Annotated in this window: 48 protein-coding genes, 1 tRNA gene and 2 pseudogenes; 19 read left to right on the forward strand and 32 right to left on the reverse strand. The window is 59.0% G+C overall.

Annotated features, from left to right (window positions below; genetic code table 11):
• Positions 1-538 precede the first annotated feature (538 nt).
• The 10 genes and pseudogenes from ACVWZJ_RS09065 to ACVWZJ_RS09110 form a co-directional block, all read right to left on the reverse strand.
• A complete protein-coding gene (locus tag ACVWZJ_RS09065) occupies positions 539-1,342 on the reverse strand; it encodes an RNA-guided endonuclease InsQ/TnpB family protein (RefSeq protein WP_457395896.1) in 804 nt (267 codons plus the stop codon).
• 6 nt (positions 1,343-1,348) lie between these two features.
• Positions 1,349-1,762 (reverse strand): hypothetical protein, encoded by a 414-nt coding sequence (locus ACVWZJ_RS09070; RefSeq protein WP_457395867.1) that lies wholly within the window; start codon positions 1,760-1,762, stop codon positions 1,349-1,351.
• A gap of 548 nt (positions 1,763-2,310) precedes the next feature.
• A complete protein-coding gene (locus tag ACVWZJ_RS09075; RefSeq protein ID WP_457395869.1) occupies positions 2,311-2,826 on the reverse strand; it encodes a gamma-glutamyl-gamma-aminobutyrate hydrolase family protein in 516 nt (171 codons plus the stop codon).
• 167 nt (positions 2,827-2,993) lie between these two features.
• Complete coding sequence (locus ACVWZJ_RS09080; RefSeq protein ID WP_011431976.1) at positions 2,994-4,058, reverse strand: ABC transporter permease; 1,065 nt, start codon at positions 4,056-4,058, stop codon at positions 2,994-2,996.
• 43 nt (positions 4,059-4,101) lie between these two features.
• Complete coding sequence (locus tag ACVWZJ_RS09085; protein ID WP_011431977.1) at positions 4,102-5,880, reverse strand: ArnT family glycosyltransferase; 1,779 nt, start codon at positions 5,878-5,880, stop codon at positions 4,102-4,104.
• Positions 5,881-6,050: 170 nt separating this feature from the next.
• Positions 6,051-6,234, reverse strand: a pseudogene (locus ACVWZJ_RS09090) (hypothetical protein); the annotation flags it as partial.
• Between the two features lie 4 nt (positions 6,235-6,238).
• A complete protein-coding gene (locus tag ACVWZJ_RS09095) occupies positions 6,239-8,083 on the reverse strand; it encodes a DUF2254 family protein (protein ID WP_049749549.1) in 1,845 nt (614 codons plus the stop codon).
• 27 nt (positions 8,084-8,110) lie between these two features.
• A complete protein-coding gene (gene ftsY / locus ACVWZJ_RS09100; protein WP_011431979.1) occupies positions 8,111-9,607 on the reverse strand; it encodes a signal recognition particle-docking protein FtsY in 1,497 nt (498 codons plus the stop codon).
• 103 nt (positions 9,608-9,710) lie between these two features.
• Entirely contained in the window at positions 9,711-10,538 is an 828-nt protein-coding gene (locus ACVWZJ_RS09105; RefSeq protein WP_011431980.1) for an LmeA family phospholipid-binding protein, read from the reverse strand.
• Between the two features lie 68 nt (positions 10,539-10,606).
• Positions 10,607-11,020, reverse strand: coding sequence for a hypothetical protein (locus ACVWZJ_RS09110; protein WP_457388252.1), 414 nt, complete (start codon positions 11,018-11,020; stop codon positions 10,607-10,609).
• Between the two features lie 381 nt (positions 11,021-11,401).
• Between ACVWZJ_RS09110 and ACVWZJ_RS09115 the strand changes: the two genes are divergently transcribed.
• Positions 11,402-11,767 carry a hypothetical protein gene (locus ACVWZJ_RS09115; protein WP_041436106.1) on the forward strand — a complete coding sequence of 122 codons (366 nt, stop codon included), beginning with the start codon at positions 11,402-11,404 and terminating at the stop codon, positions 11,765-11,767.
• A gap of 119 nt (positions 11,768-11,886) precedes the next feature.
• On the opposite strand, the gene ACVWZJ_RS09120 is transcribed toward ACVWZJ_RS09115, so the two are convergent.
• Positions 11,887-12,840 carry a M48 family metallopeptidase gene (locus tag ACVWZJ_RS09120; protein ID WP_011431982.1) on the reverse strand — a complete coding sequence of 318 codons (954 nt, stop codon included), beginning with the start codon at positions 12,838-12,840 and terminating at the stop codon, positions 11,887-11,889.
• Positions 12,841-13,012: 172 nt separating this feature from the next.
• On the opposite strand from ACVWZJ_RS09120, the gene minC reads away from it, so the two are divergent.
• The 4 genes from minC to ACVWZJ_RS09140 all read left to right on the forward strand — a co-directional run bounded on the left by minC (position 13,013) and on the right by ACVWZJ_RS09140 (position 17,690).
• Positions 13,013-13,747, forward strand: a complete 735-nt coding sequence (gene minC / locus ACVWZJ_RS09125) for a septum site-determining protein MinC (protein ID WP_011431983.1) — start codon at positions 13,013-13,015, stop codon at positions 13,745-13,747.
• On the forward strand, positions 13,744-14,550 hold the full coding sequence (minD, locus tag ACVWZJ_RS09130) for a septum site-determining protein MinD (protein WP_457395873.1): 807 nt from the start codon (positions 13,744-13,746) through the stop codon (positions 14,548-14,550). Before minC ends, minD begins: the two co-directional genes overlap by 4 nt.
• A gap of 91 nt (positions 14,551-14,641) precedes the next feature.
• Positions 14,642-14,944, forward strand: a complete 303-nt coding sequence (gene minE, locus ACVWZJ_RS09135) for a cell division topological specificity factor MinE (protein WP_011431985.1) — start codon at positions 14,642-14,644, stop codon at positions 14,942-14,944.
• Positions 14,945-15,341: 397 nt separating this feature from the next.
• The gene (locus tag ACVWZJ_RS09140) at positions 15,342-17,690 is read left to right on the forward strand and encodes a cation:proton antiporter domain-containing protein (protein ID WP_457395875.1); all 2,349 of its coding nucleotides are present in this window, start codon (positions 15,342-15,344) and stop codon (positions 17,688-17,690) included.
• Here ACVWZJ_RS09140 and ACVWZJ_RS09145 read toward each other — a convergent pair.
• The 5 genes from ACVWZJ_RS09145 to ACVWZJ_RS09165 all read right to left on the reverse strand — a co-directional run bounded on the left by ACVWZJ_RS09145 (position 17,668) and on the right by ACVWZJ_RS09165 (position 22,560).
• On the reverse strand, positions 17,668-18,036 hold the full coding sequence (locus ACVWZJ_RS09145) for a gamma-glutamylcyclotransferase family protein (protein WP_414329655.1): 369 nt from the start codon (positions 18,034-18,036) through the stop codon (positions 17,668-17,670). The two genes, ACVWZJ_RS09140 and ACVWZJ_RS09145, sit on opposite strands and share 23 nt — an antisense overlap.
• Before the next feature lie 42 nt (positions 18,037-18,078).
• Positions 18,079-18,690, reverse strand: coding sequence for a glycerol-3-phosphate 1-O-acyltransferase PlsY (gene plsY / locus ACVWZJ_RS09150; protein ID WP_041436109.1), 612 nt, complete (start codon positions 18,688-18,690; stop codon positions 18,079-18,081).
• Positions 18,691-18,912: 222 nt separating this feature from the next.
• The gene (gene gyrB / locus ACVWZJ_RS09155) at positions 18,913-20,841 is read right to left on the reverse strand and encodes a DNA topoisomerase (ATP-hydrolyzing) subunit B (protein WP_457395878.1); all 1,929 of its coding nucleotides are present in this window, start codon (positions 20,839-20,841) and stop codon (positions 18,913-18,915) included.
• A gap of 201 nt (positions 20,842-21,042) precedes the next feature.
• Positions 21,043-21,582, reverse strand: coding sequence for a ribosome maturation factor RimM (gene rimM, locus ACVWZJ_RS09160; RefSeq protein ID WP_011431990.1), 540 nt, complete (start codon positions 21,580-21,582; stop codon positions 21,043-21,045).
• Between the two features lie 12 nt (positions 21,583-21,594).
• Positions 21,595-22,560 (reverse strand): SPFH domain-containing protein, encoded by a 966-nt coding sequence (locus ACVWZJ_RS09165; RefSeq protein WP_011431991.1) that lies wholly within the window; start codon positions 22,558-22,560, stop codon positions 21,595-21,597.
• Positions 22,561-22,766: 206 nt separating this feature from the next.
• Between ACVWZJ_RS09165 and ACVWZJ_RS09170 the strand changes: the two genes are divergently transcribed.
• From ACVWZJ_RS09170 to leuC, 3 genes are all read left to right on the forward strand, one after another.
• Positions 22,767-23,789 (forward strand): NAD(P)/FAD-dependent oxidoreductase, encoded by a 1,023-nt coding sequence (locus ACVWZJ_RS09170; protein WP_011431992.1) that lies wholly within the window; start codon positions 22,767-22,769, stop codon positions 23,787-23,789.
• Between the two features lie 71 nt (positions 23,790-23,860).
• Positions 23,861-24,961: a polysaccharide deacetylase family protein gene (locus ACVWZJ_RS09175; protein WP_011431993.1), complete on the forward strand. Its 1,101-nt coding sequence runs from the start codon at positions 23,861-23,863 to the stop codon at positions 24,959-24,961.
• Positions 24,962-25,150: 189 nt separating this feature from the next.
• The gene (leuC, locus tag ACVWZJ_RS09180; protein WP_011431994.1) at positions 25,151-26,554 is read left to right on the forward strand and encodes a 3-isopropylmalate dehydratase large subunit; all 1,404 of its coding nucleotides are present in this window, start codon (positions 25,151-25,153) and stop codon (positions 26,552-26,554) included.
• A gap of 18 nt (positions 26,555-26,572) precedes the next feature.
• On the opposite strand, the gene ACVWZJ_RS09185 is transcribed toward leuC, so the two are convergent.
• From ACVWZJ_RS09185 to ACVWZJ_RS09205, 5 genes and pseudogenes are all read right to left on the reverse strand, one after another.
• Positions 26,573-26,646, reverse strand: a tRNA-Met gene (locus ACVWZJ_RS09185).
• A 13-nt stretch (positions 26,647-26,659) separates the two neighbouring features.
• Positions 26,660-26,821, reverse strand: a pseudogene (locus ACVWZJ_RS09190) (XdhC family protein); the annotation flags it as partial.
• 6 nt (positions 26,822-26,827) lie between these two features.
• Complete coding sequence (locus ACVWZJ_RS09195; protein ID WP_011431995.1) at positions 26,828-28,021, reverse strand: RNA-guided endonuclease InsQ/TnpB family protein; 1,194 nt, start codon at positions 28,019-28,021, stop codon at positions 26,828-26,830.
• Between the two features lie 70 nt (positions 28,022-28,091).
• A complete protein-coding gene (locus ACVWZJ_RS09200) occupies positions 28,092-28,988 on the reverse strand; it encodes an XdhC family protein (protein ID WP_049749550.1) in 897 nt (298 codons plus the stop codon).
• A 55-nt stretch (positions 28,989-29,043) separates the two neighbouring features.
• A complete protein-coding gene (locus ACVWZJ_RS09205) occupies positions 29,044-30,195 on the reverse strand; it encodes a serine hydrolase domain-containing protein (RefSeq protein ID WP_457395882.1) in 1,152 nt (383 codons plus the stop codon).
• Positions 30,196-30,319: 124 nt separating this feature from the next.
• Between ACVWZJ_RS09205 and ACVWZJ_RS09210 the strand changes: the two genes are divergently transcribed.
• Both ACVWZJ_RS09210 and ACVWZJ_RS09215 read left to right on the forward strand, forming a co-directional pair.
• Positions 30,320-31,285: a LysR family transcriptional regulator gene (locus ACVWZJ_RS09210; protein ID WP_011431998.1), complete on the forward strand. Its 966-nt coding sequence runs from the start codon at positions 30,320-30,322 to the stop codon at positions 31,283-31,285.
• A 113-nt stretch (positions 31,286-31,398) separates the two neighbouring features.
• Entirely contained in the window at positions 31,399-32,439 is a 1,041-nt protein-coding gene (locus ACVWZJ_RS09215) for an anthranilate phosphoribosyltransferase family protein (RefSeq protein ID WP_011431999.1), read from the forward strand.
• A gap of 372 nt (positions 32,440-32,811) precedes the next feature.
• Here the strand turns inward: ACVWZJ_RS09215 and ACVWZJ_RS09220 are convergent, their stop codons facing one another.
• On the reverse strand, positions 32,812-34,092 hold the full coding sequence (locus ACVWZJ_RS09220) for a DUF4912 domain-containing protein (protein WP_011432000.1): 1,281 nt from the start codon (positions 34,090-34,092) through the stop codon (positions 32,812-32,814).
• Positions 34,093-34,545: 453 nt separating this feature from the next.
• Between ACVWZJ_RS09220 and ACVWZJ_RS09225 the strand changes: the two genes are divergently transcribed.
• From ACVWZJ_RS09225 to ACVWZJ_RS09235, 3 genes are all read left to right on the forward strand, one after another.
• Positions 34,546-35,352 carry a hypothetical protein gene (locus ACVWZJ_RS09225; protein WP_148202674.1) on the forward strand — a complete coding sequence of 269 codons (807 nt, stop codon included), beginning with the start codon at positions 34,546-34,548 and terminating at the stop codon, positions 35,350-35,352.
• A 127-nt stretch (positions 35,353-35,479) separates the two neighbouring features.
• Positions 35,480-36,601 carry a glycosyltransferase family 9 protein gene (locus tag ACVWZJ_RS09230; RefSeq protein WP_011432002.1) on the forward strand — a complete coding sequence of 374 codons (1,122 nt, stop codon included), beginning with the start codon at positions 35,480-35,482 and terminating at the stop codon, positions 36,599-36,601.
• A 248-nt stretch (positions 36,602-36,849) separates the two neighbouring features.
• Complete coding sequence (locus ACVWZJ_RS09235) at positions 36,850-37,791, forward strand: DMT family transporter (protein WP_238376852.1); 942 nt, start codon at positions 36,850-36,852, stop codon at positions 37,789-37,791.
• A gap of 24 nt (positions 37,792-37,815) precedes the next feature.
• On the opposite strand, the gene ACVWZJ_RS09240 is transcribed toward ACVWZJ_RS09235, so the two are convergent.
• On the reverse strand, positions 37,816-38,943 hold the full coding sequence (locus ACVWZJ_RS09240; RefSeq protein WP_011432004.1) for an iron-containing alcohol dehydrogenase family protein: 1,128 nt from the start codon (positions 38,941-38,943) through the stop codon (positions 37,816-37,818).
• 249 nt (positions 38,944-39,192) lie between these two features.
• Here ACVWZJ_RS09240 and ACVWZJ_RS09245 point away from each other — a divergent pair, with 249 nt between their 5' ends.
• Complete coding sequence (locus ACVWZJ_RS09245; protein WP_457395886.1) at positions 39,193-39,465, forward strand: tellurite resistance TerB family protein; 273 nt, start codon at positions 39,193-39,195, stop codon at positions 39,463-39,465.
• A 123-nt stretch (positions 39,466-39,588) separates the two neighbouring features.
• Entirely contained in the window at positions 39,589-39,840 is a 252-nt protein-coding gene (locus ACVWZJ_RS09250; RefSeq protein ID WP_457395888.1) for a hypothetical protein, read from the forward strand.
• On the opposite strand, the gene ACVWZJ_RS09255 is transcribed toward ACVWZJ_RS09250, so the two are convergent.
• The 7 genes from ACVWZJ_RS09255 to ACVWZJ_RS09285 form a co-directional block, all read right to left on the reverse strand.
• Positions 39,818-41,077: an aminotransferase-like domain-containing protein gene (locus ACVWZJ_RS09255; RefSeq protein ID WP_457395890.1), complete on the reverse strand. Its 1,260-nt coding sequence runs from the start codon at positions 41,075-41,077 to the stop codon at positions 39,818-39,820. The genes ACVWZJ_RS09250 and ACVWZJ_RS09255 overlap by 23 nt on opposite strands.
• Positions 41,078-41,099: 22 nt before the next feature.
• Positions 41,100-42,221, reverse strand: a complete 1,122-nt coding sequence (locus ACVWZJ_RS09260; protein WP_457388910.1) for a hypothetical protein — start codon at positions 42,219-42,221, stop codon at positions 41,100-41,102.
• Positions 42,222-42,421: 200 nt separating this feature from the next.
• Complete coding sequence (locus ACVWZJ_RS09265) at positions 42,422-43,003, reverse strand: hypothetical protein (protein ID WP_457395898.1); 582 nt, start codon at positions 43,001-43,003, stop codon at positions 42,422-42,424.
• 137 nt (positions 43,004-43,140) lie between these two features.
• Positions 43,141-43,848: an orotidine-5'-phosphate decarboxylase gene (pyrF, locus tag ACVWZJ_RS09270; protein WP_011432008.1), complete on the reverse strand. Its 708-nt coding sequence runs from the start codon at positions 43,846-43,848 to the stop codon at positions 43,141-43,143.
• A complete protein-coding gene (locus ACVWZJ_RS09275; protein WP_369791761.1) occupies positions 43,845-44,273 on the reverse strand; it encodes a DUF6464 family protein in 429 nt (142 codons plus the stop codon). Before ACVWZJ_RS09275 ends, pyrF begins: the two co-directional genes overlap by 4 nt.
• Positions 44,274-45,037: 764 nt before the next feature.
• Positions 45,038-45,838 (reverse strand): peptidoglycan editing factor PgeF, encoded by an 801-nt coding sequence (pgeF, locus tag ACVWZJ_RS09280; protein WP_011432010.1) that lies wholly within the window; start codon positions 45,836-45,838, stop codon positions 45,038-45,040.
• Positions 45,835-46,266 (reverse strand): DUF3119 family protein, encoded by a 432-nt coding sequence (locus tag ACVWZJ_RS09285; RefSeq protein ID WP_011432011.1) that lies wholly within the window; start codon positions 46,264-46,266, stop codon positions 45,835-45,837. Before ACVWZJ_RS09285 ends, pgeF begins: the two co-directional genes overlap by 4 nt.
• A gap of 431 nt (positions 46,267-46,697) precedes the next feature.
• Here ACVWZJ_RS09285 and ACVWZJ_RS09290 point away from each other — a divergent pair, with 431 nt between their 5' ends.
• Complete coding sequence (locus tag ACVWZJ_RS09290; protein WP_148202676.1) at positions 46,698-47,609, forward strand: diguanylate cyclase; 912 nt, start codon at positions 46,698-46,700, stop codon at positions 47,607-47,609.
• Between the two features lie 21 nt (positions 47,610-47,630).
• Here ACVWZJ_RS09290 and gcvH read toward each other — a convergent pair whose 3' ends face one another.
• Both gcvH and ACVWZJ_RS09300 read right to left on the reverse strand, forming a co-directional pair.
• Positions 47,631-48,020 carry a glycine cleavage system protein GcvH gene (gene gcvH / locus ACVWZJ_RS09295; RefSeq protein ID WP_011432013.1) on the reverse strand — a complete coding sequence of 130 codons (390 nt, stop codon included), beginning with the start codon at positions 48,018-48,020 and terminating at the stop codon, positions 47,631-47,633.
• Between the two features lie 81 nt (positions 48,021-48,101).
• Positions 48,102-49,007, reverse strand: coding sequence for an alpha/beta fold hydrolase (locus ACVWZJ_RS09300; protein ID WP_011432014.1), 906 nt, complete (start codon positions 49,005-49,007; stop codon positions 48,102-48,104).
• 142 nt (positions 49,008-49,149) lie between these two features.
• Here ACVWZJ_RS09300 and ACVWZJ_RS09305 point away from each other — a divergent pair, with 142 nt between their 5' ends.
• From ACVWZJ_RS09305 to ACVWZJ_RS09315, 3 genes are all read left to right on the forward strand, one after another.
• On the forward strand, positions 49,150-50,097 hold the full coding sequence (locus tag ACVWZJ_RS09305) for an NAD(P)H-dependent glycerol-3-phosphate dehydrogenase (RefSeq protein WP_011432015.1): 948 nt from the start codon (positions 49,150-49,152) through the stop codon (positions 50,095-50,097).
• 276 nt (positions 50,098-50,373) lie between these two features.
• Entirely contained in the window at positions 50,374-50,739 is a 366-nt protein-coding gene (locus ACVWZJ_RS09310) for a response regulator (protein ID WP_414355726.1), read from the forward strand.
• A gap of 140 nt (positions 50,740-50,879) precedes the next feature.
• Positions 50,880-51,178 (forward strand): helix-turn-helix domain-containing protein (locus ACVWZJ_RS09315; protein WP_457395894.1); only part of this gene is annotated, 299 nt, incomplete at its 3' end.

Here is a 51,178-nt window from a genome sequence, read left to right on the forward strand (position 1 = left end):
AGTGCTCCGCACCGCTGGCGCGAAAGTGCTCCGCACCGCTGGCGCGAAAGTGCTCCGCACCGCTGGCGCGAAAGTGCTCCGCACCGCTGGCGCGATCGACAGCAATAGAGTCAGCCACCTCATTCGCAGGAGTTCCGAACTGGCGAGCCCACTCGATTGAATGCGAACCGTAGGCTCTCAGAAGAATTGAACTGGCAAAAAAAGTTAAAGCACTTGCGAAAACTACCCTGCCCACCCTTTTTTTCATATCCTTCAAGTCCCCCCTTGCCGACTAGGGCAGCACCGCCTAGAGCCTAGCATGGGGCAGCTTTCTGCTGGCTACTGGGGTGTTGAGCTGCCGCAGAGGGATCCCGCCCTGGCAAAGCCTCAGCCTAACGAGCGTATTTGAGTACCAAGACATCTTTCATGCCCGCAAGGACTCCGTCCCGCTGACGCGATCGGGGTTGGTCAGGAAAGGCTCCCCAAGTTACCCCCGCCACCCAAAGATTTCCCCTTCTATCCGAAGCAAGAGAACCGATCCATTGACATTCTCTCCCGCCTAAAGGCGAGGGATTCTTTCCCGGTTTGTGAAACGACTTTCACTTGCCGGGCTACATTGGGCGTGAGGCCAATACCTCAACCCAATGGGGGATGCCATCACCCCAACTACTGGGACATCGAACTGCCCCAGATACTTCCGTCTCAAATTCACTGCACCCACACCGTCGCGGTGAAACCTAAAGCCACAGGCTCGGCAATGATACTCCCTACCACTGGGCTTGTGGAGCATGTTGCAGCGCGGGCACTTCTGCGAGGTGTACCGCTCCTCTTGCAACACCACCCGCATCCCCAACTGCTCTGCCTTGTAGGTGAGCATCCGCCGCACCTGTCCCGACAGCATTTGGTGGATTTTCTGGTTGGCTACCTTGTTGTACTGGGCCGACCGCCGGATATCCCGGATGTCCCCAATCACAACCGTCTGCACGCCTCTTGCTTGGAGCGTGGAGACCAACCTGGTCGTCTGCTTGTGGAGAATGTCCGCCATCTGCTTTGCCAGCCTAGCTAACTGACGCTGCTTAGAACGAACTAACCGCTTCCACCGCCGTGAGTCTCTCTTCTTGCGAGCCATTAGCCTGGAGAGCTTGCCCTTCAGCTTGTTCTGGTAACGCCTTTGGGAACGCAGCAACCGCCCGTTGGCTATGAAAGTTTCCTTCCCATCGTGGGCAACGGCCAGATGCACTTCTCCCAAATCCACCCCTGCCACTTCCCCGGCCTTTGGTGTTTCCTCTTCTTTCCTCTCCGCCTGCCGTTTGCTGGGGTCGTAGCAGGCCCGCAGCTCGTACTGCTTGCCGTCCCAGCCGATTTCTACTTAGACTGGAGTCTCCCACGCCCAAGAAATGACCACAGGCGGGTTGGTCTTGCCGTTGGAAAGAACTAACTTCCCACCCCGAACCCTAATGGCAGAGGACTTCCAGATGACCTTGAAGTAGCGCCGCCGTCTTTTGGGGGGCTTGGCGGTGGGGTCGCTGTTGCGGCGGCTGCGCCAGGATTTCAGGGCAGCACAGAAGCTCTGCACTACGGCGTCAGCACTGTGGGCATGGAGCTCATTTTCTGGGCTGTTGGGGAACCAGCGCATTAAGCTTGCGGGTTTCAACCACAAACCTTTTTTACGGACTACCCGCCAAAAGGAAACGAGGGTTTGGGAATACAGCTGGCCTGCTGCCAAAGCCAACTGGTGCAACTGTGGGGAAGTTCCTAACTTGAGCCTGCGGACGCGATACACTTACTTTCACCGGTGCCCCAACTAAGACAGACTATAGCGCTCTGCGCCGCCGCAGGCGTCCGCGAAAGCGTCACGTAGCGATGAAGTAAAAGCCGCCCTTAAGGGCAGGGCTTGCAACCCAGTTTTCTTGGTCAGGGGTTCTAAACTGGTGGCTCCAGAGTTCATTGCCGATGGCATCGTAAAGGCGCACAAAGGCATCGCTAGGCAACTGACCCGGTCTGCTCGGGAAGAGTTCCACTCGCCGCAGGCACCCAAAAGAGCTGAGCTGGCAAAAGCCAGCCCTAGAGAGACAACCCTCTCCAGCGGTCGCTCCCTGTTCATATGCCCACGGCACCCTGACGGGAAAGGACTCCGTCCCGCTACCGCGTTCGCGTTAGCGTCGCGTAGCGACAACGGCGCTTCTTGACAAGGGGGCACCGCCTAGAAGTTAGCACGGGATAACTGACGGGATAACTGTTGGATGATTCTCCAACGGCAGGACTGTCCTCTGGCCGGGAACCTTCCTCAGGCGACTTGGGGTACGGGCTCAGGGTTGGGCAGCAGGCCAGCTAGGCGCGGGGAAAAACGCAGTGCTGCCTGCACAAAGGCTTGAAACAGACGGAAGTGCAAGGACTCCGTCCCGCTGACGCGAAAGGACTCCGTCCCGCTACCGCGAACAGCTTGCCGCCACTGACCACATTTAACAATTGCATCCCCCGGCAAATGCCCAAAACAGGGATCCCCTGGGCCAGCACGGCCTGAGCCAAGGCCACCTCAAATCGATCCCGCTCCGCGTTCACATAGCGCACCTGGGGATGTTGCGGATCCTCTCCAAAGGACTCCGTCCCGCTACCGCGAAAGGTGCTGGGGCAGAGGTCGCCGCCACCGGTCAACACCAGGCCATCCACCCAAGACAGCAAAACCTGGGGCTCGCTTTCGCCTGGGGGAAAAAGAACAGGGATCCCTCCGGCAGCACGAATGGCATCCACATAGCGGCCTGGCGCTACAAAGTCTCCCTCGTCATTGCGGTTGCGGGTGGTAACGCCGATGAGCGGTCGATTTGAAAAAGGGGATGTCCGATTCATCCTTCTACGATAACCTTATTTCCCGATGTTGATGGTGCTATGCCTACGGCAGAGGAACCGCACCACTGTCCTGAGCAGAAAAATCCAAAGTTTTCCCCCGCGATAGGAGTTAAATCTCGTTGTTGCGCAACGCTAACGCAAAGGGATCCCAGAAATCGCCGAAGCCATTAACCTTTCCCAAGGAAGTAGCGGCGGCTGATCCCTTGGGCCAGCAAGACGAACAACACCAGGGATCCCTGAATCACACCGGCCAAAGAAGACTCCAATTGCAAAGAGAGAGGCAGTTGCAAGCTGCCGATGTTAAGACTGCTGAAGAAAAAGGCAATCGGCAAAATCAGCAGGGGGTTAAAGCCTGCCAGCATCACCACCAACAAGGCCAGAAAGCCCAAATTGCTGGAGATATTGGGGATGAGGCGATGGAACAGAGCCAACACCTGCAAGGCGCCCGCCAGCCCTGCTAAGCCCCCACAGCAGGCAAATGCCATGAGCAACCTGCGGGTAGCCGGGATCCCCAACCGGAAAGCAGCTACAGGGTTTTTCCCCACCGCCCGCAACTGCAGGCCGAAGCGAGTGTTGCCCACCACCAGCACCGTCAGGGCCAAAGCCAACAGGGCCAGCAGCAACGCCACCGGACTGGCCTCTGACCGCCCCCAGGTGGGCAACCACAGACGGGGATCCAACACTTCCGTCCCGCTCATGGAAGCCACCCCCGGCCTTTTCCAAGGGCCGAAGATCAGGTAGAGCACCCAACCTTGGGCAACAAAATTCAGCCCCAGCCCAGCGAAGATCTCGTTGACCCGCCCCCACACATTCAGGATCCCAGCCAACAGGCCCCAGCCCGCCCCCCCCAGGATCCCGGCCAAAAGCGCCAAGGTAATGGCCAGTGGCGGCGGCAACCATCCCGCTTCCAGACGCACCAGAAACGTGGCCGCAATTGCCCCGACCACCATTTGCCCTTCGATGCCCAAGTTGTAGAGACCGGCAACAAACGTAAACACCAGCCCACAGCAGCAGAGGACAAGGGGAGCCAGCGTTGCCAAAACCCGGCCAAACTGAGCTTCAGTGCCGAAGGCCCCCTGCCACATGCTGGCCGCCACCTGGAGAGGTGAAGCCCCCGCCAGCAGGATCACCCCCGCCACAAATAGCAGCGCTGCCAGCCAAGCCAATCCCTGGATTACCCAGGTACGCTCTAGAGACACCCACGACCGGCCCGATTCCGCTATTCCCGCCATGCTTTAACACTTCCTAGGATTCTTAAACTTAAGATTTTTAAACTCAAAGAGGCTCCCCGCTGCCCTGCTCCAAGAGGGGATCCAAACGGCGCACCAGTTGCCAGCCCTCCACCTCCGCCAGAGGTTGTAACCCCAAATCCCGGATCTCCACCTGTTCTGCCTGCACCGGAGATACCCAAAGGTAGTCTCCATGCTCCCCTCGTCGCAGAGCCTGATCATCCACCCATCTCCCCGGATTAGGGGTATAAAAAGCGATGGCCTGGGCCTGACAGACATCCGGCAAGCCGCTGCGGCCAATATCCACCACCGTCTCCCCAGACTCTGTCGAGGACTCCGTCCGAATAGCGCGAACGGACGGGGGCAGCATTTGGTTCCAATCCATTTGGGCAAAAGCAGGGCTGAAGTTGCCGAAATCAGGCCGCAAGACGATGGTGATCATGGCGAGGATCCCGGCCAACAAGAGGATTCCCACCCACAGCTCGCCGGCGCAGCGCAACACCCGCCACCAACTCCAGATCCCCGGCAGCAAGAGGTACAAAAGACCCATCGCCACCAGCGGCCAAGCGTGGGATTGCAGAAGCTCCAGACCGTCTACGCCCAGCCGGACGGCCACCCCCAAACCCAACAGCAGCAGCCCCACCGCTGCCAGGCCCCAAGAGATCACCTGAGCCAGACGGGGCTTTAAGTGCAAGGACTCCGTCCCGCTAACGCGATCCGCACCGCTGACGCGACCCCGCATAGCCAACGCTTGATCCAAGGCTACCCCGGCCAAGAGAGCCAGCCAAGGGTAAAGCTGCACGGTGTAGTAGGGGGTTTTGGTGGGATAAAGCTGCAACAACAACAGCAGCAGCAGGGGGAAAGACCAGATTAGCAGCGTGGATCCCGGCTGCTGGCGCACCAGGAGAAAGCCACCCACCAAAGCCAAAACCGTCCACGGGAAGCCATGAACGGGAATGTGCCAAAAGTAGTACCAGCCGGTGGCATCCGCATGGAAGGGCTCTTGCCCCAGATCCCACACCTTCCCCACCAGGGTGGTCAGCACCTGTGGGCCATACACCTGCATGGCTGGACCTAGCCAGAGGCCAAAAATCCCCAAGCCCAGCCCAAGCGCCAGCCAAAATGGGGCGGATCCCATCCAGCGGCGCCGTTGCTGCACGAGATAGGGGATCAAAGCCGCCCCCGGCAGCAGGATCATGGCACTTTTCATCAGCAGGCCCAGCCCGAAGGCCACTCCGGTTAGCCAAAACCAAACCCTGTGGCCGCGGATACCGTTGACCAGCCCCAGGATCCCCAGCAGCTCCAGAAAGGTCAAGGGCACATCCTGCCCCACCAGCCGCCCCTGCTGCACCCAGAGGTAGCACAGGGGCAAAACCGCCATCCCCAAAAAGGCCGCCCGCATCGGCAAAAAAAACCACCCAATCCAACCCACCAGGGGAATGGAGAGCAAAGCAGCGAGGATCCCTGGCAGCCGCGCTGCCCACTCGTTTACCCCGTACAGGGCAAAACTGAGGGCCACGCTCCAGGTGAGCAGAGGGGGTTTCTCGAAAAAAGGCTCCCCCAAAAAAGTGGGCCCCAGCCAATGCCCTCCCCGCAGCAGCTCGCGGGCCATTTGGGCATAAAAGCTCTCGTCGCAGCCGGCCAAACTGGGATCCGCCCCCGAAAGCACAAACAGAGGCACTGCCAGGCCCATGACTAGTAGGCTTAGGCCCCAAAAGGGCACTAGGTGCGGGTCGCGGCGAAACTGAACGAAGGAGCTGGATCCCGGCAGGGATCTGCGGCTAGGAGAACTGCCCAGACGGTTGGGGTTGCCGAAAGGACGCATGGGACTCCGTCCCGCTAACGCGATGGGACAAGTCAGCAAGGGGCGGCTCTAACCAGACTAGACAAGGACTCCGTCCCGCTTACGCGAGCGGCAGAATTTTTTAGGGAAGCTCCAGAGATCCAGAGGAGCTGATACATTTACGCTGAACACTGCTGAACATCACTGTTCAACTATGCAGCGATAGCATTCTGTTTGTTTCCAACCAGAATGGCGGTATCCCGCAAAGCTTTGAGTAGAATACCCAAAGCGCAGTTTCCGTGTCGTCTTACTACCAATTTTCTGCTTTGCTTTGGCTACCATGTTGGCAGACTCGAAAGTAAACAGAAAGATCAACTGGTAGTAATCCGTACTGAACATATTATACATTATTTTCAGTATAGTTGAGCTTATTATTGACTAGAGTCATGCTCTTCAGCTTATCTGCCGGCAAGGTTAAGCCCTGAAACCAGCTAAAAAACTGCAAGGACTCCGTCCCGCTGACGCGAAAGGACTCCGTCCCGCTTACGCGATCGGCATAGGGCCAAAGAGCGGGCTCCAAGTAGTAGAAGTTCTCCCCCCGGTCGGTAAACTCCCAAAACTCTGCAGCCGTAGAGAGCAGCTCTTGGTGGATGCTCTGCAGGCGCGCCAGGGGCTCGTGCTGCATATCCTGATAGATCAGCCTGGCCCAGTCCTCCCGGCCACGACTGAGGAAATAGGCTGCCAAGCGGACTTGGGTTTTGCGGATCCCACGCAGGGTGGTTTCCTGTTGCTCGCTTTCGGGATCCTGATCCAGACGTAACAAGGCTTGCACAATGGCTTCCGTTGTTTCAGAGCCCAGAGCACAGCTCGACTGGGCCAACATTCCCAGATCAAAGCCAAAGGTTTCAGATAGGAAAAAGAGGCCAGCTTTGTAGGCAATTAAGCTGTAGTAGCGAAAGTAGCCAACAATCTGCAAGACCAGAGCCGACTGGCGGTGTTGTAGGGCTGCCTCGGCCAACAAGCGGTACTGCTTGAGCAGGTTGTAGCCGCTGCGGATGTCTCGCGCGTTGATGACGGCCCGCAGATAGGTGTTGAAAAACTTGATCACCCACCCCGCTACCGTGAGTTGTTGGGCTTCCAGGGCGCGGATCCCCAGCTCCCGGCTGTGAATGGCCACCAGGGTGCTCGCCTGGCGCATGCCGTTTAGCCCCTCGGCAAACAAGGCTTGATACTGCCGCAGTATCTTCAGCTCCAGCCAGGATCCCTCTGCCTCGATCCGGCCCAGCAGGCCCCTATCCACCGAAGCAAAGTCCGGATCCCGCCGCAGAGCCGGGGTAAAGAGAAACCAGGCAGGGGGCAGTTGTGCTTTGTGAGCAGCATAGAAGACCCACAGAGACTTCAAGCTGTCCAAGGCTTCCAGGAGAATGCTCCCCTCCTGCTGACGGAGAGCACTGGTGGCGATGCTTTTGATTTCATCCAGAGCCGAGAGGCAGCGCTGATGAGCTGGCGAGCATTCGCCCATTGGAGAGTGCTGCTCTGTTGCTATGCCTACGGCACCCTGTATTCCTGCGCATCGCTGTTGCTGCACAACGTTGTCGTGACGAGGCCGCAGTTGCAGTGAACAACGGGAGAAATAGCCCCTCTTGGATCCGGAGTCCGATCCTGATCTCCTGGAAGCAAGGGATCCCAAAACGGCCTGCCGCACCTGCTGCTCAATGCGATGGATAATCGAGGCCGGTTGCAAGAAGTGAAACACGAAGCGAAAGTAGGGGATCAGCACCAAAAACGAGGCTGTGCCCAGCAGCAAATTCAGACCGATGAGCAGCCCCAGACGTTGTTGCTCCACACCGCCGACGCGAACGTAAAGGCTCAGGGCTGCCGAACTCCACAAACTGACCACATTGGCCAGAATCAGGAAAAAGAAGAGGTAGAAATTGACTTTCTCGCGCAAAAACAGCTCCGTGACCTTTGGCGTGAAGCGATCCGCGCTCAACTGCACCACAATGGCCACCACCGAGAGGGTAAAGCCCAGCACCCCCGACAACACCTGAGCCAAGGTGGTTACAAATTCCTGCAAAGCTTCTGTATCCTGCGTGGATCCCGCCCGAACCAGGTTCAACCCGCTCTGGATCCAGCGGTGCCCACCCCAAGCCCAAAGCAAACCTGCCCCCACCACTGCAGCACTCCAGGGCAGAAAGCGGGGGCGACGCCCAACAAAGCCTGGATCTGTGTGTCTCTCTTTCACAATGGCCCTTCTCAGAGAGGGGGTGCCTCAATACTCGCTTAGAAGAGCTTCCACAAACTCGTAGCTGGAAAAAGGCCGCAGATCTTCTAGCCCCTCGCCGGCGCCGATAAAGCGGATGGGCAGGTTCATCTGCTGCGTAATGGCCAGGGCAATCCCCCCCTTGGCGGTGCTATCCAGCTTAGTCAGGATCACACCGCTCAACTTGGCAGCCTCGGCAAACACCTCGGCTTGGCGCAACCCGTTTTGCCCTTGGGTGGCATCCAGCACCAGAAGGCTTTCTACTTTGGCTTCGGGAGCTTTTTTGTCAACGATGCGGCGGATCTTGGCTAGCTCGTCCATCAGGTTTTTCTTGTTTTGCAGACGGCCTGCCGTGTCCACCAACAGCAACTCGGTGCCCCTGGCCTTGGCGGCTGTGATGGCGTCAAAAACCACCGCTGCCGGATCGGCATTGGGAGAGGGATTGGCGATTACCTCTACCCCTGCTCGCTCTGCCCAAACCTTGAGCTGCTCCACAGCAGCAGCCCGGAAAGTATCAGCAGCAGCAATCAGACAGCGGTATCCAGACTTGCGGGCGACATGGGCAATTTTGCCAATGGTGGTGGTTTTGCCCGCCCCATTCACCCCGACAATCAGCCAAATGTTGAGCGTGTCCCGTTGTGGGGCAAAGGTGGGATTCCCCACCGTCAACATCTGCCGCATCTGCTGCTTGAGGTATTTGACGGCCTCCTCTGGGGGCACCACCTCCTCTCGCATGCGCTTTTGTAGGGCTTGGATGATCTGCTCGGTGGCGTCGATCCCCACATCGGCCTGCAGCAACAGGGCCTCAATTTCTTCCACAGCCTTCTGATCCAGGGGGCCGCGGCCTACCAGGGCTTTCAACTGGTTGATCAGGTTAAGGCGAGTTTTGCCCAAGCCTCGCCGCAGCTTTTGCAGCCAGGAGATTTCCTCAACGGAAATCTCTTCCGGTTTGCGCCCTTGGGCCGCCAGGATCTCGGCTGACCAGCGGAAGCCCTCATCGAAGACCAGCTCTTCCGGCCCAGTCTCTGGAGAAGGAGCAACGGCTGGAGTCACCGGCTCGGGTTTGGGCTCATCCACGGCGCTGGCTTGCAGGGCTTGGAGACGCTCAGCAGCACGGGGAGCCAGATCGAAAAACGAGGGAGCTGCCGCCGGCTGCACAGGGGGCGATTCTGGAGATGCTGGTTCTTGTGTTGGAGTGGAGGACTGGACGGGTTCACGGGGTTCTGCTTGGGCAAGTGGGCCGGAGTCCTCAGTCGAGGCCGGTGGCTGTGGCTGGACGGATTCTGCAGGGATCCCTTCCGCTGGCGCAGGTGGGACAGAGTCCTGGGTTGCCGGTGGGGCTTGGGCAGCGGTACGGGCCTTCAGGTTGGCATAGGCGGCTTTGGCGAAGGCCAAATAGTCTTCCGGGGAGATCTCCGCCGGTTCCGGGGCCGGTGGCGAAGGCTCTGCTTCACCAGAAGAGTCGGTAGAGTCGGTATAGCGGCGGCGAAACCAATCGAAGGCCATAATCCCATCTCCAGCCTGGCTGATCTTTATCCAGTTTGACAGAGCAGCTCTCCTGCTAGAGCGCAGCCCTGGGGAGCTCATCCCTGCTCAATGGGGATCCCCGTTAGCGGGACGAGGTCCTTTCCAACCCTTCCACCCGCACAAACCCAATCACCTGCAACTGGTCAGGCTCTATCTCTAGGCTGAGCACCCGCATCAGGATCCCAATCTCTTCCAGCTCTTGCAGGTCAAGCACCTCATTGAGCCCGCCCAAAAACGCTGCTGAGATCTCATCGGGAACCCGCACAGAACCGATCACAAACTCCGGATTCTCCAGCTTTAGGCTGCGCCCTTCTTCCACGCGGATCCCGGTGTTAAACACCACCTCCACCGCTCGCGTTAGCGGGACGGAGTCCTTTTGCTCAGTACCGCCGTCTTTCTCCACCAAGAGGGCAGAGAGCTGAATGCGGCTGGGATCCAAAAACTCGACGCGGGGCTGACGCAGATCAAAACGGCGAGCTTCCCTTCCAGCTCCCCCAAAAGGCAGATCGGCGCGGATATCCTGAAACTGGCGGAGCACCTCCGGCTTGTTGAGGGCAGCATTCAAGTCCTCTTCCCGCACCAACACCCGTACCGCCGCTTGCAGAGGTCGCGCCAGGCGCAAGGGAGCCCCCTGGAAAAAAGAGGGGTCAATTGCCACCGGATCAGTTTCCAGCTCCAGAAGCTCGATGCGGGGAAAGGGCGCTCGATAGAGCCCGCGACCGGCGATCAGCAGGCGATCCGCTTGGCCATTCAGCAGCCGGTAATTGGGCTGGCTTTGGATGCGCACCTCCAAAACCTCTGCCCGATCCAACTGATCCAACAGAAGCTGCCGCGCCGTCTGATCCGCCAGATAGCCCGCTCCTCCTCCCAAGCCCGCCAACAGCCCCAAGAGAACCGCCAGGATCTCCATGCTCACTGCCCTGCTGTGCCCTAACCTAGGTTAGCAAGGGGATCCCTGGCCCCCCTTGGGGATCTGGGCTAGCGCAGCACCTTGAGGGGGCTGGCCTCAATGGGTCGGTTGCCCATAAAGGTTTTGGCAATTTTCAGGCCATCGGCCATTATCGGCCGATTGAGCGCGGGGTCATGGATGAATTTGGCGCCAGAGGCAACCGTTGGGCGTCCCTCCCCCCAAGTGTCCACGACTTTGAGAGTTGCAGCAGCAACTGGACGTCCGTCGGCATAGTAATCCACCACTTTCAGGGTCGAAGCCCCAACCGGACGGTGGTCAATCTCAATTTCGCTGAACTTGACAGGGCTGGGAAACACGGGCGGGCCGGATTTCTCCCCCAGCAGTACCGGCATCTGAGCAGCCGCAGAGGCCCCATCAGCAGGCAGGGGAGCCAGGTTTAGAGCGTTACCCGTTTGCGTTAGCGGGAGGGCGTCCTTTCCCATAGAAGAAGCCTCTTGCTCTGGAAGCGTGCCGGAATGACCATTTGGAACGGCCATAAGAAACTCCTGAGTTGGTAGAGATAATGAACAAAACAGGACGGGAAAGGGCAGGAAGCTAGATCCCAGTGGAGCGCTGCAGAAGAGGGATATCCTTGGCAGGGCTAAAGGTTGGCCTCCCCAAGTTCAAATGAGTGAGACTGAATCTCGAATCTAAAAATATTCTAAACCAAAGTTTGGCATGGGATCCGCCGGCTGTGACCCAACGGTTCCTGAGACGATGCCGGCCAGTCGCGTTAGCGTTGCGCAGCTATGACGTCCTCTTCGCTTCAGCCACTCCCTGGCAAAATCCAAAGCGGACGGTACACTAGTGAGTTAGCAAAGTCTATGGCAGGGATCCCCTATTCCTATTGGCGCTGGGCAAGGTGGGCTACACCGGCTCTGTGGGCGTTGCTGCTTTTGTCTGCTCCTGCGGCTTGGGCTTCTGCCCCGGATGCGCCCCCATTTGACTTGGGTGTCGTCCGCTCCCGTTCTTTGCCGTGGAGACATCCTCTCCTTGTTCCCGAGCAGAAGGATCCCATCCCAGCCACTCGCGTTAGCGGGACGGAGTCCTGGGTTGAGGTCGAGGTGACAGAGCATCCCTTTCTGGAGTTCACCCTTGAAGAAAGCAACGCAGCTATTGCCCTATTCGGCTGTGATTGCCCGGCCCACCTCAACCAGTTGCGGAGACTGCGTGGCCTGCCTTTGCTGTGAAGCATAGCTCCACCAGTAGCCATCCCCGACCAAGAAACACAGGAAGTCATCAAGGCCAAAGATTGGGAGCGAGAGCCATTTCAGCCGGCCTTGGGCAGAAGGGATCCCTCTGTGCCGAGTTAGGGCAGGACAGGGAGTAGCGGCAGGATCTCAATCTCGGTGCGTTGGGTTTGTTCGGGGGATCCGGAGGGCCAAATGGAGCCGCCGGAGCCGTGGAGTGGAACGGTCTGACCGGCTGGGCTGACCATGCCGTGCTGAATGATGAGCTGGTTGAGGCGGGCAATGCGCTCCGAGACGGGGGGATGGGTGCGCAGGAACTCTGGCACAGATCCGCGGGATTGCAACTTGGCCAAAAATTGCGGCATGCCCTGCGGGTCAAACCCGGCGCGATAGGCTGCCCCCAGACCTTTTTCATCGGCGATAAACTCGTTCTCACGGCTCTGCGGGCGCCGTACTCCCAATTCCAGGGCCAGAGCGGCCAGGGTACTGTCGTTGAGCCCCAACAATTGAGCCCCAAACTGGGCAGTGGCAGCCTGCTGCAGTTGTTGCAGGCCGTGGCGTTCGCCGATGTGAGCCACCTCGTGGGCCAGCACGGCGGCAATCTGGTCGTCGTTGTCGGCGGCTGCGAGGGCACCAGTGGTGATGTAGACAAAGCCTCCCAGTGTGGCAAAGGCGTTGATGTCGGGATCTTCCACCACTTGAAAGGTGTAGGGCAGATGGGGCCGTTCGCTGTGGGCGGCCACCCGTTGGCCAATGCGGTTCACCCGCTCGACCCAGTAGGGATCCGAACTGAGGCGAAGTTGTCCCCGCGCTTTCAGTTGTCGATCGATCTGGCGGCCTAAGCTCACCTCTTGGGCATCGTTCAACTGGCTCACCTGCAGCCACTGAAGGCCATGAATCAGCAAACGGCCCAGATCTTGGGCATGGGCAGGGGATCCCATCCCAGATGCCGCAAGAATGCTGAGTAGGGCAATGGCGACCGGTCTCACCGCGCGAGAACTCCACCCCTTGGAGAGGAGAGGATCCTGTCCTGCTGGCGCGAGCAGCCTGAGGGTGTGGCGAGGTTTCAACATCAGGAATTGGCTCCATCAAGTACCCTCAAGTTAGCGATCCCGAAGCAAGATTGTCCTGCCACCCAAGCGAAACCGCTTTGCTATCAAGGGCAACCGCCGAGAGAGTTTCCCCTGGCTTGGGGGAATGGAATAGGATAGGGCTCTATATTCAGGCAGACGTTTAAGGGCGGTCATGACGGGATCCCCTACATGGAACCCTGAAATCTCCTCATCTCCAGACTCCTGGGCCACGGGCAGCGTTTACTTTCGGTCGGATGCCCAGGGGATCCATCTGCACTTGCCCAGCACCTTGCCTTGGGAGGAGCTTTGGGAAAACCTGGTTTGGCAGTTGCGCAGCCGCAAACCCTACTGGGCCGGAGTCGCTCCCCTCACCCTCTGGAGCCAGCAGCGAGAGCTGGACATGCCCACCCTACAACTTCTTGCTGCCCTATTGTCTCAGCATGGACTGCAACTGTGGCGCGTTCAAACTCGATCCCGCTCGACAGCGATTGCAGCAGCGACGTTGGGGTATTCTGTGGAGCAATCTTCCCTTTTGGAGGCAGTTCCCCTTGCTCCCCCAGACACCACACCTCTGTACCTACGTTCGACAGTGCGCTCTGGCATGTCCGTGCGTCACAGAGGATCCGTATTCCTGTTGGGGGATCTCAACCCCGGCGGCGAGATCATTGCCGGAGGAGACGTTTGGGTTTGGGGACGCTTGCGGGGCCTGGTTCACGCGGGGGCCGACGGCGACAAGGGAGCTGTAATTTTGGCTTTGCAGTTGGAGCCCACTCAGTTGCGCATTGCCGATCAAGTGGCCCGTCCGCCAGAAGGTGGATCCCTGCCCAACACCCCTGAAGTGGTTTACCTGCAGGAGGATGTCATCTGCGTCGCCAGCCTTCAGGATTTTCTGCGGAGAGGAGTATGAGCCGAGTCATTGTCATAACCTCTGGTAAAGGTGGAGTCGGCAAAACCACCGTGACGGCCAACCTGGGCACTGCCTTGGCGCGCTTGGGTCGCTCGGTGGTGGTGGTGGATGCAGACTTTGGCCTGCGCAACCTGGACTTGCTGCTGGGGCTGGAGAATCGGGTGGTGTACACGGCCCTAGAGGTGATCGCCGGGGAATGTCGCCTCGAGCAGGCTTTGGTGAAAGACAAGCGCACCCCCCATCTCTCGCTGTTGCCGGCAGCCCAAACCCGCAACAAAACGTCGGTGCATCCGGATCAGATGCGCCAGTTAATCGAGAAGCTGGCCAGCAGCCATGACTATGTGCTGATCGATTGTCCTGCTGGGATCGAACAAGGGTTTCGCAATGCCATTGCCGGGGCCAACGAGGCCATCATCATCACCACCCCAGAAGTGGCAGCGGTGCGGGATGCAGATCGCGTGGTGGGCCTGCTGGAAGCTGCACAGATTTCATCGACTCAGCTGATTGTTAACCGCCTGCGCCCGGACATGGTGGCAGCCGGCCAGATGATGTCGGTGGAAGATGTGGTGGAGGTGCTGGCCATCCCGTTGGTGGGTATCATTCCAGAAGACCGCGAGGTGATCGTCTCCACCAACAAAGGGGAGCCCCTGGTTCTCTCCGCCAATCCAACTCTGGCTGCTCAGGCCATTCAGCGCATTGCCCGACGGCTGGAAGGGGAAACAGTGGACTTCCCCAAGATGGCCAGTTTGGGCGAGTCCTTTTGGGAGCGGGCCAAACGGTTTTTAAACCAAAAGGTGCTCTGACGACTGTTCCATCTCTAATTCATCCAGGTTGCAATGGCAATTTTGACCTGTTTACAACTTTCACAACTGAGTAACAAAGCCAACAAAACCTATGCTCCTCGATTTTTTGGATCAGCTTTTTTCTCGGCACTCCGGCAACAGCCGCCAGCAAGCCAAGCAACGGTTGAAGCTGATCTTGGCCCATGACCGCGCTGACCTCACCCCGGCGGCGCTGGAATCAATGCGCCTGGAGATTTTGGGGGTGGTGTCCCGCTATGTGGAGCTGGATTCAGAAGGGATGCAGTTTCACTTGGCCACGGAAGGGGGAACGACTGCTCTTATTGCCAATCTGCCTATCCGTCGCGTTAAGCCCTTAGAGACCGGTCTCAGCCGCTCAGAAGGCGAGAAAGCCTAGAAGGGGAGATTTCTGGCAGCATGTTAATTGGCCTTCATTCCAACAGGGCTCCCAATGCCAGAGTGGTCGTCAAGCTCGCTCTGTGATAGGTTGAGGTAAGTCGTGTGTACTGTAGAAAGAGTGGAGCTGGGTGTAGCTTTTGCAACTTTATGGAGCCAGCACACAGAGGTTAACTAAATGTTAACTCTGCATGTTCGAGCTCATGAACTGCTGACGTGATGGGCAGAGCCACCTTGACGATTGGAGACTTTCCAGCAGTCTGTATTGGCGTTAGCGTTGCGGAGTAATAACGACGTTAACGATGGAAACAAAACGATGGAAACAATGAGAGGGTTGGCGTTCAGTAGCTGGAAAGGTAAGGGCTCCGTCCCGCTATTGCGTTCGGTTAAGCCTCAATATGCAAGATTCATTTGAGCTGACGATCCTGTTTACGCTAGCCCTGGTGGCTGGGATCGCTGCTCAGGTGCTGGCCAATTTTGTCAAAGTGCCCAGCATTGTATTCCTGCTGCTGTTTGGCCTGTTGCTGGGACCAGATGGTTTGGGCTGGGTTCATCCCCAAGTCATGGGATCCGGGCTGGAAGCGCTGGTGTCGTTGGCGGTGGCTCTGATCTTGTTTGAGGGGGGACTGAACCTGCGGCTGCAACGTCTCAATCCGGTATCCGATAGCCTGCGCAATTTGGTTTTGTTGGGATCCCTGCTGACCCTGGTGGGGGGAGCGGCAGCAGCTCACTATCTGGGGGAGTTTCCCTGGCGGCTGGCTTTTTTGTTTGGATCCCTGGTGGTGGTGACGGGGCCGACGGTGATCAACCCTATCCTGAAGCGGGTACGAGTCGATTCGGCAGTCAGCACCCTCCTGGAAGGAGAAGGGGTGCTCATCGATCCCATCGGGGCCATTTTGGCGGTGGTGGTGCTGCAGGTGGTGCTCTCTGGCCATCCCAGTTTTCTCATGGCCTTGGAACAGTTGTCCAGCCGTCTGGCCATCGGGTCGGCGGTGGGAGCGCTGGGGGGCTGGCTGATGGGATCCTTCCTGCTTTGGTCGCGGCAGTTTTTAACCGAGGAGCTGCGCAACTCGGTGGTGATGGCGGGGGCCCTGGGGGTGTTTGCCTTGGCCCAGTCGCTGCGATCGGAGGCGGGGCTGATGGCAGTGGTGATGGCGGGCCTGGTGGTGCGGCAGAAGGCGGCCATTGCCGAGCGGGGTGTGCGGCAGTTTCACGGCCAGTTGGTGGTGTTGGCCATCTCGGTGATCTTTATTTTGCTTACCGCCACGCTCTCCCTCAAGGCGGTGTTTGCCCTGGGCTGGGGATCCCTGGCCACAGTGCTGTGTTTGATGCTGGTCATCCGTCCCTTGAGTGTGTGGCTGTGTACCTGGCGCAGCGACCTGAATTGGCGGCAGAAGCTGTTTGTGGCTTGGCTGGCTCCTCGGGGCATTGTGGCGGCTTCGGTGGCCTCCTTGTTTGCCATTCTGCTGACAGAACGGGGCATTACTGGGGGGGATGCCCTCAAGGCGCTGGTGTTTTTGACCATCTCGGTGACGGTGACGGTACAGGGGCTGACCGCGGCTTGGGTGGCCCGTTGGCTGGGTCTGGATCAGGGCAGTTCCACCATAATCATCGGCGATCATCCCCTCACCAACCAATTGGCCCAGTTGATGCGCTCGCTCAACCAGACGGTCGAGGTGATCCCGTTGGTTTCTGGGTCTTCCAAAAATGGGCACGGCAGCTACAAAGCTCCCCACCCAACAGACGGTAAGGACTCCATCCCGCCATCCCGTAAGTCCTCCACATCCCTGTCAGGAACGCCGAAGCGTCGTCCAGCAGATGGCTTGCCCCCACAACTTCATTCCTCTGACGGCAACGGCACCCACAAGTCTGCCCCAAGCCAGGAAGTCGGCAAGCCAGAAGCCATCCCCGGATCCCTGCAGGAAGCTGTACTGAACGAGTCTGCTTTGTTGAAGGCCGATATCGACCATGCGGAAACTCTGTTGATCCTGACTCTGGATCCGCAGGTGAACTGGGCCATTGCCGAGTTGATGGTTAAGCTCTCGGTTTCGGCCACCATCTGGACGGTGTTGCTGCCGGATATGCCTATCTCAGAAGGGATCCGCACCTTGCAGCCTTCCTTCCCCCAACTGCAGCGCTGGGCCGGCTATCTGGAGGCCAATCGGGCCGAGCTGCGCTCGATCACCCTACCCACGTTGGCGGACTTGGGCCTGCCTCTCCCTTTATCGCTACGTGACGCTTCTGCGAATGCGGCCTCAACCCTGCCGGAGGCAGTGCGGAGCAATAAAGCTGATGTCTTGACGGCTCAAGAGTCGTTCCCGACAGCGGTGCGGAGCGCTTTTTCAGCACCAGCGCTGCCCAATCCCTTCCTGGCCCAGATGGGACTGGAGGATCCCACCCTTGAACGGCTGCGGGATCAGTTTGCCTATCGAATCAAAGCCGATCTATGCCTGCCCTTGTTGTTGGTGCGCCCGCAGCGGCTGAGGAGCGGCTCATCTCGACCGGGTCGGCTCTTCTACCTGCCTGAGCCAGACATTTGGCGACGCGGGGATCGCATCTACTACCTGGAGCGCGTTTCCAGCCCTGTGGATGCCGGTGCTCTCTCCGCCAAAGAGTCTGATTCCCAAGAATGGGATCCGTCGGCAGCCGTTCGCGTTCGCGACAGCGGTGCGGAGCACAACAGTGGGATAGAGTCTTTGTTGCCGCCCCAGTATGTTGAGGGCGTCAAGCTCCACTTTGATCTCTAGCCAGCCAGCGGCCACTGGGGATGAGGGAACACCCCTGCACCTGCTCAGGCCGACCCAGATAAACCCAAGCAAAGGTGCCGCTATCCAGTTGCACCCACTGCCGTTCGTACACCCGCGGGTGGTCTTCCAGTTCGTCCAATCGGGGCAATAGACTCAAGGGGATGCGGTAGCACTCGCCGTAGAGCCGGTTTCGGCCACGAACTGCCATCGGGTAGGGGCCGAGACTGTAAAGATCAATGTGGTTGAGGCTGTCTGTCCCCAAAAATTCTGCCCCCTGCAGCAAGCTGTGGTATTGGCCGCCCCGCAGCAGGGATCCGTAGACAAAAACCACTGTGGTCGGTTGCATAGCGTTGCGGAGTAATACAGCTGCTTCACAGTGCCTTGAAAATTAGGGAGATTGCGTCCATTTTTGGCCAATGCGCGGCTCCGACCCAGCCAGTAGGCGCTCGATGTTGCGCCGATGAGCACCGATCACATACACCCCGCCCGCCAACGCAAACAACAAATAGGGCAAAGGTTGAGCTGTTGCCCACATCACCACCGGAGCCGCCACTGCCGCCAGCAGGGAGCTGAAGGAAACGATGCGGGTGAGGGCGAGCCCCAGCAGCCAGACGCCGAAAGTTGTCAGGGCTACCGGCCAAGCCATAGCCAACAAGATCCCCAGGCTGGTGGCCACCGATTTGCCCCCCCTGAAGCCCAGCCAGCAGGAACGGCTATGGCCGATCACCGCGAACAATGCTGCCAAAACCACCCACCACGCGGATCCCAAGGCCGATCCCAGAGCCACTGCTGCTGCCCCCTTGGCAGCATCCACCAGCAACACCAGCAGGGCGGGCCCCTTGCCCAACGTCCGCAACACATTGGTTGCTCCGGTAGAGCCGGATCCCTGTTGGCGAATATCGATGCCTCCCCACCAACGACCTACCCAGTAGCCGGTTGGAATGGATCCCAGGAGATAGCCCCCCAGCACCGCAAGAAGAGCCGTAAGCAATGCAGGCATAGCAGGATCTGGAACGCTCTTCCCTCACTTTGCCACAGGGTCTGGGCTGCAACTGGGATCTTGCCCCGTCCGGGAGCTTTTGGCTGCTCGCGGCCTCGTCTGCAACACCGTCACGGTTTCCCTTAGCACCGTCGCGTCAACGTTGTGGAGCAACATAGGGCGCTGCAGACATAGCAACAACCCCGGCAGGGGCGGGACGGAGTTCTTTCTCTAAATATCGCTCTAGATATCGAGGGCTGTCAGATCCAAATGGGCACTGTGGGCCTCAATAAACTCCCGTCGGGGACCAACAGCATCTCCCATCAAGATGGTGAAAATGCGATCCGCCTCCACCGCATCTTCGATGGTGATTTGTTTGAGGGTGCGCGTTGCCGGGTTCATGGTGGTCTCCCAAAGTTGTTCAGGCATCATTTCCCCCAGACCCTTGAACCGTTGGATGGTGTACTTGGTGTTGGCAGGCAACCCCCGCAGGATTTGGTCTTTCTCGGCGTCGCTGTAGCAATAGCGAACATTGTTGCGACCCCACTCGATTTTGTAGAGCGGCGGACAGGCGATATAGACATAGCCCTGTTCCAGAAGCGCCTTTTGATAGCGGTAGAAAAAGGTCAGCAACAGGGTGCGAATGTGGCTGCCGTCCACGTCAGCATCGGTCATGAGGATGATGCGGTGGTAGCGCAGTTGGCTGGGATCAAATTCATCCCCTTTCACTCCCAAACCCAGCGCTGTGATCATCGCCTGAATTTCGGCGTTTTTGTAGATCTTGGCGGGATCCGCCTTTTCAATGTTGAGGATCTTGCCGCGCAGGGGCAACACCGCCTGAAACTGCCGATCCCGACCTTGTTTGGCGCTGCCCCCTGCAGAGTCGCCTTCCACCAAATACACCTCAGACTCCGCCGGGTCGCGGCAACTGCAATCGGCCAACTTCCCCGGCAGCGTGGAAGATTCCAGGGCAGATTTGCGCCGCACCAATTCTCTGGCCCGCCGGGCTGCCTCGGCAGCATTGAAGGACTGGATGGCCTTATCGACGATCCCCCTGGCCACGTTGGGGTTGAATTCCAAGTACTCCGTGAGCGCCTCGGAGACGAGGGTTTGCACAATGCCCCGCACCTCGGTGTTGCCCAACTTGGTTTTGGTTTGCCCCTCAAACTCGGGGTTAGGCACCTTGACCGAGACGATGGCCGTCAACCCCTCGCGCACATTTTCTCCAGCCAGGTTGCTGTCGGAGTCTTTCAGCTTGTTGAGCTTGCGGGCTTGGCTGTTGATGGTGAGGGTGAGAGAGGTTTTCAGGCCCTCTAGGTGGGTGCCTCCTTCGTTGGTGCGGATGTTGTTGGCAAAGCCAATCAAAGTGTCGGTGTACACATCCGAGCACCACTGCAGGGCCACTTCCACCTCCACCCCATCCCGCTCCCCTTGGATGTAGATGATGTCAGAGTGGATGGGCGTTTTTTCGTGGTTGATGAAGGCCACATATTCCTTGATGCCGCCTGCATATTGATAGGTTTCGCAGTGAGGCGGATCCCGCCGCAGATCGCTGAAGGTGATTTTCAAGCCGGCATTGAGGTAGGCCAACTCGCGAAAGCGGGCCGCCAATACGGCATAGTCAAACTCTCGCTCGGGAAAGATCAGCCCATCCGGCTTGAAGCGCACCTCTGTACCCCGCCGGTTGGATCCCTTGGGTTGGGGTTCAGATTTCAGGGATCCCACCACCGCCCCGCGCTCGAACCGTTGAAAGTAAACCTTGCCCTCTCGCCAAACCGTCACCTCCACCCATTCGGAGAGGGCATTCACCACCGACACGCCCACCCCGTGCAGCCCACCGGAGACTTTGTAGCCGCCACCGCCAAACTTACCCCCCGCATGCAACACCGTCAGCACCGTAACCAGGGCCGACTGCCCGGTTTTGGGGTGGATGTCCACCGGAATGCCGCGGCCATTGTCCAAAACGGATACCGAGCCGTCGGGATGCAGGCTGATCTGAATATCATTGCAATAGCCGGCCAGGGCCTCATCCACAGAGTTGTCCACCACCTCGTACACCAAATGGTGCAACCCCTTCGGCCCGGTGGAGCCAATGTACATGCCAGGCCGCTTGCGCACAGCCTCCAAGCCTTCCAAAACTTGGATCTGCTCTGCACCGTAGTTTTCCGTCATTCCCAACTCCAATTCCGAAGAAGGCTCCCGGCCAAGATCAACAGAAACCCAGAAAAATTGACCTTAAAGGCCAGGAATCAGCTTATCATCAAAAAACTGTCCCCATGATAGCACAAAAGGCTAGAACGGCCACACAGACGCTTCTGAGGGCCAAGTTCAGGATGGGATGCAGGTACGGAAGTCAGGCCGTCTTGCCGAACTCTAACCCAGAAAGCTCTCCACCAGCCCCGGCGGCGGCTGCACGTGAAGCGCGCCTTTTTCCAAGTCCACGACAGGCACCAGGGCTTTCACAAAGGGTATCAACACCTGCCGATGGTCAGAGGTCGTTATCTCCAGCACATCCTGGCCGGCTGCCAAAATCCCCGAAACCTGTCCCAGCAGCTCCCCTTGGTGATAGACGGCCAAGCCGATGAGATCGCGGTAGTGGTACTCTTCCGGCTGCAAGGGCAAGCGGTGGGAAGCCGGTACCAGCAGCCTAGCCCCCACCCAGGTCTCAGCCACCGTTCGATTGGGGATCCCTTCCAGTCGCACCAAATAAAGACCCTTAGCCGGGAAAAACTGCCCCTCGATCAAGGGGTGCAGCAGGGGCTCGGGATCCGTATCCCGCTGCAACCAGCGTGGTCCAGGCTCTGTGAAGCGCTCTGGAAAATCCGACCAGCACCTAACCCGCAGCCAGCCCCGCAAGCCGTGGGCCGCCACCACCTGTCCCACCAGCAGCCAATCGGGATCCCGGGCCATCATGGTCGGTCAAACTCAGTCGAGCCGCGGAAAGTCCACTTCGGTTGGGAAAGAAGCCGGGGTACGCAGCTTCTGAGAGGCCGCCGCGCGAGATCCTTCCCCACCCTTGGCCACGTCCACCATGGAGAGCAGCCCTTGCAGGGTGCCAGGGATCGAATTGGGATCCATGAAGATTACCTTGGCGCTGGGACTGCTGCCTACCTTGAAGCCCATGTCGATATAGTTTTGCGCCATCAGGTATTGCAACGCATTGGCTGCCTCTGGATTCTCTTGCAAAGTGGCGGCGATGGTCTTGATGGCTTCAGCCGTGCCCTCAGCCAACAGCAGCCGCTCCCGTTTCTCCGCTTCTGCCCGCAATAGCTGCGCCTTGGCGGCCCCAGCCGCTTGGTTGATGCTGGCCTGCTGCTCCCCTTCTGATTTCAGAATGGCGGCCCGCTTCTCCCGCTCGGCAGCCATCTGCTTTTCCATCGAGTCTTGCACAGTCTTAGAGGGTTGAATGTCCCTGACTTCCACGCGGGTGATCTTGATCCCCCAGGGATCTGTGGCCTCGTCCAGCTCTGTCAAAAGGCGGGCGTTGATCTCGGCGCGGGAGGAAAAGGTTTGATCCAAATCCATGCGGCCAATTTCTGCCCGCAGAGCCGTCAGCACCAGGTTAACCAAAGCCCGCTGCACGTCCTCCACCGCATAGCGGGCCTTGATCATGTCGGTGATGCGCCAATAGACCACCGCATCGGCCATCAAAGAGACGTTGTCGCTGGTGATGCACTGCTGAGGAGGCACGTCCAACACCTTCTCGCGGATGGTTTCCTGGAACACAATCCTATCGATAGGGGGAAGAATAAAGTGCAATCCTGGGGTCAGCTTGCGATGAAACCTGCCCAAACGCTCCACCAATGCCTCATACCCCTGGCTGATGATTTTGACCGAGTTGAACAGGTAGCCGACAAAGATCAGGGCAATGGCCGCTAAGATACCTGGCATAGGGCTTTTCTCCTAAGGGGGAGTTCAGTCCCCATTCTAGACGGTTGCTGGGACTGCTCCCTTAGCTCGATCACATCTCAACAGAAACGCGATGGACCAAGTATGATCTGCAGCTCTGCGGAACGTCTGGAGCTTCTTAAGATTTTTCGGGCCGCAACCGACAACTTGAGGCCACCCAGCAGAAGTCTGGTGAGGGGATCCCGTCTATGAAACTGAGCAGCAGGAATCTAGAAGTTGCTTTGAACAAAATCTATGACGTGATTGTGGCCGGAGGGGGAGCAGGGGGGTTGTCGGCGGCAATCTATCTGGCCCGTTACGGACTGAGTTGCCTGGTGGTGGAGAAGGGCAGAGGCCGCTCTTTTTGGATGCAGGATTTGCGCAATTATCTGGGATTGCCTCCGACCACTCCCGGACGAGAGCTGTTGCGACAGGGAACAGAGCATGCCCTCAGCTTGGGGGTAGATTACCTGCGCGGTTTTGTGGAAGATGCCACCGATGAGGGAGACCTCTTTGCGGTCAAAGTCAAGGTGGGAAAAATGAACAGCCTCTACCCCGTTTTTCGGAGCAAATATTTGATCGCGGCAACCGGCATTATGGACGAGCTGCCTCAGTTGTCGGATATGCAGAATGTTTACGACTACGCGGGCTATTCACTGCATGTCTGTATGATCTGCGACGGCTATGAAATGCGGGATCAAAAGTCAGTGTTGATCGTCAATTCGGAAGATCGGATCAATACAGCTTTTGTCCTCAACTGGTTTACACCCTATATCTCGGTGTTGACCCACGGCCTCTGCTCGGTCGGCCCCGACATGCGCAAAAAACTGGCGGATCATGGCTACCCCCTCTACGAATCTCCTATTCGCCGCTTTCTTGGAGAAAACCATCAATTGCAGGGTGTGGAGTTGGAAGATGGCACTTACATCGAAGCAACTACCGGCTTGGTGGCGATGGGCGCCAGATACCACAATGCCTATTTGAAAGGGATCCCCGGCTTGAAATGGCAAGGGGAAAACCTGCTAACCGACGAGTGGTGTCGCACTGATCATCCGCGGCTGTTTGCGCTGGGCGATTTGAAGCAGGGCCTGAACCAAGTGTCGATTGCGGTTGCCGATGGTACCTTAGCTGCCACAGCCATTTGGCGGGACATCCGACGGGCCTCGCCTGCACGTAAATGGGAAGAGCGGCTGCTCTCGGCACCCAGAAGCCCAGCAGGGCCTTCCGGTTAAATTGATGGGCTCTATCGAGCTCAGGTAGCTTCTGTCCTATAAAATTGGTTGCGAAGGCTTAAGCCATTCCTATGCACTCTCTGAAAGCGTTGAAAGCGTTGATATTTTGCCTAGCCTTCCTACTGGTTGGACTGATCTACTACTGCACGGTAGAGGCCCAGCCTCTTTTTGAGCTGAACCTGACGGCCACCTCGGAATACAACCTCATTCTCCCCATCGAAAGCATTCGGGTGGTGCGCGGCGCCAATCCCCAAGATTTGCTCATTTATCTATCAGCTCCTTCTGCAGCCTGGATCCATCAAGAAGAGGTGAACGGGCACTATTTGATTGACATCCCCTACGGAGTCATTACCCGTACAACAACCGTCGAGATTGCCTCGGATCTGCCCTATCGACTGAGCTGGGGCAACCAAAATGAGCAGACGGGGCGACTGTTGATTACCCCTGCTCCCCCTCGTGTGGAGGTGTTTCTGCAGCATAGCTGGATCCCGGATCCCGACTTTCTCGATCCGGCAGAAAATACTCAACCTTTGCAACTGCCCTTGGAAGAAATGCTGGGGCCTTTACTGGAGGTGCCGCCTCGTTCTGCCTTTCTGACCATTGACGATGGCCCCTGGCCTCAGTCTACCCCCCGACTTTTACAGGTTTTGGATGATCTTCAGATCCCGGCCACTTTCTTTGTTATCGGCACCCACGTTTCCCGATTTCCTGAATTGGCTCAATTGATCCAGGCCCATCACCACACCATAGCCAATCACACTTTTACCCACGATTATCAACGTCTCTACGGAAGCAACGAGCTGTTTTATGCTGAGGTGGATCAGACAACCCAACTGCTCAAAACGCTGAACTTGGATCCCCAACTGGTTGTTCGCCCACCGGGAGGTTTTCGCCTAGATTCTGCTTTGCGTCGCTCTCTGGAGCAGGCAGGATATCGAGTTCTTTACTGGAACATGAGCCCGGAAGATGCTTACGCGGGCCAAAGCGCAGCCCAACTTTTGGAGCGTGTTCGAGCTCAGTTGCCGGCGATCCAGGCTTCCGATCAGCCCCTGGTTTTGCTGCTCCACGATCGCTGGCCCCACACTGCAGAGGCCCTGCCGGATATCGTCGCCGCCATTGAAGGGGCGGGCTATCGCTTTTTGCCTTGGCCGGCCTTCAGGGATCCCGTTTGAAGGGCTGGCAACAGGTTTTCTGGCTTGAGGACTCCGACCCGCCTTTGCCGGCTGGGGATGTTCAAAGAAGGGCTGCATCTCGCTCAGCTCAGCAGCGTTGCCCAGAGATAACGGAGGCCTGTGCCTTGACAAGCTTTTCCCCAAGTAGCACATTGAAAGTTTACAGGACTTGGCTGCGGGCCGAGAAAGATGAGCGAGAGGACATTATTCGATAAGGTGTGGGATGCCCATACGGTGCGGATTTTGCCCTCTGGGCAGACGCAGTTGTTCATCGGCCTGCACCTGATCCACGAGGTGACCAGCCCGCAGGCTTTTGCCATGCTGCGGGAGCGTCATCTGCCGGTTCTGTTTCCCGAGCGGACGGTGGCCACCGTGGATCACATCATTCCCACCGACAACCGGGCACGGCCTTTTGCGGATCCCTTGGCAGAGGAGATGATCCAGGAATTGGAGCGCAATTGCCGGCAATACGGCATCCGCTTCTACAACAGCGGCTCCGGTCGGCAGGGGATCGTGCATGTGATTGCCCCGGAGCAAGGGTTAACTCTGCCGGGGATGACCATCGCCTGTGGGGACAGCCACACCTCTACCCACGGGGCCTTTGGGGCCATTGCTTTTGGGATCGGCACCAGCCAGGTGCGAGACGTATTGGCCACCCAAACTTTGGCTTTGTCCAAGCTCAAGGTGCGCCGCATTGAGATCCACGGCAAGTTGGGGCCGGGAGTTTACGCTAAGGATGTAATTCTGCACATCATCCGCAAGCTGGGGGTCAAAGGCGGGGTGGGCTACGCCTACGAGTATGGGGGCAGCGCCATTGAAGCCATGAGCATGGAAGAGCGCATGACCCTCTGCAACATGTCCATCGAGGGAGGGGCCCGCTGCGGCTACGTCAACCCCGATGCGGTGACCTTTGAGTATTTGCGGGGGCGAGAGTTTGCCCCCCAGGGATCCGATTGGGAAGAGGCGGTAGCCTGGTGGAAAAGTCTGGCCAGCGACGGCAATGCCCGCTACGACGACGTGGTGGTATTCCAAGCCGCAGACATTGCGCCGACGGTTACTTGGGGGATCACCCCCGGCCAAGGGATTGGGGTGGATGAGCGGATCCCTGCCCCAGAAGATCTGCCGGAAAGCGAGCGGGAACTGGCCAAAGAGGCCTATGCCTACATGGACTTGCAGCCGGGGGATCCCATTGTAGGGACACCGGTGGATGTCTGCTTCATCGGCAGTTGCACCAATGGCCGCTTGAGCGACCTGCGGGAGGCAGCCAAGATTGCCAAGGGGCGGCGGGTGGCCCCAGGGGTGAAGGCGTTTGTGGTGCCCGGCTCAGAACGGGTAAAGCAGGAGGCAGAACAGGAGGGCTTGCGGGAGATCTTCGAGGCGGCAGGGTTTGAGTGGCGGGATCCCGGTTGCTCCATGTGTTTGGCGATGAACCCGGATCGGCTGGTGGGGCGCCAGATCAGCGCCTCTTCTTCCAACCGCAACTTCAAGGGCCGCCAGGGATCCCCCAGCGGGCGCACTCTGCTCATGAGCCCGGCCATGGTGGCAGCAGCGGCAGTCAGCGGCAAGGTGGTGGATGTGCGGACACTGCTTTAACCAACCGTCTCTCAGGCATAGCGGGGACTGGATTTGAACCAGTGACCTTCGGGTTATGAGCCCGACGAGCTACCAGGCTGCTCTACCCCGCGGCGCTTTTCTAGCCTAGCTTGTCCTCCGGCTAACCGGCAAGCCTACACCTTGAGTTTCGCCGGGCATTCTCTTCGGGGATCCCCGTCGCACCTGGATGAGCTGGGCGGTGATGCTGATGGCAATCTCGGCGGGGGTTTCGGCGTGGATCTCCAGGCCAATGGGGGCAAAGAGCCGAGTAAACTACCCGACCCTGACTGCTTCGCAGTACAGGGCGAGCTTTCGGTAGCCCTGCAGTTGGCAAGCCAACCACGAACCTCTAGGCTGGTTTACAGCAGCCCCCAAAAGCGCAATCACATTCGCACCATTCAAATCCGCATCCCCTTCCCATCCACAGTGTCCACACTTAAACTTCTTTCCACTGCGATAGGATTGCGTAGGATCGGGATGGATGTGCAAACACCGGTGGCAGGTCTGCGACGTGTAGGCAGGCGGAGCCAGCACCACAGGTACTCCGGCAATGGCAGCCTTGTAGACCACGAACATCCTAAGCTGGTAGAATGCCCAGTTATTGGTTCTGCGGCGCTCAGCTTTGCTGCGTGGCTGTTGATTGACCCTTTCCCGGATCCCTGTCAAGTCTTCCAGAGCAATAGCGCTGTTTGTGGTCTTTGCCCTAGAGACAATAGCTTTGGAGATGCGATGATTGACCCACGCCTGAAAGCGCCTCTCCTTGCCAGACAGCCGTTGCAACAGTTCTCTGCATCTGCGCCGCGAACTGCGGGTGCCCTTACTGGCTTTGCGTTGGAGTGCCGCCCTCAACCGCGAGTGATGGTCTCGGACTTTGTTCAACTGCTGTCCATTCCAGTTATCTCCTTCCGATGTATGAGCAATATCCGTCCTTCCCAAATCCACGCCCAGCACTCTATCCGTGCCTTGCGGTGGGGATGGCTCCGTTTCCACACAGATTTGAATGGAGTAGGAGCCATCTTTGCGCTTGACCAGAGTGGCAGATTTGGGATTGGAGCCTGCCAACTGTTCTCTCTGGTAACGGCCAATCGCCAGCTCAAAGCGCTCTCGACCCCCAACCGTGGTCAGCGACACCGTCCAGTCTTTCTCGCGAAACGAAAAGATACGGGCATCGTAGGTCGCAAAGCCTCTCTTGAACGCTTTGACCGGACGGTTTTTCTGTCGGGCAACTTTACGGGCACCGGCCAGCCGTCTGCAGACCTGCTGAGCCAAGTTACTGGACAAGCCAAACCGAGCGCGAATCTGGTAATAGCAAAGGGACTGGAGTTTGACTGCGTTGACTACTTTTTCTGGTGTGTTTTGGTTGACCCAGTTCAACGCCTGCACAAAGGCATCCATTGTCGCATCCAACTTTGCGGCTTGCGACTGGGACACCTTGAGCTTGCAGGGGACGGTCAGGACTTGGGTCATGGTTCTATCATAACTTCCGCATTCCTCCCGACACTGACCCTACGGGTACAGTGCGGGGCTCCTGCGATTTCTAGCTGACGGCGGTCTCCGGGATCCCTTCCTGGGCCAGGGTTCGCAGTACGGTTTGCACCCGCTTGCGGCTGCCGATCATCCCCAGGTAGTGGGGGGTCAGGCCGGAGTGGTAGATGGCCCGCAGGATTTGGCAATCGAGGCTGTAGCTGCGGGTCACAAGAGCGATGTAGAGCTGCGGGATCCTGTGCAGATGGGGGATAAGTTGGGCAAAGGGTTCTGAGCACAGCCGCTCGGCAACGGGAAAGCGCTGAGGGGTTACCCAGTCCGGGCGATCGTCCTGAACCCAAATGCGAAAGCCGGCCAAATGGGCGATCTGGGCCAGGGACAGGCCGCAGTGGCCCGCTCCGACGATCAGCAGGGTGGGGGAAGGGAGGAGGGGCTCGACCCAGGATCCCGCGAGGAGCTGTGGGCGGGATGGCAGGGAGGCAAAGTGCTCCACATTGCTGTCGCCAAGCCTGAGGTAGGGGAACCCCTGGGGATCGAGGGGGGTGATCAGCCAAGCCCTTGGCCCTTGGGTCAGAGCCTGGAGGATCTGGGCCACCAACGTTTGGGCAAGGGATCCCTGCCATCGCTGTAGCCAAATGTGCATCCGTCCCCCGCAAACGCCCAGGGGAGGGCTGTTGAGGTCAAGGGAAACTTGCATCCCAGCCGGCGAGGACTCCCCATCGCCATCGCCAACGGGAACAGCGGTCTGCAAAAGGGTTTGCGCTCGGGCAATGACTTCCGCTTCGGCAGCTCCACCGCCAATGGTGCCCAACAGGGTGCCATCAGATCCCACGGCCAGTTTTGCCCCCGCCTGGTGAGGCACAGATCCCTGGGTGCGGACCACCGTGGCCACCACCAGCGGCCCGCGGGAGAGCATGTCTGCCAACTGTCGGTAAAAGGTCTCGTCCACCTCAGCCTCGGTTATGCCTACGGCACCCTAGCGGGAACGGTCAGGGACTCAATGATCAAGAAAGCCCCTCTAGGATGGCCTGATGGAAGGCAACCCGGAAAGCCTGGAACCCGTTCTCCTGCCGACCGTGGTAGACGGCGTTGGTGAGCAGCGTCACCACCAGCTCCCGCTCTGGATCGATCCACAGAGAGGTTCCGGTGAAGCCGGTGTGGCCGAAGGCGCTGGGGCTGAACGGGGAGCTGCTGGCCAAGGGATCCGGAGAGCGCAAGGCAAACCCCAAACCCCGGCGCTCGTGACAGCGGTGGGCATCCCCTTGCTGAGGCAACTGCTCGCGGGTCATTTCCCTCACCGTCTGCGGCTGCAACAGGGATCCCGTCAAAAAACTCTCTCCGAAAGCGGCTACTTCCTCTGCCGTGGCAAACAGTCCGGCATGGCCGGCGATCCCGCCCAGGCGGGCGGCATTTTCGTCGTGAACCTGCCCCTGCAGGCGGCGCTTTCGCCAAGGACACAGCTCGGTGGGGGCACAAGAGCCAGAGACAGAGGATGGGTCAAAGGGATCCCCTGGATAAAACTGAGTTTGGCTCAGGCCCAGAGGCCGCAAGATCCGGGCATGCAAGATCTGATCCAGAGGGGTTCCGCTCAGACGTTCCAAAGCCAGCCCCAGCAGGATCAATCCAAGATCGCTGTAGACTCTGCGGGATCCCGGCCTGTAGGCCAAAAAGGTGTGCAGGGCCATGTGCCGGGCCGATTCGGCATCGGGCTGTCGAAACAGGGGCCGCCAGGCGGGCAAACCGGCGGTGTGGGCCAGCAACTGTCGCACCGTCACCTGTTCTGTTGCAACAAGCTGGCCTAAGGATTCCGGTTCCACAGCAATCCATTTCCCCGGCTGCAGAGGATCTTCATAGGGGGCAATGGGGCGGGATCCCTGAAACTCCGGCAACAGGAGACTGACCGGTTGATCCAGCAGCAACGCTCCGGCTTCCACCAGGGCCATGCAGGCGGTGGCGGTGTACAGCTTGGTCAGCGAGGCCAGGTCAAAACGGGTGGCCGAGGTTGTCGGTTGGCGCCGGGTCTCAGGGTCGAGATGGCCTGCCGCCCTTGAGTAGATACACCTTCCCTTGTGGCGGATGACCACCTGGGCAGCGGGGAAAAGGTGGGGAATGGCGGAGTTGAGCAGCCCCTCCAGCAAGGCTGGATCCCAACCCATCTGCTTCTCCTCCTGGCTTGGGGATCCCCAGTCCAACAAACAACTTGTAACGGTGTTTACAAAAGCCTACCGCTTCCCCAGCTAGGATGCCACCACGGCAGGCTACATCATCAAGGGATCCCAGGTGCGGCTGGAGTTGTTGCAAGCCTTTTTGAACGTGGTGGAAACGGGCAGCTTTTTGGCCGCTGCTCGCCTCAGCGGTCTGACCCAATCGGCTATTAGCCGCCAGATCCAGGCCCTGGAAGAAGCGGTGGGCGCTCCGCTGTTGCATCGCAAAAGCCCGGTGGCTCTAACCGTAGCTGGGGAACGGCTTTTGCCCCATGCCCGTCGCATCTGTCAAGAATGGCAGCGGGCTCAGGAAAGCATTCGAGAATGGCTGCAGGGCCAGCAAACCGAGCTCTGCATTGCTGGGATCCATTCTCTGATCGCCCATCAACTGCCGCCGGTGCTGCAACAGTTTTGCCGGGAGTATCCAGAGGTGCAGTTGCGGGTTACCGCTCTGGGCAGCGACCGCGCCTTAAAGGTGCTCAGGGATGGGCTGGTGGATGTGGCCCTGGTGATGGAGAACCCCCTGATGACGCGGGGGGCAGAGCTGGTGGTGGAGCCACTGTACTCCGAGCCAATTCAAGTATTGATGCCCGCCACCCATCCCCTCAGCCGCTACGAGCGGATCCCCTGGAAGGTGCTGGCGGAGTATCCCCAGGCTGTGTTCAAGGATGGCTATGCCATGCGCTCCTTGGTGGGATCCCATCTGGCCCGGCAGGGGCTTCCCCTGAAAGCAGCCCTGGAACTGAACACCTTGGATGCCTTTCGGGGGGTGGTGCGACAGGGGCAGCTCATTGCCCTCCTGCCGGAGTCGGCCCTGGTGGACTGCTGCGCCGATCCGGATTTGCAGGTGCGACCCACCGAGCCCCCCCTCTTGAGGCGACAGGTGGTTATGGTTACCACCAGCGATCGCTATCGGATCCCTCCCATTCGCCGGTTTTTGCAGTTGGCCGCCCAGCTTATCAGGCAGTCTGAGGTTGAGCCTGCTTCCGGTACAGATCCCCATTTCCCTCAGCCCTCTGCCGGGCTGTTGTCAGTTCTGTAGGGATTTTTTGTAGAAATTTCTGTAAGTTGTCAAATACCTGTATCGGTAGTTGCAAGTGTTCCGCCGTTATCTCCCCCTACTTGGGTAGCCCAGCGCTCCCGACCGCCGATGCTATGAGCCAAGAGTTTCGCGAGCTGTTGAAAAAAATCGGCAGCGGCACCCACACCCACCAGGATCTCAGCCGGGCAGAGGCCGCCAGCGCTGCTCGAATGCTCCTGCGGGGGGAGGCCACTCCCGCCCAGATCGGGGCTTTTTTAATTGCCCACCGCATCAAGCGCCCCACTGCCGAAGAGCTGGCCGGTATGTTGGATGCCTACGCAGAAGACGGCCCTCTTCTGCCCCAACGGGATTTGCCCCATCCCTTGATCATCTTTGGCCATCCCTACGATGGCCGCTCGCGGACTGCGCCGCTGGGGGTGCTGGTGGCTTTGCTGCTGGCGGCGGCAGGGTCAGCCGTTTTGCTGCATGGCTCTGGCTTCTGTCCCACCAAGTATGGGCTGCCCTTGGAAGCGGTGTGGCGGAGCTTGGGGGTGGATTGGCGAGGGCTATCCCTGGAGCGGGTGGGGCAACTGCTGGAACAAACCGGGCTGGGATTTTTGTATTTGCCCACCTGTTTTCCCCAGGCTCAGGCTCTGATGGACTACCGGGATCAAATCGGCAAGCGCCCCCCCTTGGCCACCTTGGAACTGGTCTGGACGCCCTACCAAGGCCCCTTTCACCTGGTGGCCGGCTATGTGCATCCTCCCACCGAGGCCACGATGCTGGAGCTGTTTGCCCTGCGGGAGATCCGGCAATTTACCACCGTCAAAGGTTTGGAAGGCAGTTGCGACCTGCCGCGGGAACGGGCGGCCATTCTCAACCAGGGCGGGAAACGGCTGCTCTTGAAGGCCAGAGATTGCCACTTGGCAGGCCCGGAGATTCCCTTCTCCGGCGAGAAAGAGCTGCTCCAACAGATGCAGCAGGTGCTCAGCGGGGATCCCTGTGAACTCACCCCAGCCGTTCTCTGGAATGGGGGTAGCTATCTGTGGCTCCTCGGCCACGCCCCATCCTTGCCAGAAGGGATCCAACAGGCGGAAGACCTGCTTCGCTCTGGACGGGTGATGGAGAAGCTGAAACAACTGATCCGGGTGATCGACCTGATACATTTACGCTGAACACTGCTGAACATCACTGTTCAACTATGCAGCGATAGCATTCTGTTTGTTTCCAAACAGAATGGCGGTATCCCGCAAAGCTTTGAGTAGAATACCCAAAGCGCAGTTTCCGTGTCGTCTTACTACCAATTTTCTGCTTTGCTTTGGCTACCATGTTGGCAGACTCGAAAGTAAACAGAAAGATCAACTGGTAGTAATCCGTACTGAACATATTATACATTATTTTCAGTATAGTTGAGCTTATTATTGACTAGAGTCATGCTCTCCTAGGACTGGCATCCCCTGTTTTGATGGCTGGAGTCAAGCTCTCCAGCCCAGGGAAAAAAGCCCCCCGGCCAGCTCCAGGGGGCAAGAAGGGAAAGGTTGGATCCTTCAGGGCAACAACTCTTCGATGGCCTCTTCTTTGGTGTTGGTGCGGCGGGAGAGGGTGCGGCGGTCGAAGGTCATGTGGATCTCCCGGTTTTGCTCGCCATCGGCAGCCACCGCAAAGATGGGGAAGTCGATGTTGCCGTCTGGGAAAGCCATGTGGAAGCGGAAGGTGCCATCGGGGTTGAGCTGGATCTTGCGCCCGCCAATGGTAACGGTGGCATCCGGCTCTGTGGCCCCATAGACAATCAGCTCGGCATCGGCCACCAACCAGAACTTGCGAGAGCGCTGCGGCAGCACTTCGGAAGCCCCCGAGAACAGGCCCAGGCCGGATCCTGAAGCCATCCAGGGAGCAGCGGGCACCTCCGCCATGGCCATCCCCATCATGCCCACACCCGAGGGGATGATAAACGAGCTGATGGCCTGCTCGGGCACCAATTGGCGGCTGCCCATCTGGTGGCTGCCAAACAGGGATCCCGCCACCCGCATCGCCTCAAAGCCACCCACCATTTCCAGGAAGGGATCGACCGTGGCACCCTGCTGCGGCTCATCGCCTTTGTAGTCCACCACGCCCATGCCGGTGGCGCTGCGCTTGTAGGGCTCGCTGAGCTGGTAAAGGGTGCGGCCCTGCAGAGCCATGTCGAAGGGCACTGTCAGGAAGTGCTCTTCAAACCAGTCGGAGGGAAAGACTGGCGGCACCATCACCGCCGCCGAGCGGGCCAACATCAGCCAGCGGCCATCTGCCGTCCGGTAGCCAATTTCCACAATGTAGGAACGATCGCTCACCGGGATCGGCAAATACCACTCCCGCGCCAACTCGTCACAGGGGTACTCCTGCATGCTGTGGGCCGGCTGGTAGCTGAAATCGATATCCGTCACATCGTAGAGGCGCAGCGCCAACTGTTGGCCGCCCTCGCGGCGCTTGCTTTCTTTAGCCTCGTTGGGCACATCCCAATAGGCGTAGGCCCACTGGGGATCCCGCGGCAGCAAAACGATGCGGCTTTCCCCATAGCCCTCCGGCAGATCCCCCAGCCCTTTGTCCACATCGGCCAGATCCGTCTTGCCGGCAACCTCTTGACCCCTAAACTTCGTTTGGGTGACCGATTCTTGCCCCTTGGGCTCCGGCATGGCATCGACAGGGCGGCCAGCTTTGACTTGGGCCTCTCGAATGGCCTCAATCAGCTGGTCTTTGGTCATGCGGCTGTACTTGGGGATCTGATAGCGGGCAGCTTCTTCCCGCAACTGCCGGATGGTCATTTCTTCCAACGGGATCCGCTCTTGTGGCATGGTCGGGGTCTCCTGTCTTCGACAAATCGGGCTTCGTGCAATGCTCCAGCTTTTGTCCTATGGGCCGATCCCAGCTTGTGGTTCTGAGGACAACTTGAACCTGCTGATGTATCGGCTTGCCTCGGGCTCTCCAGCCGCTGATGACCACAGGTGGGGATCAACGGGGATCATCAAGAATGATGAACCCATGTTTGCGTATTTTTGCCTGTCGGTCAAGACCCTGGGGATCGCTGGGGATCAATCTCTTGTTCTCCGACCCACCTTTAGGGAGAGGCCAGGAGCCCCAGCTGCTCTCAAGCCAAGGGGAAGACTGCGCGGGATCCCCTGCCGAACCGGCCCTGCCTGGGTAGCATGAGGGAGGATGAGCGGTTGCCGAGCGGGCCGCAGGTTTTGAGGCCAAGAGGTGTGGGCATGAGGTGGTGGAAGTATAGGATTCAAGGCATACGGATCCAAGTGAGCTGGGCAGCACTGGGGATCCTGCTGGCGGGGCCGGTCTTGCCGGTGGAAGCTGTGGATGCCCAAACGCTGTTTCCTCCCCTTTACCGCTTGCAAGGGGGATCCCCTACCCTGCCCGCTTCTGAAGCAACGCCCTGGCGTCCAGTAACCCAGGATTCTGTTCCGCTCCCACAAACAGATCAAGCCGATCCAAAAGTCCAGCCGGCCCAACCCGGCCATGGAGAAGTGGCAGAAGGCCCGGTTTTCGATCTGGATCTGTTGCGGCAGTTCGGCACCAGCCCTGGCGGCAGTGGCTCTGGATCCCGGCAGGGGGAAGTGATCGGGCCGGGCAGCGGCCAGAGTGGGGTGCGCGGAGCCAGTCCTGGCTCAGGGGTGGGCACAGGCCAAGGGCCAGGGGGCGGAACGGGTCTGGAGGCGGGATCCCAGCGGCGGGAACCGCAAGTGACAGGGTTGATTGTGGATGCACGAGGCTTGGATTTCTTGCCTAGCCAGTCAATGCGCTTGTTTGATCCCGATGGCAATCAAGTCTATACCCCCGTTACTCTTGGCCAAGACCTCAACGCGGCTTTTGTGGGCAGCGAGGGCACAGCTGCCTATGCCACCTCGGAAGAGCAGGCCCGCTCACTGGTGAACCGCATCGGGGAACGGCCTCACCGCATTCGTGCCATCCGCACCCTGGGCTACGACCTGGTGATTTCCGCCGAAGATGCTTTTAGTCTGCGCCAGATGAATGCGACAGATGGCTTTCTGGATCGCTTTGCTGTGGTGGTCATCTGGGATGGCAGCCAAGCCAGTCTCCCCTGAGGCCCAGGGATCCCAGCATGGCCATCAAAGCACAGGACAGAGGAATGCTAGCCTAGCAAAAGTGCTCTGTCTGCACCACCCGCACCACCTCCAGCGGGGTTGATATCTTCCTGGGGATCCCAGCCTTATGCAACGGTTTGCCAACCAACCTCTGCGGGAACATCCCCACCTGGCGGTGTTTTCCTCCAGCAAGGTGGGCAATTTTGTGGTTACCATCCCGCTGTTGCGGGGCCTCAAGGAAAAATACCCCGGCTGTGTGCTGGATTTTTTTGGCAGCGAGATTACCCGCGACTTTGAGCTCCACTGCCCCTACATCGACTTCAGCTTTCCTCTCTACAGCCGTCGTCCCGATTACCTCGAGGCCCTGACCGCTGCTGTGCGAGAACGGGTGACCCAGGCCGGCCCCTACGACTTGGCCATCAATTGCGACGAGTTTAGCGAGCTCAACCTGGTGGCGGTAACGGCCCTGCGCCCCCAGTACATTGCCGGGGCCGGCTTGACTCTGGATTTTCGCCGCAAGTTGGACCCCGGCTCCGACCCGGTACAGCGCATGCTCCAGGATGACGACTGGAACGGCCTGGAGTTTCTGCAGCGCTACAAAGGGATCCTCACCAGCAACTACATCGCCGAAATCTTCTGTCGCCTGGCGTACGTGGAGACGGATTTTTTCCGCCTGGAGCTGCCCAGCCGGGATCCCGGTTTTCCGGTGCCAGAGGTTTTGGTGCACATCACCACTACCCGCCGCGCCAAGATGTGGCCTCTGGAGTACTGGCGGCAGGTGATCCAGTGGTGCCAAGGCCAGGGCCTGCAGGTGGGGCTAATCGGCAGCGCGCCGGAGCTGCAGCGATCCCTCTACCACGGCGGCAGCAGCGAAGACGAACTGCTGGCCCAAACGGGAATGGTTGACCTGCGGGGCAAAACCAGCCTCATGGAGCTGGCGGGGGCCCTGAAGCGGGCGCGGGTGTGTATCTCCGTGGATGCGGGGCCGATGCACATCGCGGCGGCAGTGGGCTGTCCCACCATTGCCCTGTTTGGCAACGATGCCGATGGGGATGGGGCCAGCCCGGTGCGACTGTGGGCTCCTCGTCTGCCCCACGTCTATCTCACCCAAACCGCCTACAAGTGCCGGGTCTGCGCAGAGAACAAGTTCAAAAACGAAACCTGCCTGGTGGAGGGTCATCCCTGTATGGCCCATCTCAAGCCGGAAACGGTCATCGGCTACTTGAAAGAGATTCTCAAGCAAACCTAGAGGTTCCACGCCCTCACCCCCAGCCCCTCTCCCAAAGAGAGAGGGGAGCTATGGAGCGACGGGGTGAGTTGTTTCATGGCTACTTGAAATGGCCATGTCTTGGGATCCCCATCTTTTTCCCCCTGGGAATCAGGGGGGCCGGTGGGCAGCAAGGAGTGCCCAGGGGCGCAGTTCGGATCCCTGGAAGTCCGTTTAAGCTGAGAGTTCAAGGCTGAAAACTTAGTGCCTAAACCATTTGGGTGTGAGCTGTGACTTTGGAGATGTGGTATCGCCACCAGCTGAGCCGCTTTGCAGAGTGGGGAAAAATAAGGCTCTGGCAAGGAGTTGCCCTGAAGCTGCTGGCCACTGCTTGCTTTGCCTGTTTAGGCGCGATCATCCGGCTCAACACTCCCGCCCTTCACCCCTTTCAGATTGTGTTTTTGCGCAACCTATTCGGGTTTCTCGCCCTGTCGCCGCTGGTGTTGCGGGCTGGGATCCAGTCTCTGCACACCGCCAAGATGGAGTTTTACCTCCTGCGCTCGGCGATCAGCACGGTGGGGATGTTGCTCTCCTTTTGGGCAGCCAGCCTGTTGCCTCTGGCAGAAGCTACGGCGCTGAGCTTTGTTCAACTTTTGTTTGCCGGCACGATGGCGGTATGGGTGTTGGGCGAGCAGATGCGCTCGTCCCGCTGGCTGGGATTGGGCCTGGGGTTTGCCGGGGCTTTGGTGATGTTGAGGCCAGGCTTCCGAGAGTTTTCTCTGGGAACAGGGCTGGCCTTGGGGGCGGCAGCACTCTTTGCCTGGGTGACCATCGTGCTCAAGATCCTCTCCCGCACCGAGTCCAGCCTCACGATTACGGCCTACATGGGCCTGCTGCAGACCCCCCTTTCCTTTCTGGCTGCCGTCTGGGTTTGGACCTGGCCTTCTCCTGAGCAGTGGCTGTGGATGGTGGCCATGGGGCTACTGGGCAGCATTGGCCAGGTGGCCCTCGCCCAGGCCTACAAGCTGGCTGAGGTGACGATGCTGCTGCCTCTGGATTTCTCCCGTCTGCTCTGGGCCAGCCTAATCGGGTTTTGGGTGTTTGCCGAGATCCCGGATGGGTGGACTTGGATGGGCGGAGCCTTGATCTTGGTGGGCGCCACCTCTGGAGCCTACGGCGAAGCCCGCCTGCCCACAATGCCGACCCAGGCCCGTACCGGCGGAGTTGGATAGCAGACAGATATCCTCTGCCAGGACTTACAGCCGAGGGAGAACAGGGCTGGAGCTGGTCAGGTCTGTGGTGGTAAGGGCCACCAACAGGGCTTCTGGACTGACGGGGAAGGGCAGGTGGTGGATGTCGGATCCTGGCTGGCAGGCCACTTGGGCAGCATGCAGCAGGTCGGCGGATCCCAAGTGACCTAGCTTGAGATCCCGCAAGTTGAGGGGCAGCCCCACCTGGCGGTAGAACTCCAGCAACTGGGTACGTGCTGCCAGCGCCAACTGGCTTCCCTGCAGGATCTCTTCTAGGCGGAGCTGGGCCAAAATGCCGAAAGCCACCTTCTCGCCGTGCAGGGTGGCCCGGTGCCCCGACAAGTGGGTTAGCCCGTTGTGGACAGCGTGGGCGGCCACGGTGCGACACTTAGCCCCACCCATGCCGCCGACGATCCCCGCCAGGCAGATGCAGGCATCCACCACCTGCTTCCAAGCGGTTCCGCCCGGCTCCCTCAAGGCCGCCGCCGATTGCTGGAGGAGCAAATCCCGCAGGACGCGGGCCTGCTGCACAGCGCCAATCACCAGGGCATCTTCTGAACTGCCGCTGCTGACGGAAGACTCGTACCACTTAGCCAAGGCATCTCCGATCCCGGCTACCAAGGTGCGAGGGGGAGCCTGACGAATGAGGTCGTAGTCCAAGATCAAGGCGGCTGGGGCCTGATCCAAGGCCACATCCCGCTGAAAAGCGCCGCTGTTGGAGTAGATATTGGATAGGGCACTCCAGGCGGCACAGGTGGCAGCAGAGGTGGGCACGGTAACCACGGGGATCCGCAGCCGGTGGGCCACCAGCTTGGCCGTATCCAGAGCCTTGCCCCCGCCTACCCCCAAGATGCCGGTTGTGGACTCCGCCATGGCTAGCGCCTGCAAACGCGCCAGCTCCGACTCGCTGCAATCTACCCCGTAGGTAGTCCAGTGAACTTGGAGGGCGGGATCCCGCGCGAAATTGCGCTGCAGAGGGGACTCAACCACAGCCAAGGAGCGTTCCCCCCCGATCACCAGCACACGGGATCCCAGTACCGCAAGGGGCACAGCTTCCAGAATGCCGCTGCCGCGGTACAGCCGACCTGGGGCCGGAATGGCAAGATCCAATTGGCAAGGAGAGGCGCTCAGCATTGCAAGAAAGGGCGAGAAAAAGGACTCCGTCCCGCTATCGCGAATAGCTCAGTGTTCGTAATACAGATAACGATCCTAGCCGAAAAAAGGGCTCCGCGCTGCTGACGCGAACGCAGATGGCTCACCCAAGGTCTGGCTATAGTTAAGCTGTTCATCCCCTCAACTCTGCAGCCTCTAAGGTCTCTGGCCCCCTGACACGTTCGCAGAAGTGTCGCGTAGCGACAACAGTTCTCAGCAAGGGATCCCACCATGAACCCCACAACTCAACATCAGCTCATGCTCAAAATTGTGGCCGGCTCTGCTTGGGCCGATGGGCATTTGAAACCCCAGGAATTGGCCTACTTGGGATCCCTGCTGCGCCGCTATGGTTTGGAGCACGATACCGAGCTGCGAGAAGTAAACTACCCGACCCTGACCTTCGCAGTACAGGGCGGGCTTTCGGTAGCCCTGCAGTTGGCAAGCCAACCACGAGCCTCTGGGGTGGTTTACAGCACCCCCAATCGACCGTTACCAGTGCCTTAAACAACCGTTTCTGGTGTCCGCAGTACAATTATAACCATGGAGGCGGACTTTCCTCTCGACACCGACCCTACGGGTACAGTGCGGGGCTCCCGCGATTTCTAGCTGATCCAAGAGCCCATCCCGATGGAGCAAACCGAGCGCTGGATGGCCGATTATCTTGCCCAGGCCAGCGAAACCGAGCGCATGCAACTTTTGGGAGCAATCGGCAACCTGATGATCGCGGACAACACGGTCTCTCCAGAAGAGCACACCCTCTTGGATGACTACTACACCCTCATGGCCGGGATCCCGGCTCGTCCAGAAGCTGCACCCAACCTGGTGAAGGGCGTTGGGCAATTTTTCCGGCGCATGGCTAAGGCTGTGGGGAGCAGGTGACGCGAGAGTGCATCAGTCTGTGCAGTTGCTCCCCAATAATCTGGATGCCGCTGACAATGCGCTCTTCCGGTTGGTAGCTAAAGGCGAGGCGCAGGGCGTGCTCCCCTTGGCCATCGGCAAAGCAGTGGGTGCCCGGCAGGAAGGTGACCCCCAGGGCACGGGTAGCCTGCAACAAGGTGCTGGCGCTTAGGGAAGGGGGCAGCTCACACCAGACGAAAAATCCACCCCCAGGGGCCTCCACCTTGACTTCGGGCGGAAAATATTGAGCGATGGCCTCCAGCATCACCTGGCACTTTTCTCGGTAGCGACGGGTGAGGAGTTGAATGTGGCTTTGCAGACGGCCCTCCCCGCAATAGCGGGCCACCACCCGGCCCAAAAAGGGCCCCAGGGATCCCTCGCTGCGAAACATCTCCAAGCGGCGGATGATCTCAGGGTGGCCACAGGCCCAGCCCACCCGTACTCCCGGCACCACAATCTTGGAGAAGGTGCCCACGTGCAGAACCCAGCCTTCCTGATCCAGCGCAGCCAAACTGGGCAAGGGATCCCCGGCAAAGCGCAGGTCGTAGTAGGCCTCGTCCTCCACCACCACCACACCGTACTCAGCTGCCAACTGCACCAATTTCTGCCGCCGTGGCCCAGAGAGGGTGCAGCCTTTGGGGTTTTGGAAGGTGGGAATGGTATAGACAAATCGGGGGCGGATCCCTTGGCGAGCCAGATCGCGCAGCACCTCTTCCAGGCGATCCACCACCATGCCTTCCCCATCCACCGGAATCGAGATCAGACGCGCTCCTGCCGCCGCAAAACGGCTGACAGCCCCCATGAAGGTGGGCCCTTCCACAATGACTACATCCCCCGGCTCCACGAAGACCTGAGGCAACAGGCCGAGGATCTGCCCAGAGCCATAGCCGATCAGTAGGTTTTCCGGCTGGGCCTCTACCCCTCTATCCCGCATCAACTGCAGCACCACGTTGATCAGCCCGGCAAACGTGCCGCCGTAATTGAGGGCATTGTCCCCATCCTCTGCCAACACCTCCGCCGTGGCCCGCGCCAAGTCGGCCTTGGGAAACAGGCACGGATCCGCCAGCCCAAAGGTAAAACTGGTAACCACTGGCACTGCCCCTGGGATCTCCGCCCCGAAAGGAGAAGGGATCACAGCCTGAGCCCGTTGGGCAAAAAGGGTTTGCAACAAGGGCCGCGAAGTGCTACGCGGTGCCGATGCGGACGAGGTCTGGGTCATGGCAAGCAAGAGAAAGAATACCTTAGGCCAATGCCTGCCACGATAACAAGAAAGAACTGCCCAGGAGTAGGGATCCCAAAACCCGCCGCCAGCTCCGGTAGGGGATCTCTGCCAAGACGCCGCCGGCGCTCAGGCATAGGAAGGGGAGCACCACCAAACCCCAGCGAGCACTTTGCTGCAGGGTGTTCACTTGGGGATCCCAAAACCATGTCGCCAGCGCCCCCATCCAGAGGACATGGCCCAAACCGGCCAAGCTGAGCAGGGCTTGCTGCCGTTCTGCCCAGGGCCAGCCCAACCGCACCAAGCTCAACCCCAAGGGCAGCATCAAAGTAGCCAAAACGGCCAAGCCACCTTGGGAGCTGAGAGGATGGGGAATCACCTCAGCAGAGGTAGCTGGCCAATCAATCCGTCCCAACCAGGAAAAACCCATCACCAGCAGCAGCAAAAGCAGTCCTGATGCCCCGCACTGCTGACGCGAACGCAACGGTTGCCGTGGCCACTGCTGGCTCGTCCACAGCCCCGCCCAGAGCAGAGCCAAGGGCCAAACCTTATAAGACAGGGCACAAGCTAAGGCCAGACCCCACCAGCGCAAGGTGGATCCCGGCCCAACACCACAACTGCAAAGCAAAACCAGGCTGCCCAAAATCTCGCTGCCTGGCTCCAACCCTTGGGTCAACACCCAGGGGCTGAGTCCCCATAGACCGGCACTCCAGAAGTTGCCCCAGCTCCAGCACAACAGCAGAATGGCCAAGCAGGCCATAGCTGAGAAGATGTGCAGGATCCCTTCAGCCGAGATCCCGGTTCCCTGAGCCAGCCAGGGCAGTAGCCTGTCGGCAAAAGCGCTCCGCACCACTGACGCGAACGAGTGGTAGAGAGGCAGTTCCGGTTGGACAAAAGTCAGGGATCCCTCAGAACTGCTCACCGGCAAAACGCGCCACCACTGCAGAGGAGCCGGTTGCCCCCAAGAGCGGAGTCGCTGCCCCAAAAGAAGGCCCATCCCTCCCCATAGCAGCCAGTGGCCCATGAAACCAAAACCAACCAAACGCCGACGGCGATGGTTGTCCCTGTTGGAGGAGCTCAGGCGGGGAAATGAGCCGCGGGGCAGCCGCTTGCCCGGGCGGGGTGTGGCGGGGGGAAACTTCATGGGTAAACCCTAGCCTGTTCGCATGAGCAGTGCAGAACACTATCCCTACACGGGGTGGGCCCTCGACCGGCAGCAGAACATCCAACGCCCTCTACTCTTGGCCGGTTGGGGAGAAAAAGTGCCCCTTCGTTACTTCCAAAAGAGAATCTCCCCGCGTGACATACTCCCGCACTCATGCTGACGCAAAGCGCTCCGCGCCGCTAGAGAGAAGGTCTAGTCAACTCTAGATCGCCCGTCAAGGGGCAACCCGACTGTTGCCAGCGGCGGATGGCCTGGGCAGTGAGTCCATTCGTTACATCGCGAATGGGGATCCCCGATCCGGTTACCTGCAGACGCACCAACCGCCAGGGATCCCCAGGAGCAGCCCGCAGAACATAAGCCTCGTAGGCCAGTTGCAGGGTTTCGCTGCGCCGACCGGCCAAGGAGTTGCCCTCCTTTTGGGGGTGTTGGGGCAAGACCAAGCGGCGCTCCAGCGTGGTGAAATACAGCCGAAAAGCTTCTGGAGAAGCAGTTGCGGTGTCCGGCAAAACCGGAGCCAGCTCCTGTTGGCGTAAGCGGGCCGGAGACCCTGGAGAGAGCATTTCAACCTCCGGCTTCCCCACCAGCACAACCTGAAACTCAGAGCGGGAGCGGCTCAAGGCCAGATTGAGAAACAAAGGCAACTGCTCCGTTAGAGCCTCAGCCCAAACCTGAGGAGCAGCCAGGCAAGTTTCCCCTCTTGCCGGAACGAAATGCTCCGCACCCCTAACGCGCCCAGGAGTGCTGACCAGGCCCAAAACCACCGACAAACCGACTCCTAGCCAACGCCTCCTGCCGGATCCAGCCGGCCTTTTTTCAGGGATCCACCGGACAAGCCTATGGTATCGTTGCATCACAGAACCACCAGGACAACATCAGGCCAAACCATCTCCCCACCCTCTCAGCTAGCAGCATCCCACAAGGCTTGGAAGCGCCGCAAGGCGGCCACGGGATCGGGAGAAGCGGTGATGGGGCGGCCCACCACCAGATAATCGGCTCCTGCCCGCAGAGCTTCGTCGGGCGTGCAGATGCGCTGTTGATCCTCGTCTCCATCCCCCGCCTTGGCTTGGCCCAGACGGATCCCGGGAGTAACCAGCAAAACCTCCGGCCCCAAAGCTTGGCGCAACCGCGAGACCTCCTGAGGAGAGCAAACCAGTCCAGTAAAGCCTTGAGCTTGAGCCAGCCGGGCCAAATGCAACACATAGTCGGCGGGATCCATCTCGATGCCCAGTTCCTGTCGCACCTGCGGGGGGCTGATGCTGGTTAAGAGGGTAACCGCCAACAGCCGACAAGAACTGCCCTGGGCGGCTGCCACGGCTGAGCGCAACATAGCACTGCCACCGGCGGCATGGACGGTGAGCAGATCCACTCCATAGCCGACGGCCACCTCCGTAGCCCTCCCCACCGTGTGGGGAATGTCGTGCAGCTTCAAATCCAGGAAAATGCGCTTGCCCCTTTCCTTGAGAGCCTGCAGGATGGAAGAACCCGCAGCAGTGAACAACTCCAGACCCACCTTCCACCACAGCACCTGCGGCAAGGAGTCCACCCACTCCAAAGCCTGCTCTTGAGAAGGAGTATCCAGCGCAACAATCAGGCGGTCACCCTTCATCGGGGCTCATTCCGAGGCTCGTAGTGGGGACAGCCCTCACAGGGGCCGCAGGGGTTGACGGCGCAGCGCAACTCTGGAGAATGGGCATTGTAGCGGCAGGTGGGATCCCCGATGTATTCTGGCGGCGAAGCCACGTAAGTGTAAACAACCACACCCCCAAATCCTATCGGGCTGACGAAGAAACGACTGGTGGTGAAAGATTCGCCAGAAGGGTTGAGGGTTTCCTCAAAGGGTTCTGGCTCAGGCTCCAGCTCCACTTCCTCCTCCAGATTCCAGAGGGCTTCCCACTGCCTAAGGGTTTCCTGTAAAGGCACAGCCAAGTGCTCTGCCAGCTCCATCAGGGCAGTCTCCAAAGAGGCCAAACTTTCTTCGGCCACTTGGGCAAAGGCTGCAACCCATTCCTCCAAAAGTTTCTCAAAATCCATGCAGCAGCGACCTAGAGGCTCCTTCTTCACCTTACCGCCAGCCTGGGCAACCTTTAACTTCCTCCCCGGCAAACGGCATCCACTAGAGCTTGATTCACCAATGGAAACAGCTCCGCCAGTTCTTCTGTGGAGAGGTTTCCGGTGCAGACATTGGCGCGAATATGCCACTCTGCCCACATTTGCGCCGAAGGAGCAGCAGGATCCCGGCCCTCCTCAGAACCTGAACCGCCCACAGGTACCCGAGGGAGGCTGCGTCCCGACCCAAGGTTCAGTTGCAGTACGCTGTCACGGTTGATGCCAGTCAGCGAGGTTTGAGCGTTAGCCTCCTCAAGGAAAGCGAGAGAGAAAGCCAAAGCCATCCCAGCTAATCCCCAGAAAACAGCGCGGTAAACCATGGGATCTCCAGTAGTTAGATAGAGCATGACTCTAGTCAATAATAAGCTCAACTATACTGAAAATAATGTATAATATGTTCAGTACGGATTACTACCAGTTGATCTTTCTGTTTACTTTCGAGTCTGCCAACATGGTAGCCAAAGCAAAGCAGAAAATTGGTAGTAAGATGACACGGAAACTGCGCTTTGGGTGTTCTACTCAAAGCTTTGCGGGATACCGCCATTCTGTTTGGAAACAAACAGAATGCTATCGCTGCATAGTTGAACGGTGATGTTCAGCAGTGTTCAGCGTAAATGTATCAGCCCTGTCTTGAGCGCAATTATAGCCACTACTTCCCGTTCCTCCGGGCAGAACTGGGTCAAGTCTGCCTACGACCGCAGGCCGATTCCCGACCACTGCACGCAATGACGGCCCTGCTCATCCTTCAGGGATCCATCGCGGCGGTAGGAAAAGAAATCTTGGGGTTGGCTGAGGGTGCAATGGGGGCTGACGGCAATGTGTTCAGGGGGGATCCCTTTGGCTTGGGCTTGGGCACCGTTGACCCAGCGCAGATCCAGGCGAACCTTGCCAGGCAGAGGATCGGGCAACAGGGCGGCGCGGGCATCCAGCCCCGGGGGTAAACTGTTCAGCACCAGCTCCGCCACCGCTTCTGACACCTGATAGACCGACCCCGAAATGGAAGGCCCGATGGCCACGCGGATCCCAGCAGCAGGGATCCCCGCCTGTAAAAACTCCTGCAGCACCTTGGACAAGATCCCCGCAGCAGTGCCTCTCCACCCGGCGTGAATGGCCGCCACCCATTCTCGACTGGCCACCAAAATCGGCACACAGTCAGCGGTGCAGACCCAGGCAGAATCTCCTTGGCGGCGGGCAATGACCGCATCTGCCTGAGAACGGGTAGAGATCTCTTGACCAACAGAGCAGTCCTGCTCTCGTTTGTGTCCAAAGGTTTCGGTGATCCCATCTGCCCAAACCCAGTTGCAGCCATGCACCTGATGGCCCCACGCGGCCTGTTCAGGGGGCAGTTGCAGCCGGGCGGCCAACTGAGACGGGGGATGGGGATGACCTTGGCGAGAGCCAAAAGCGTGAGGCCACTCCGCCAAAAGCTGACACTCCAGCCAGCGCCATCTCTCTGCCTGCTGCCAAACCCACAAGGCGGAGCCACTCATCGGCGGGAGCTACCCGGACCAGCAATCGGCGGGGATCCTTGAGACCGATGTTGGGCGTGGAGATGACCCACCCGCTCTTCCAAACACATCTTTAGCTCGGCAGGGTTAAACAGCATCGGCAAAAAATGAATGCTTTTGGTTTCTCGGAAAAAGAACAACACCGGCAGCGGCGGCCAGAAAATTTGCCAATCCTGCCACTCGCTGTAGGGAAACTCGCGGATGCGCTTGGAGCCGCTGTAGACCTGCAGCGCCGTCCTGGTAAAGGCCAGACCGATCAGAGAGGTCTGCACCATCAAAAACAGGCCAAACAGGCCCACCCCTAGCCCCGCCCAAAACGAAAGCCAGAACAGCGGCACCGCCAAAGCCAACACCGACAGGCTGAGGCGAAAATCCGGAGTCAATAGATGGGCAGAATTGGGCCTGATCATGCCCCACTCCTCCTCTCAGGGATCCCAGACCCATTCTAGGCCGCCTCGGCAACTCTTCAGAAGTCAGAGGATCTGTAGGACATAGAGGAGAGAGCCTCTTCTCGAAATCAGGGAACGAGGGGCAAACCGAACCCGTTTTTTGAGTTATCCCGAAAAATACTTGGGATCCTGGGGAAATTGGGGTTTGCCATTGAGCTTCTTCCCACAGCTGGCCGATACAACCGCGCAGGCGGGATGGAATCCTCGCGTAGCTCTCAACTGAGGGCCTCACCGCGTGCGATGGTATACGATAAACTCCAGAGTTCCGCAAGTTTACAGATCAGAACCGGCGAGACATCCCTCGCTCACCCAAACACGGCCTGGGGAAAACCGACATAATACGGATATAACGAGTGCTTACTGCTAACCCGCACAATTCGTTGGGCCTCTCCATGCCTCTCGACCCTCTCTCTCAGTTGCCAGAGGAGCCAACCACTCAGATCCCCTTGGAGTTTTACGAGCGCAGACCCCAGCCTGAGGCAACTGCGGCCTTTCTGACGGTGCTCAGCGGCGCCAATGTGGGCATGACGTTTCCCTTGGCGAGGGGTGGAGTTTTGGGGCGCAGCCACCGCGCGGACATTCAGCTCTTGGATCACGCCGTCTCCCGGCAGCACTGTCGGCTGGAAAGAGAAAGTGAGGGTTATGTCCTCACCGACCTGGAGAGCCTCAACGGCACATATGTTAACGGCGAGCGCGTCAGCCGCGTTCTCCTGAAGGATGGAGATCGCATTCAAGTGGGGGCCAGCACCCTCAAGTTTGCCTACTACGACGCGGCAGAAGAAGCCTTCTTTTTGCAAATGGCCACTGCTGCCCTCTATGACCCGCTAACCGGTCTGTATAACCGACGTTTTTTCCTGAAGCAACTGGAGCTGGAGATCCCCTTTGCCCTTCGCCATCGCATTCCCCTCCACGTGCTCTATCTGGATTTGGATGGGTTTAAGCAAATCAACGACCGCTGGGGGCACTGGGCTGGGGATCAAACCTTAATCCAGGTGGCGCGGCGATTGCAAGCTCACGTTCGCCAAGACGATCTGGTGGCCCGCTTGGGGGGCGATGAGTTTGCCCTGCTGGTGCGCGGGATCCCGAACTCGCAGATCCTAGGGCTGGCAGAACGCTTGCGGCAGGCTGTCCAGACCCTGTTGGTGCAGGCGGGGACGGAGACCATCTCCCTAAGCTGCAGTGTGGGCATCGCCTCTCTGCTGGAGCTGGGAGAGGGAACTGACCCACAAAGTCTGCTGGCTGCTGCCGACAAGGCCCTCTACCAAGCCAAAGCTGAGGGGGGTAACCGAGAGACTTTGCTGTAGTTCAGGGCCAACTGCTGGAGTTTAGGATCCCTCTACCAAGCTGGCATAGGCTTCGGCACTCATGGTGTCTTCCAAGTCTTCGGGGTTGGCAATGCGCACCTTGATCAGCCAGCCATCGCCATAGGGATCGTCGGCAAGGCTTTCGGGGCTCTCCACCACCGCTGTATTCACGGCCACCACCTCTCCAGAAAGAGGGGCATAGAGATCTTCGACGGCTTTGACCGATTCCACCGAGCCAAAGCTTTCCCCTTTTTCAATCTCTGTCCCTTCTTCGGGCAAGCCCACGAAAACGATATCCCCCAGTTGATCGACGGCATAAGCCGTGATCCCAATCACCGCAATATCATCCTCAACATGGATGTACTCGTGGGTGTCCACGTAGCGCAGATGGGATGGATACTCCAGGGCCATGCCGGTTCTCCCATAAACTCAGTGGATTATTCTAGGGTCAACCCTTGAAGATGGTAAAGAGCGGATCCCAAGCCCGGCCCGCTAGAGAAACTCCATCAGCAGCCGATTGACCGTTTGCGGAGCTTCCTGCTGCGCCCAATGGCCGCATTCGGGGATGTACTCCTTGCGCAGGCCGTTGGGGAAAAAGGGATCCATCCCCTCGGTTAGCTCGCGGCTGAGGGCAAAGTCTTCTTCTCCCCAAATCAGCAGGGTGGGGGCGAGGATCTGCCGCATGGGCTGCAAAAACAGGTTCTGCAAGGTGGGCAGGTTAAACAGCTGGCGGTAGTAGTTGAGGGCAGAGGTGAGAACCTTGGGTTTGGAGAGGGCCTCTTGGTAGAGCTTGAGGTCGTGGCGGGTGAAGGCGCTTTTGCGCACCGAGGTTTCCTGGAAAATGCGGCGCACCCAATCTCCCAAATCCCACTGCAGCACCCACTCTGGCAGCCAAGGCAATTGAAAAAAGAACAGGTACCAACTGCGGCGCAGTTGATCCAAGTTGCTCAAGAATTCACGGCGAAAGCAGGCCGGATGGGGAGAATTGAGGACGGCCAGCTTGCGAATCTCCTCAGGAAAAAATTGCGCCCAGTGCCAGGCAATGGCTCCCCCCCAATCGTGGGCTACGACCACCGCTCTTCGGGCCCCAAAGTGGCTCAGCAAGCCGCGAATATCCTCGGTAAGGGTATCCAGGTCATAGCCGTGATCCGGTTTGTCGGAATCGTTGTAGCCGCGCATATCGGGTGCCACCACGCGAAACCGCTGCGCCAACACCGGAATCTGATGCCGCCAGGAGTACCAAAACTCCGGGAAACCGTGCAACAAGATCGCCAGCTCCCCTTCCCCTTGGGTGACGTAGTGCAGTTGAATGCCATTGGTAAGGGCATACCCGTGCTGCCAGGTTCCCATCTTGGCGGCTACCTCAGGAGGAAGGCGGGGGATCCCTGCTTCTGCCATGTCGTCTGCTCTCGAGCTAACCCATGATTTGGTATCCACCCATACTAACCTTTGTCGCCGGTCTTCCCTTTGCCGGCGCAGGCTTTTTGAGAGGCATCCTACGAAGAAAGCTTAAGAGAAAGTCTGCGGGTGAACAGATTAGATGAACACTAGCGCAGAAGGCCAAAGCCCAACATCCCCGCAAAGCGTTGCCATTTTGGGAGCCGGGGCTTGGGGAAGTACCCTGGCGATGCTGGCTCAGGGGCAAGGGCACCGGGTGCGGGTTTGGAATCGCCGCAAGGGCCTGGATTTGGCAGAAGTGCTCCAGGGATCCCAAATCCTCATCTCAGCCGTCTCTATGGCGGGGGTACGCCCTGTGGTGGAAGCGGTGCGCCAGGTGGGGATCCCACCGCAGGCAATTTTGGTCTCGGCCACCAAAGGGTTGGATCCACTGCAGCTTCTGACCCCTACCCAAATCTGGGGGGCCACTTTCCCGGAGCAGCCTCTGGTAGTGCTTTCGGGGCCTAATCTTTCGGCGGAGATCCGCCAAGGCTTGCCGGCAGCGGCAGTGGTGGCCAGCCGGGATCCCTGGGCCGCTGTGCAGGTGCAGTATGCCCTTTCTTCAGAGCGGTTCCGCCTCTATACCAGCAGCGATCCGCTGGGAGTGGAGCTAGGCGGCACCCTGAAAAATGTTATCGCCATCGCTGTTGGCGTGTGTGATGGCTTGCAACTGGGGGCCAATGCCCGTGCGGCTCTGGTTACCCGCGGCCTGGCAGAGATGATCCGGGTGGGATCCAAGCTGGGGGCACGGGCAGAAACCTTCAACGGCCTGTCGGGGTTGGGGGATCTGCTGGCCACCTGCCACAGCCGCTTGAGCCGCAACTACCGAGTGGGCTACGGGCTAGGCCAGGGCCAACCCTTGTCGCAGATTTTGGCGGAGATCGAGGGCACCGCCGAAGGGGTTTACACCGCTCCCGTCGTGGTCGAGATCGCTGCCCAGCACGGCATTCAGGTGCCCATCACCCAGGAAGTGCATCTGTTGTTGCAAGGGCAGACCACCCCCACCGCCGCCCTCACCCGCCTGATGGAACGTCAACTGACTTCGGAATAGGCTGCTTTCACTTCTCCCAAAGGAGGAGGGGGGTTTCTGGCATAACCGCAAATCTGCGGATGAGGAAAGTTGTTCCGCACTCTATCAGGATTTTTGCAGAGCAGGGAGATCCCAGAATGAGCGATTTGGCGGAGTTTTTTTTTCCAGAGTTTCCCTATGCTGCAGCTGTAGTTCTTCGACTTGTTCTTGCATCAACTCGGATCTCTCTGGCTCCGGGAAGGCGGACAGTAGGCCCGACAGGTTGGGCCAGGTCTTTGTTTAATTTTTTACAAAGTTATGTCCAAACGCATCCTGGTGATTGAAGACGAACCCTCTATTCGCACCTATCTGCAGAAGGTGTTGCAAAGAGCGGGGTACGACGCGGTGGCGGCCACCGATGGAGAGGAGGGTTTGCAGATGGTGCGCACGCTGATGCCGGACTTGGTGTTGTGCGATGTGGTGATGCCCAAGCTGAACGGCTATGGGGTGCTGGATGCTCTGAGATGGGATCAGTCCACGGCTCACATCCCCTTTGTCTTTCTCTCCTCGAAAATCTCTCCCGAAGAGATTGAACAGGGGTTATGCTTTGGCTCCGATGCCTATTTGACGAAGCCCGTTGACCAAAAACACCTGTTGAAAGCCGTTGCTGCCCAATTGTCTTGAGTTGACCAAAAGGCGCGGCAAGCCCCGTCCTTCAGGGCGGGGAAGGATAGCGCCGACCGTAGCCGACGCCCTTTAAAAACGCAGTGCCGGCCATGTGAATATCGTTGTCATCACGCATAGGCCAAGAATACGATTGAGCGGTGCAACGACTTCAAGCCTTCAAGTACGAATTGCTGCCCAACAGCCAGCAGGAACGGCAGATGCGCCGCTTTGCTGGCTCCTGCCGGTTCCTCTACAACAAAGCACTGGCGTTGCAGAAGGAGCGTCACGAGCAAGGCCAGAAAAAGCTAGGCTATGCGGGCTTGTGCCAGCTGCTCACCGCGTGGCGCCACAGCACAGATACAGCGTGGCTGGCGGATGCGCCGGTGCATCCGCTGCAACAGGCGCTCCAGGATTTGGAGCGAGCCTACAGCCACTTCTTCGCCCAACGCGCCGGCTT

This window comes from Thermostichus sp. OS-CIW-29 (assembly GCF_054058195.1).

Bases quoted from the DNA above. Each gene is read 5' to 3' on its own strand.
- ACVWZJ_RS09215 (WP_011431999.1), top strand. From the start codon at position 31,399: ATGAGCCAAGAGTTTCGCGAGCTGTTGAAAAAAATCGGCAGCGGCACC.
- ACVWZJ_RS09140 (WP_457395875.1), top strand. From the start codon at position 15,342: ATGCAAGATTCATTTGAGCTGACGATCCTGTTTACGCTAGCCCTGGTG.
- ACVWZJ_RS09300 (WP_011432014.1), bottom strand. From the start codon at position 49,007: ATGGCAGAAGCAGGGATCCCCCGCCTTCCTCCTGAGGTAGCCGCCAAG.
- ACVWZJ_RS09165 (WP_011431991.1), bottom strand. From the start codon at position 22,560: ATGCCAGGTATCTTAGCGGCCATTGCCCTGATCTTTGTCGGCTACCTG.
- pyrF (WP_011432008.1), bottom strand. From the start codon at position 43,848: ATGAAGGGTGACCGCCTGATTGTTGCGCTGGATACTCCTTCTCAAGAG.
- ACVWZJ_RS09310 (WP_414355726.1), top strand. From the start codon at position 50,374: ATGTCCAAACGCATCCTGGTGATTGAAGACGAACCCTCTATTCGCACC.
- ACVWZJ_RS09170 (WP_011431992.1), top strand. From the start codon at position 22,767: ATGAAACTGAGCAGCAGGAATCTAGAAGTTGCTTTGAACAAAATCTAT.
- ACVWZJ_RS09250 (WP_457395888.1), top strand. From the start codon at position 39,589: ATGGAGCAAACCGAGCGCTGGATGGCCGATTATCTTGCCCAGGCCAGC.
- ACVWZJ_RS09245 (WP_457395886.1), top strand. From the start codon at position 39,193: ATGAACCCCACAACTCAACATCAGCTCATGCTCAAAATTGTGGCCGGC.
- ACVWZJ_RS09110 (WP_457388252.1), bottom strand. From the start codon at position 11,020: ATGGGAAAGGACGCCCTCCCGCTAACGCAAACGGGTAACGCTCTAAAC.
- ACVWZJ_RS09075 (WP_457395869.1), bottom strand. From the start codon at position 2,826: ATGAATCGGACATCCCCTTTTTCAAATCGACCGCTCATCGGCGTTACC.
- ACVWZJ_RS09175 (WP_011431993.1), top strand. From the start codon at position 23,861: ATGCACTCTCTGAAAGCGTTGAAAGCGTTGATATTTTGCCTAGCCTTC.
- plsY (WP_041436109.1), bottom strand. From the start codon at position 18,690: ATGCCTGCATTGCTTACGGCTCTTCTTGCGGTGCTGGGGGGCTATCTC.
- ACVWZJ_RS09255 (WP_457395890.1), bottom strand. From the start codon at position 41,077: ATGACCCAGACCTCGTCCGCATCGGCACCGCGTAGCACTTCGCGGCCC.
- ACVWZJ_RS09080 (WP_011431976.1), bottom strand. From the start codon at position 4,058: ATGGCGGGAATAGCGGAATCGGGCCGGTCGTGGGTGTCTCTAGAGCGT.
- ACVWZJ_RS09240 (WP_011432004.1), bottom strand. From the start codon at position 38,943: ATGCTGAGCGCCTCTCCTTGCCAATTGGATCTTGCCATTCCGGCCCCA.
- minC (WP_011431983.1), top strand. From the start codon at position 13,013: ATGACGGGATCCCCTACATGGAACCCTGAAATCTCCTCATCTCCAGAC.
- ACVWZJ_RS09290 (WP_148202676.1), top strand. From the start codon at position 46,698: ATGCCTCTCGACCCTCTCTCTCAGTTGCCAGAGGAGCCAACCACTCAG.
- ACVWZJ_RS09260 (WP_457388910.1), bottom strand. From the start codon at position 42,221: ATGAAGTTTCCCCCCGCCACACCCCGCCCGGGCAAGCGGCTGCCCCGC.
- minD (WP_457395873.1), top strand. From the start codon at position 13,744: ATGAGCCGAGTCATTGTCATAACCTCTGGTAAAGGTGGAGTCGGCAAA.
- ACVWZJ_RS09285 (WP_011432011.1), bottom strand. From the start codon at position 46,266: ATGATCAGGCCCAATTCTGCCCATCTATTGACTCCGGATTTTCGCCTC.
- ACVWZJ_RS09275 (WP_369791761.1), bottom strand. From the start codon at position 44,273: ATGGATTTTGAGAAACTTTTGGAGGAATGGGTTGCAGCCTTTGCCCAA.
- ACVWZJ_RS09230 (WP_011432002.1), top strand. From the start codon at position 35,480: ATGCAACGGTTTGCCAACCAACCTCTGCGGGAACATCCCCACCTGGCG.
- leuC (WP_011431994.1), top strand. From the start codon at position 25,151: ATGAGCGAGAGGACATTATTCGATAAGGTGTGGGATGCCCATACGGTG.
- ACVWZJ_RS09105 (WP_011431980.1), bottom strand. From the start codon at position 10,538: ATGGAGATCCTGGCGGTTCTCTTGGGGCTGTTGGCGGGCTTGGGAGGA.
- ACVWZJ_RS09305 (WP_011432015.1), top strand. From the start codon at position 49,150: ATGAACACTAGCGCAGAAGGCCAAAGCCCAACATCCCCGCAAAGCGTT.
- ACVWZJ_RS09220 (WP_011432000.1), bottom strand. From the start codon at position 34,092: ATGCCACAAGAGCGGATCCCGTTGGAAGAAATGACCATCCGGCAGTTG.
- pgeF (WP_011432010.1), bottom strand. From the start codon at position 45,838: ATGAGTGGCTCCGCCTTGTGGGTTTGGCAGCAGGCAGAGAGATGGCGC.
- ACVWZJ_RS09115 (WP_041436106.1), top strand. From the start codon at position 11,402: ATGGCAGGGATCCCCTATTCCTATTGGCGCTGGGCAAGGTGGGCTACA.
- ACVWZJ_RS09120 (WP_011431982.1), bottom strand. From the start codon at position 12,840: ATGTTGAAACCTCGCCACACCCTCAGGCTGCTCGCGCCAGCAGGACAG.
- ACVWZJ_RS09145 (WP_414329655.1), bottom strand. From the start codon at position 18,036: ATGCAACCGACCACAGTGGTTTTTGTCTACGGATCCCTGCTGCGGGGC.
- ACVWZJ_RS09195 (WP_011431995.1), bottom strand. From the start codon at position 28,021: ATGACCCAAGTCCTGACCGTCCCCTGCAAGCTCAAGGTGTCCCAGTCG.
- rimM (WP_011431990.1), bottom strand. From the start codon at position 21,582: ATGATGGCCCGGGATCCCGATTGGCTGCTGGTGGGACAGGTGGTGGCG.
- gcvH (WP_011432013.1), bottom strand. From the start codon at position 48,020: ATGGCCCTGGAGTATCCATCCCATCTGCGCTACGTGGACACCCACGAG.
- ACVWZJ_RS09205 (WP_457395882.1), bottom strand. From the start codon at position 30,195: ATGGGTTGGGATCCAGCCTTGCTGGAGGGGCTGCTCAACTCCGCCATT.
- ACVWZJ_RS09085 (WP_011431977.1), bottom strand. From the start codon at position 5,880: ATGCGTCCTTTCGGCAACCCCAACCGTCTGGGCAGTTCTCCTAGCCGC.
- minE (WP_011431985.1), top strand. From the start codon at position 14,642: ATGCTCCTCGATTTTTTGGATCAGCTTTTTTCTCGGCACTCCGGCAAC.
- gyrB (WP_457395878.1), bottom strand. From the start codon at position 20,841: ATGACGGAAAACTACGGTGCAGAGCAGATCCAAGTTTTGGAAGGCTTG.
- ftsY (WP_011431979.1), bottom strand. From the start codon at position 9,607: ATGGCCTTCGATTGGTTTCGCCGCCGCTATACCGACTCTACCGACTCT.